Origin of the sequence: Nonomuraea sp. NPDC048916 (genome assembly GCF_040649575.1) — a bacterium.
GTDB lineage: Bacteria > Actinomycetota > Actinomycetes > Streptosporangiales > Streptosporangiaceae > Nonomuraea.
In genome coordinates, this window is record NZ_JBEZFS010000048.1 from 1 (window position 1) to 52206 (window position 52206).

At 69.1% G+C, this 52206-nt stretch carries 55 protein-coding genes, 2 tRNA genes and 2 pseudogenes; 16 read left to right on the plus strand and 43 right to left on the minus strand.

Annotation, left to right across the window (positions count from 1 at the left end):
* From AB0C16_RS35010 to AB0C16_RS35070, 13 genes and pseudogenes are all read right to left on the minus strand, one after another.
* Positions 1-1377, minus strand: a pseudogene (locus AB0C16_RS35010) (DNA-directed RNA polymerase subunit beta); the annotation flags it as partial.
* Between the two features lie 345 nt (positions 1378-1722).
* Positions 1723-2217, minus strand: a complete 495-nt coding sequence (locus AB0C16_RS35015; RefSeq protein WP_357689523.1) for a hypothetical protein — start codon at positions 2215-2217, stop codon at positions 1723-1725.
* A complete protein-coding gene (locus tag AB0C16_RS35020; RefSeq protein WP_357689524.1) occupies positions 2214-2714 on the minus strand; it encodes a hypothetical protein in 501 nt (166 codons plus the stop codon). The genes AB0C16_RS35015 and AB0C16_RS35020 overlap by 4 nt, the downstream gene beginning before the upstream one ends.
* A 79-nt stretch (positions 2715-2793) precedes the next feature.
* Positions 2794-3795 carry an ABC transporter ATP-binding protein gene (locus tag AB0C16_RS35025; RefSeq protein WP_357689527.1) on the minus strand — a complete coding sequence of 334 codons (1002 nt, stop codon included), beginning with the start codon at positions 3793-3795 and terminating at the stop codon, positions 2794-2796.
* 94 nt (positions 3796-3889) lie between these two features.
* Positions 3890-4084, minus strand: a complete 195-nt coding sequence (locus AB0C16_RS35030; protein WP_357689530.1) for a hypothetical protein — start codon at positions 4082-4084, stop codon at positions 3890-3892.
* Between the two features lie 78 nt (positions 4085-4162).
* Positions 4163-4549 carry a 50S ribosomal protein L7/L12 gene (gene rplL, locus AB0C16_RS35035; protein ID WP_357689533.1) on the minus strand — a complete coding sequence of 129 codons (387 nt, stop codon included), beginning with the start codon at positions 4547-4549 and terminating at the stop codon, positions 4163-4165.
* Between the two features lie 69 nt (positions 4550-4618).
* Positions 4619-5143, minus strand: coding sequence for a 50S ribosomal protein L10 (gene rplJ / locus AB0C16_RS35040; RefSeq protein WP_357689535.1), 525 nt, complete (start codon positions 5141-5143; stop codon positions 4619-4621).
* A gap of 239 nt (positions 5144-5382) precedes the next feature.
* A complete protein-coding gene (locus AB0C16_RS35045; RefSeq protein ID WP_357689538.1) occupies positions 5383-6210 on the minus strand; it encodes an LppX_LprAFG lipoprotein in 828 nt (275 codons plus the stop codon).
* A 165-nt stretch (positions 6211-6375) separates the two neighbouring features.
* Positions 6376-7095 carry a 50S ribosomal protein L1 gene (rplA, locus tag AB0C16_RS35050; protein ID WP_357689541.1) on the minus strand — a complete coding sequence of 240 codons (720 nt, stop codon included), beginning with the start codon at positions 7093-7095 and terminating at the stop codon, positions 6376-6378.
* A 57-nt stretch (positions 7096-7152) separates the two neighbouring features.
* The gene (gene rplK / locus AB0C16_RS35055) at positions 7153-7584 is read right to left on the minus strand and encodes a 50S ribosomal protein L11 (RefSeq protein ID WP_189124283.1); all 432 of its coding nucleotides are present in this window, start codon (positions 7582-7584) and stop codon (positions 7153-7155) included.
* A gap of 136 nt (positions 7585-7720) precedes the next feature.
* Positions 7721-8476: a transcription termination/antitermination protein NusG gene (gene nusG / locus AB0C16_RS35060; RefSeq protein WP_357689544.1), complete on the minus strand. Its 756-nt coding sequence runs from the start codon at positions 8474-8476 to the stop codon at positions 7721-7723.
* Positions 8477-8540: 64 nt separating this feature from the next.
* The gene (gene secE, locus AB0C16_RS35065; RefSeq protein WP_357689547.1) at positions 8541-8786 is read right to left on the minus strand and encodes a preprotein translocase subunit SecE; all 246 of its coding nucleotides are present in this window, start codon (positions 8784-8786) and stop codon (positions 8541-8543) included.
* A 77-nt stretch (positions 8787-8863) separates the two neighbouring features.
* Positions 8864-8936: transfer RNA gene (locus AB0C16_RS35070), tRNA-Trp, on the minus strand.
* 170 nt (positions 8937-9106) lie between these two features.
* On the opposite strand from AB0C16_RS35070, the gene AB0C16_RS35075 reads away from it, so the two are divergent.
* Entirely contained in the window at positions 9107-10315 is a 1209-nt protein-coding gene (locus tag AB0C16_RS35075; protein WP_357689550.1) for a pyridoxal phosphate-dependent aminotransferase, read from the plus strand.
* Between the two features lie 121 nt (positions 10316-10436).
* Here the strand turns inward: AB0C16_RS35075 and AB0C16_RS35080 are convergent, their stop codons facing one another.
* Entirely contained in the window at positions 10437-10928 is a 492-nt protein-coding gene (locus AB0C16_RS35080; protein ID WP_357689551.1) for a hypothetical protein, read from the minus strand.
* 40 nt (positions 10929-10968) lie between these two features.
* Positions 10969-11592: a hypothetical protein gene (locus AB0C16_RS35085; protein WP_357689553.1), complete on the minus strand. Its 624-nt coding sequence runs from the start codon at positions 11590-11592 to the stop codon at positions 10969-10971.
* A 226-nt stretch (positions 11593-11818) separates the two neighbouring features.
* On the opposite strand from AB0C16_RS35085, the gene AB0C16_RS35090 reads away from it, so the two are divergent.
* The gene (locus tag AB0C16_RS35090; RefSeq protein ID WP_357689555.1) at positions 11819-12868 is read left to right on the plus strand and encodes an adenosine deaminase; all 1050 of its coding nucleotides are present in this window, start codon (positions 11819-11821) and stop codon (positions 12866-12868) included.
* Here AB0C16_RS35090 and AB0C16_RS35095 read toward each other — a convergent pair.
* Entirely contained in the window at positions 12857-13753 is an 897-nt protein-coding gene (locus tag AB0C16_RS35095; protein ID WP_357689557.1) for a hypothetical protein, read from the minus strand. The two genes, AB0C16_RS35090 and AB0C16_RS35095, sit on opposite strands and share 12 nt — an antisense overlap.
* Positions 13740-14279, minus strand: a complete 540-nt coding sequence (locus AB0C16_RS35100) for an RNA polymerase sigma factor (RefSeq protein ID WP_357689560.1) — start codon at positions 14277-14279, stop codon at positions 13740-13742. The genes AB0C16_RS35095 and AB0C16_RS35100 overlap by 14 nt, the downstream gene beginning before the upstream one ends.
* A gap of 126 nt (positions 14280-14405) precedes the next feature.
* Here AB0C16_RS35100 and AB0C16_RS35105 point away from each other — a divergent pair, with 126 nt between their 5' ends.
* On the plus strand, positions 14406-15140 hold the full coding sequence (locus AB0C16_RS35105) for a methyltransferase domain-containing protein (protein WP_357689562.1): 735 nt from the start codon (positions 14406-14408) through the stop codon (positions 15138-15140).
* A gap of 40 nt (positions 15141-15180) precedes the next feature.
* On the opposite strand, the gene AB0C16_RS35110 is transcribed toward AB0C16_RS35105, so the two are convergent.
* From AB0C16_RS35110 to AB0C16_RS35125, 4 genes are all read right to left on the minus strand, one after another.
* Positions 15181-16065 (minus strand): carbohydrate ABC transporter permease, encoded by an 885-nt coding sequence (locus AB0C16_RS35110; RefSeq protein WP_357689564.1) that lies wholly within the window; start codon positions 16063-16065, stop codon positions 15181-15183.
* The gene (locus AB0C16_RS35115; RefSeq protein WP_357689567.1) at positions 16065-16949 is read right to left on the minus strand and encodes a sugar ABC transporter permease; all 885 of its coding nucleotides are present in this window, start codon (positions 16947-16949) and stop codon (positions 16065-16067) included. Before AB0C16_RS35115 ends, AB0C16_RS35110 begins: the two co-directional genes overlap by 1 nt.
* 72 nt (positions 16950-17021) lie before the next feature.
* On the minus strand, positions 17022-18293 hold the full coding sequence (locus AB0C16_RS35120; RefSeq protein ID WP_357689570.1) for an extracellular solute-binding protein: 1272 nt from the start codon (positions 18291-18293) through the stop codon (positions 17022-17024).
* Positions 18294-18498: 205 nt separating this feature from the next.
* Complete coding sequence (locus tag AB0C16_RS35125) at positions 18499-20361, minus strand: acyl-CoA dehydrogenase family protein (protein ID WP_357689573.1); 1863 nt, start codon at positions 20359-20361, stop codon at positions 18499-18501.
* 259 nt (positions 20362-20620) lie between these two features.
* Between AB0C16_RS35125 and AB0C16_RS35130 the strand changes: the two genes are divergently transcribed.
* Positions 20621-20770 carry a hypothetical protein gene (locus tag AB0C16_RS35130; protein ID WP_357689575.1) on the plus strand — a complete coding sequence of 50 codons (150 nt, stop codon included), beginning with the start codon at positions 20621-20623 and terminating at the stop codon, positions 20768-20770.
* Positions 20771-20973: 203 nt separating this feature from the next.
* Here AB0C16_RS35130 and AB0C16_RS35135 read toward each other — a convergent pair whose 3' ends face one another.
* From AB0C16_RS35135 to AB0C16_RS35160, 6 genes are all read right to left on the minus strand, one after another.
* Positions 20974-22119: an acetyl-CoA C-acetyltransferase gene (locus tag AB0C16_RS35135; protein WP_357689577.1), complete on the minus strand. Its 1146-nt coding sequence runs from the start codon at positions 22117-22119 to the stop codon at positions 20974-20976.
* Between the two features lie 70 nt (positions 22120-22189).
* Complete coding sequence (locus AB0C16_RS35140) at positions 22190-22867, minus strand: hypothetical protein (RefSeq protein WP_357689579.1); 678 nt, start codon at positions 22865-22867, stop codon at positions 22190-22192.
* 14 nt (positions 22868-22881) lie between these two features.
* The gene (locus AB0C16_RS35145; protein ID WP_357689634.1) at positions 22882-23622 is read right to left on the minus strand and encodes a class F sortase; all 741 of its coding nucleotides are present in this window, start codon (positions 23620-23622) and stop codon (positions 22882-22884) included.
* Between the two features lie 6 nt (positions 23623-23628).
* Positions 23629-24888: a hypothetical protein gene (locus AB0C16_RS35150; RefSeq protein ID WP_357689581.1), complete on the minus strand. Its 1260-nt coding sequence runs from the start codon at positions 24886-24888 to the stop codon at positions 23629-23631.
* A gap of 195 nt (positions 24889-25083) precedes the next feature.
* Positions 25084-25869, minus strand: coding sequence for a class F sortase (locus tag AB0C16_RS35155; protein WP_357689583.1), 786 nt, complete (start codon positions 25867-25869; stop codon positions 25084-25086).
* Positions 25866-27242 (minus strand): hypothetical protein, encoded by a 1377-nt coding sequence (locus AB0C16_RS35160; protein WP_357689585.1) that lies wholly within the window; start codon positions 27240-27242, stop codon positions 25866-25868. The genes AB0C16_RS35155 and AB0C16_RS35160 overlap by 4 nt, the downstream gene beginning before the upstream one ends.
* A 184-nt stretch (positions 27243-27426) precedes the next feature.
* Here AB0C16_RS35160 and AB0C16_RS35165 point away from each other — a divergent pair, with 184 nt between their 5' ends.
* Complete coding sequence (locus tag AB0C16_RS35165; RefSeq protein ID WP_357689587.1) at positions 27427-28572, plus strand: acyl-CoA dehydrogenase family protein; 1146 nt, start codon at positions 27427-27429, stop codon at positions 28570-28572.
* A gap of 39 nt (positions 28573-28611) precedes the next feature.
* On the plus strand, positions 28612-28773 hold the full coding sequence (locus tag AB0C16_RS35170; RefSeq protein WP_357689589.1) for a hypothetical protein: 162 nt from the start codon (positions 28612-28614) through the stop codon (positions 28771-28773).
* Between the two features lie 53 nt (positions 28774-28826).
* Here AB0C16_RS35170 and AB0C16_RS35175 read toward each other — a convergent pair whose 3' ends face one another.
* From AB0C16_RS35175 to pdxH, 5 genes are all read right to left on the minus strand, one after another.
* The gene (locus AB0C16_RS35175; RefSeq protein WP_357689591.1) at positions 28827-29603 is read right to left on the minus strand and encodes an alpha/beta fold hydrolase; all 777 of its coding nucleotides are present in this window, start codon (positions 29601-29603) and stop codon (positions 28827-28829) included.
* 16 nt (positions 29604-29619) lie between these two features.
* On the minus strand, positions 29620-31842 hold the full coding sequence (locus AB0C16_RS35180; protein ID WP_357689593.1) for a SpoIIE family protein phosphatase: 2223 nt from the start codon (positions 31840-31842) through the stop codon (positions 29620-29622).
* Between the two features lie 123 nt (positions 31843-31965).
* Positions 31966-32670 carry a metal-dependent transcriptional regulator gene (locus tag AB0C16_RS35185; protein WP_357689595.1) on the minus strand — a complete coding sequence of 235 codons (705 nt, stop codon included), beginning with the start codon at positions 32668-32670 and terminating at the stop codon, positions 31966-31968.
* A 242-nt stretch (positions 32671-32912) separates the two neighbouring features.
* Positions 32913-34148: an MFS transporter gene (locus AB0C16_RS35190; protein ID WP_357689597.1), complete on the minus strand. Its 1236-nt coding sequence runs from the start codon at positions 34146-34148 to the stop codon at positions 32913-32915.
* A gap of 9 nt (positions 34149-34157) precedes the next feature.
* Positions 34158-34811 (minus strand): pyridoxamine 5'-phosphate oxidase, encoded by a 654-nt coding sequence (gene pdxH, locus AB0C16_RS35195; RefSeq protein ID WP_357689599.1) that lies wholly within the window; start codon positions 34809-34811, stop codon positions 34158-34160.
* A 176-nt stretch (positions 34812-34987) separates the two neighbouring features.
* Between pdxH and AB0C16_RS35200 the strand changes: the two genes are divergently transcribed.
* Together AB0C16_RS35200 and serC are read left to right on the plus strand one after the other, a co-directional pair.
* Positions 34988-36094 (plus strand): citrate synthase 2, encoded by a 1107-nt coding sequence (locus tag AB0C16_RS35200; protein WP_357689601.1) that lies wholly within the window; start codon positions 34988-34990, stop codon positions 36092-36094.
* A 193-nt stretch (positions 36095-36287) separates the two neighbouring features.
* On the plus strand, positions 36288-37397 hold the full coding sequence (gene serC, locus AB0C16_RS35205) for a phosphoserine transaminase (protein ID WP_357689603.1): 1110 nt from the start codon (positions 36288-36290) through the stop codon (positions 37395-37397).
* A 301-nt stretch (positions 37398-37698) separates the two neighbouring features.
* Here serC and AB0C16_RS35210 read toward each other — a convergent pair whose 3' ends face one another.
* The 4 genes from AB0C16_RS35210 to AB0C16_RS35225 all read right to left on the minus strand — a co-directional run bounded on the left by AB0C16_RS35210 (position 37699) and on the right by AB0C16_RS35225 (position 40358).
* Positions 37699-38328 (minus strand): rhomboid family intramembrane serine protease, encoded by a 630-nt coding sequence (locus AB0C16_RS35210; RefSeq protein ID WP_357689605.1) that lies wholly within the window; start codon positions 38326-38328, stop codon positions 37699-37701.
* 98 nt (positions 38329-38426) lie between these two features.
* Positions 38427-39191, minus strand: a complete 765-nt coding sequence (locus AB0C16_RS35215) for a crotonase/enoyl-CoA hydratase family protein (protein WP_357689607.1) — start codon at positions 39189-39191, stop codon at positions 38427-38429.
* A 6-nt stretch (positions 39192-39197) separates the two neighbouring features.
* Positions 39198-39971: an SDR family NAD(P)-dependent oxidoreductase gene (locus tag AB0C16_RS35220; protein WP_357689609.1), complete on the minus strand. Its 774-nt coding sequence runs from the start codon at positions 39969-39971 to the stop codon at positions 39198-39200.
* Positions 39972-40019: 48 nt separating this feature from the next.
* Positions 40020-40358: an STAS domain-containing protein gene (locus tag AB0C16_RS35225; RefSeq protein WP_101785558.1), complete on the minus strand. Its 339-nt coding sequence runs from the start codon at positions 40356-40358 to the stop codon at positions 40020-40022.
* Positions 40359-40431: 73 nt separating this feature from the next.
* Here AB0C16_RS35225 and AB0C16_RS35230 point away from each other — a divergent pair, with 73 nt between their 5' ends.
* A complete protein-coding gene (locus AB0C16_RS35230; RefSeq protein WP_357689611.1) occupies positions 40432-41454 on the plus strand; it encodes an NAD-binding protein in 1023 nt (340 codons plus the stop codon).
* Here the strand turns inward: AB0C16_RS35230 and AB0C16_RS35235 are convergent.
* The 4 genes from AB0C16_RS35235 to AB0C16_RS35250 all read right to left on the minus strand — a co-directional run bounded on the left by AB0C16_RS35235 (position 41426) and on the right by AB0C16_RS35250 (position 45894).
* The gene (locus AB0C16_RS35235) at positions 41426-42202 is read right to left on the minus strand and encodes an ABC transporter ATP-binding protein (RefSeq protein WP_357689613.1); all 777 of its coding nucleotides are present in this window, start codon (positions 42200-42202) and stop codon (positions 41426-41428) included. The genes AB0C16_RS35230 and AB0C16_RS35235 overlap by 29 nt on opposite strands.
* A gap of 11 nt (positions 42203-42213) precedes the next feature.
* Positions 42214-42969 carry a cobalt ECF transporter T component CbiQ gene (gene cbiQ, locus AB0C16_RS35240; RefSeq protein WP_357689615.1) on the minus strand — a complete coding sequence of 252 codons (756 nt, stop codon included), beginning with the start codon at positions 42967-42969 and terminating at the stop codon, positions 42214-42216.
* 25 nt (positions 42970-42994) lie between these two features.
* Positions 42995-43999 (minus strand): energy-coupling factor ABC transporter permease, encoded by a 1005-nt coding sequence (locus tag AB0C16_RS35245; RefSeq protein ID WP_357689617.1) that lies wholly within the window; start codon positions 43997-43999, stop codon positions 42995-42997.
* Positions 44000-44073: 74 nt separating this feature from the next.
* Positions 44074-45894, minus strand: coding sequence for a glycosyltransferase family 2 protein (locus AB0C16_RS35250; protein WP_357689636.1), 1821 nt, complete (start codon positions 45892-45894; stop codon positions 44074-44076).
* Between the two features lie 332 nt (positions 45895-46226).
* On the opposite strand from AB0C16_RS35250, the gene AB0C16_RS35255 reads away from it, so the two are divergent.
* Both AB0C16_RS35255 and AB0C16_RS35260 read left to right on the plus strand, forming a co-directional pair.
* A complete protein-coding gene (locus AB0C16_RS35255) occupies positions 46227-46586 on the plus strand; it encodes a hypothetical protein (protein WP_357689618.1) in 360 nt (119 codons plus the stop codon).
* Between the two features lie 17 nt (positions 46587-46603).
* Positions 46604-46741: pseudogene (locus tag AB0C16_RS35260) on the plus strand (ClpX C4-type zinc finger protein); the annotation flags it as partial.
* Positions 46742-47312: 571 nt separating this feature from the next.
* Here the strand turns inward: AB0C16_RS35260 and AB0C16_RS35265 are convergent.
* Positions 47313-47879: a CGNR zinc finger domain-containing protein gene (locus AB0C16_RS35265; protein WP_357689620.1), complete on the minus strand. Its 567-nt coding sequence runs from the start codon at positions 47877-47879 to the stop codon at positions 47313-47315.
* A gap of 72 nt (positions 47880-47951) precedes the next feature.
* Here AB0C16_RS35265 and AB0C16_RS35270 point away from each other — a divergent pair, with 72 nt between their 5' ends.
* The gene (locus tag AB0C16_RS35270; RefSeq protein ID WP_357689622.1) at positions 47952-48707 is read left to right on the plus strand and encodes a class I SAM-dependent methyltransferase; all 756 of its coding nucleotides are present in this window, start codon (positions 47952-47954) and stop codon (positions 48705-48707) included.
* Between the two features lie 115 nt (positions 48708-48822).
* Positions 48823-49323, plus strand: coding sequence for a hypothetical protein (locus AB0C16_RS35275; protein ID WP_357689624.1), 501 nt, complete (start codon positions 48823-48825; stop codon positions 49321-49323).
* On the opposite strand, the gene AB0C16_RS35280 is transcribed toward AB0C16_RS35275, so the two are convergent.
* Both AB0C16_RS35280 and AB0C16_RS35285 read right to left on the minus strand, forming a co-directional pair.
* Entirely contained in the window at positions 49271-49693 is a 423-nt protein-coding gene (locus AB0C16_RS35280) for an ATP-binding cassette domain-containing protein (RefSeq protein ID WP_357689626.1), read from the minus strand. The two genes, AB0C16_RS35275 and AB0C16_RS35280, sit on opposite strands and share 53 nt — an antisense overlap.
* 215 nt (positions 49694-49908) lie before the next feature.
* Positions 49909-49985, minus strand: a tRNA-Met gene (locus AB0C16_RS35285).
* A 277-nt stretch (positions 49986-50262) separates the two neighbouring features.
* On the opposite strand from AB0C16_RS35285, the gene AB0C16_RS35290 reads away from it, so the two are divergent.
* The 3 genes from AB0C16_RS35290 to AB0C16_RS35300 form a co-directional block, all read left to right on the plus strand.
* The gene (locus tag AB0C16_RS35290) at positions 50263-51342 is read left to right on the plus strand and encodes a dihydrodipicolinate reductase (protein WP_357689628.1); all 1080 of its coding nucleotides are present in this window, start codon (positions 50263-50265) and stop codon (positions 51340-51342) included.
* Entirely contained in the window at positions 51339-51851 is a 513-nt protein-coding gene (locus AB0C16_RS35295) for a carboxymuconolactone decarboxylase family protein (RefSeq protein WP_357689630.1), read from the plus strand. The genes AB0C16_RS35290 and AB0C16_RS35295 overlap by 4 nt, the downstream gene beginning before the upstream one ends.
* 82 nt (positions 51852-51933) lie before the next feature.
* Positions 51934-52206 (plus strand): hypothetical protein (locus AB0C16_RS35300; RefSeq protein WP_357689632.1); only part of this gene is annotated, 273 nt, incomplete at its 3' end.

Sequence of the window (52206 nt, forward strand, 5' to 3'; positions counted from 1 at the left end):
GCCGATCAGGCCGATGTTGGGGCCTTCAGGGGTCTCGATCGGGCACATCCGGCCGTAGTGGGACGGGTGCACGTCGCGGACCTCGAAGCCGGCCCGCTCACGCGACAGACCACCGGGACCCAGCGCGGACAGCCGCCTCTTGTGCGTCAGGCCGTCCAGCGGGTTGGTCTGGTTCATGAACTGCGACAGCTGCGAGGTGCCGAAGAACTCCTTGATCGACGCCACGACGGGGCGGATGTTGATCAGGGTCTGCGGCGTGATGGCCTCGACGTCCTGGGTGGTCATCCGCTCGCGCACGACCCGCTCCATGCGGGCCAGCCCCAGGCGGACCTGGTTCTGGATGAGCTCGCCGACGCTGCGCAGGCGGCGGTTGCCGAAGTGGTCGATGTCGTCGACCTCGACGATCACCGTGTCGACCGGCGCCTCGGCGGCGGCCGGCATCGAGTCCTCGCCGGCGTGCAGCCGGACGATGTACTCGATCGTGGCGACGATGTCCTCTTCGGTCAGCGTGCCCTGGGTGATCTCGCTGCCGACCCCCAGCTTCTTGTTGATCTTGTAGCGGCCCACCTTGGCCAGGTCGTAGCGCTTGGGATTGAAGTAGAGATTCTCCAGCAGGGTCTGCGCCGACTCCTTGGTCGGCGGCTCACCCGGCCGCAGCTTGCGGTAGATGTCGAGCAGAGCGTCGTCCTGGCCGGCCGTGTGGTCCTTCTCCAGGGTGGCGCGCATCGACTCGTACTGGCCGAAACGCTCGAGGATCCTTTCATTGGTCCATCCCAGTGCCTTGAGAAGCACGGTGACGGCCTGCTTGCGCTTGCGGTCGATGCGGACACCGACGCTGTCGCGCTTGTCGATCTCGAACTCCAGCCAGGCACCCCTGGACGGGATGACCTTGCAGCCGTAGAGGTCCTTGTCGGAGGTCTTGTCGACGTTACGTTCGAAATAGACCCCTGGGGACCGCACCAGCTGCGAGACGACGACACGCTCGGTGCCGTTGATGATGAAAGTGCCCTTCGGCGTCATGAGCGGGAAATCACCCATGAACACCGTCTGGCTCTTGATCTCACCAGTGGTGTTATTGATGAACTCCGCCGTCACGAACATCGGGGCGGAGAAGGTCATGTCCTTGTCTTTGCACTCGTCTACTGAGTACTTGGGCGGTTCGAACCGGTGGTCGCGGAACGACAAGGACATGGTCCCCGAGAAGTCCTCGATGGGACTGATCTCTTCGAAGATCTCCTCAAGGCCCGACTGGGTCGGGACGTCCTTGCGCCCGGCCTGGCGAGCCGCCTCTACCCGGCCCTTCCACTTCTCGTTGCCCTACACGCACGCCAGACAACCTCGCAACGTGAGCAAGCGGAGCGGGTCGTCAAAGGGCAGCGCAAAGGGGCAGTGTAGCCGAACGGCACACGCCTGTCCACTTCGCTCTCGCTGCATGCTCCACGTTGGTCGCAGCATCGCCCGTTCGAGCGGATACGTCAAGCCCGCAAGCCGTACTTTTCGCCGACTATGGGCCTGGACGCTGGGTTTTCTCCCCTGTGTGACCGGGCGCCTACCGTCAGGCCCAAGACGATACCCGCGAACGGGGACGGCTAACGCTCCGTCACACCGAGGGTCGAACCAATGCCGACAACCGATGTGGTCGTGACTGAAGTACCCCTGGCATGGGGTTCACCAAACCTGTTTTTTGGTAACAATTGAAGGACGCGCCACGCCCGAGGCCCCTCAAGCGGTGCCGATCAGCGTCGACAGGTCGGCCACGAGCCAGCGGGCCTCCTGCCGGACCATGACGAACCTGGCGCGGTTCTGGCTGATCTGCTGCTGGGGCTCCGCCTTGCCCGGGACCTCCTTGACGGTACCCGTGTTCACGAAAAGCAGAACCTCGACCCGGTCGGTCTCGGCCCGCTCCACGGCCACGGCGGTCACGGCCGCCGTCTGCACCGTCTTCTGGGCCTTGGCCTTGGTCACCAGGGCCGCCGAGAGCTCCCTGTAGTGGCCGGTGAGCGAGCCCGTGGTGTGCTCGGCCGCCCGGGCCAGGTCGCGCTCGATCGTCCGGTAGTCGTACGACAGCAGGTCGGGCGCCATCGACCGGGCCGCGGCCATCGCCTCCACCCCCGCGGCGTCGGCGTCACGCATCGCCTTCAGGTCGAACCACATCATCCCGACCACCACGCCCAGCACCGCGACGACGGCGAGGAGCCCGATCGTGACCGTCCTCACGCCACCTGCACCGCCTTCGACACCAACCAGACGCCTCCGACCTTGGTCAGCTCCATCGACCACCGGTAGAACCGGTCCTGCGGGGGCGTCTTCGAGCCCTCCCACCGAATGTCCACATCGGCCACGACCAGCACGCTGGCGGTGTCCTCCGACAGCGAGACCAGGCCGGTCGCGCGCAGCACGCCGTCCTGCATCACCTTGCTGGCGACCGTGGTGCTCTTCAGCCGCTGGAGATTTCTCTCGTACTCCTCGCGGGCCCCTCCGGTCGAGGTGGTCAGGATGCGCCGCACGTCGGCGTCGATGGTCTTGTAGTGCAGGGAGAGCAGGTTGACCGCGTGGGTGCCCGCCGCATCGAGGACGGCCCGCCGGTCGTCCGCCCTCGCCTGCTCCTCGCGCGCCTGCGCGCCGATCCACAGCCCCGCCCCCACCAGCAGCACCGCGAGCACGGCCAGCACGGCGACGAGCACGGGAGCCGGCCGAGCGGGGACGCCTGCCACGTTTGCTCACCCCTTCCGGCCGGTCGCGGGGATCATAACGCGCGAGCCACCCCCAGACCGGCATTCTGCCGAGGTGGTACTACTTGACGCCGTTGAGGTGAGCGTTGATCAGGCGGGGGTACTCCTCCAGCCAGTTGCGGCCACGATCGTCCACGAACGAGCCCTGAGGCGGGATCACGCCGTTGGCGGCCAGCCAGGTGCCCGGCGGCCGCTGGGTGCGGCGCAGCCGGTTACCGCTCGGCATGAGCTGCGGCGGGATCGGCGGCAGCGTGCCCGGGTCGTGGCCCTGTTGCGCCTCGGCCTCCAGCTCGGAGATGTCCTTCTCCTCCGACATGCCGATGGGCCCGTGCTTGCGCGCGTTGAGGAACTGCCGCACCACCGGCTCGTCGCTGGACAGCAGCATCTCGCGGGGACCGAACATGATCAGCTCGCGCCTGAACAGCAGCCCGATGTCGTCGGGAACCGTGCGCGCGGTGTTGATGTCGTGTGTGACGATCAGGAACGTCGCCTCGATCTCCGCGTTGAGGTCGACGATGAGCTGGTTCAGATACGCGGTACGCACCGGATCGAGGCCGGAGTCGGGCTCGTCGAACAGGATGATCTCCGGATCGAGCACCAGCGCCCTGGCCAGCCCGGCCCGTTTGCGCATCCCGCCGGAGATCTCGCCGGGCAGCTTGGTCTCGGCGCCGACCAGGCCGACGAGCTCCATCTTCTCCATCACGATCCCGCGGATCCGCGACTCGGACTTCTTGGTGTGCTCGCGCAACGGGAAGGCGATGTTGTCGTACAGGCTCAGGGAGCCGAACAGGGCGCCATCCTGGAACAGCACGCCGAACAGGCGGCGCAGCTCGTAGAGCTTGTTCTCGTTGCAGTTGGCCAGGTCGTGGCCGTCGATCCAGATGTGCCCGCGGTCCGGCCTGAGCAGCCCGACCAGCGTCTTCAGGAAGACCGACTTGCCCGTGCCGGACGGGCCCAGCAGCACCGAGATCTCACCCGCGGGCAGGGTGAGCGAGACGTCCTCCCAGATGACCTGCCGTCCGAAGGACTTGGTCAGCCCGTCGACCACTACTTCGACGCCCACCGGTCACCTTCCCGTCGCAGGGGATACAGGTTGCCATCACGCTAGCGACGTTCTAGGGAATTGGAACCCATTCTAATAACTTGTTGCTGTGTGGTTATGAGACGTCTCTGTCGGTGAGCGCGCGGAGCACGGACGGCAGCACCCTGGCGCTCTCCTCACGCGGCACCTCGCGCAGCTCGTCGAGCTCGAGCAGCTGATGTCCCGCGGTCACGCCCAGCGTGATCGTCCTCAGCAGCGCCGCCCGCAGTCGTGTGAGCGAACGCGTCCGGGCACGCAAAAGGGGCGGCACACCCGGCACCTGGGTGTGACCGCCCCTCCTGGATGAAACGATCTCGTTGAGCGCCGGGAAACGGCGCTCGGAGAGGTGTTACTTGACGGTGACGGACGCGCCGGCGCCCTCGAGGGCAGCCTTGGCCTTCTCCGCCTGCTCCTTGTTGACCTTGCCGTCGAAGACGTTCTTGGGAGCGCCGTCCACCAGGTCCTTGGCCTCCTTGAGACCGAGGGACGTGAGGGCGCGGATCTCCTTGATGACCTGGATCTTCTTGTCGCCGGCGGCCTCGAGGATGACGTCGAACTCGTCCTGCTCCTCGACGGCGGCGGCCTCGGCAGCGGCCGGGGCGGCGGCGGCGACCGCGACGGGGGCGGCGGCCTTGACGTCGAAGACCTCCTCGAACTGCTTCACGAACTCGGAGAGCTCAAGGAGGGTCATCTCCTTGAACGCGTCGAGCAGCTCGTCGGTGCTGAGCTTCGCCATGATGATTTCCTCCGTATGGGACTTGCGAAATTTAGGAACGGGACCGCGGGGTTTGCGGCAATCCCCGTGTTACTCGCCCGCCTCTTCGCGCTTCGCGCGGAGGGCGTCGGCCAGCTGAGCCATGTTGGTGGGCAATGCGGCGAACATCGCGGCAGCAGCGCTCTGCTTCGCCTTGATCGCGCCAGCAAGCTTCGCGAGGAGGACCTCGCGGGACTCGAGGTCGGCGAGCTTGGTGATCTCGGCTGCGTCCAGCTTCTTGCCGTCGAGGACGCCGCCCTTGATCACCAGAAGGGGATTGGCCTTGGCGAAGTCACGCAGACCCTTGGCCGCCTCGACAACGTCGCCGTTGACGAAGGCGATCGCGGTCGGGCCGGTGAGCAGGTCGTCGAGACCCGACACACCCGCCTCGCTGGCCGCGATCTTGGTCAGGGTGTTCTTCGCCACGGCGAACTTCGCATTCTCACCGAGAGAGACGCGCAGCTGCTTGAGCTGGGCGACGGTGAGACCGCGGTACTCGGTCAGAACGGCGGCAGCGCTGCCTTCGAACTCGTTCTTGAGCTCGGCAACCGCTGTCGCCTTATCCGCCCTCGCCATGGGCCTCCTTCCAGATGTGCCGCCGGCGAAGTCCCGAGAAATGAGAACAGCCCCGGGCGCAGGGCGCACACGGGGCTCACACACATGGATCACCATGTGGGAAACTCGTAGTCACACCTGCGTGGGCCGTCCGCAGAAAGCGGATCCTTCGGTCGCCAGGTCTTGAGACACCTGACGACGACCGACGGTCTTTGGCAACGACCAGACTACGGCCTGGCCGCCGAGTTTCCAAATCGTTCTCAGTTGGTGGTGCCCTTCGGCAGCTCGCCGACCTGGTCGGCAGGCGGAGCCTCGATGTTCACCGGCTCGTTGAAGCCCTTGAAGAACAGGGTGGCGTTGAGCGTGGCATCCTCCTTGGCGCCGTTCAGCGCGAGCTTGCGGGGCAGGCCGTCACTGTCGACCCAGATGTCGAACTTGACGTCCTTCAGCTCCGCCAGATTTCTACGCGCCTGCTCCTGCTGGTCGGCGGGGAGCTGCTGGACCGCCACGTCCACGGGGAATGTGCCGCTGTAGTGGGTGGTGTCAGCGCCGTCGACGGTCTCGGTGCCGGCGGACTTCACGTCCTTGGACGCCGTGACCATCTTGGTGACGCTGGCCAGGTCGAACTGCTGAATCTGGTCGAGATACTGCTTCACCTCGCCGGAGCCGCCCATCTCGGTGAGCGACACCTTGATCCACGGCTTGGTCGCGCCGACGAGGTTCTTGAGCGCCTCCACCTTGACGTAGACGGTGTCGCCCTGGAGCACGGCACGCACGCCGCCGGGCAGGCTCTTGCCGCCCATGTCGACGGTGTCGAGGGTGAGGTCGACGGCCAGCTGCGGCTTGCTCTGGTACAGCATCCGTCCCTGGACCTTGCCCTTGCCCTCCTGTGGGTGCGCTACTTCGACGACCGCGTCGACGGTGTAGCTGGTGACCTCCGCGGTCTTCTGCGCGGCCTGAGCGAGCACTTCGGAGGCGGCCAGGTTGACCTGGATAGGCTGCGCGTTCGATCCGCAACCGGCTACCGCGACCGCGACCAGAGCGGCGCCCGCCGCGGCGGTAGCGAGATTAATCCTGCGCTTCAGCATGTTTTGACCCTACGTGTAGGTGCCCGGAACATGGCGTCTTCCCGCAAGATCTCGGGGAAAACCCAGGGACATCCCCGACCACCTCCGCTGGGATCTCGCCCGAGAACGCCGAACGGCCCCCGCCCGATCACCGGGCAGGGGCCGTCAGTGTGCGTGTGGACCTGCTCACGCCTCCAGGTCGGCGGTGAGGCCGCGGGTGGCGTTGGGGTCGACCGGGACGCCGGGGCCCATGGTGGTCGAGAAGGTGACCTTCTTGACGTAGCGACCCTTGGCCGCCGACGGCTTGAGCCGGAGCACCTCGTCAAGGGCGGCGGCGTAGTTCTCGATGAGCTGGCGCTCGCCGAACGACGTCTTGCCGATGATGAAGTGCAGGTTGGCCTGCCGGTCGGTGCGGAACTCGATCTTGCCGCCCTTGATCTCCGTCACGGCCTTGGCGACGTCGGGCGTCACGGTGCCGGTCTTGGGGTTGGGCATGAGACCGCGGGGGCCGAGGACGCGGCCCAGGCGGCCGACCTTGCCCATGAGGTCGGGGGTGGCCACGACCGCGTCGAACTCGTTGAGCCGGTTGCCCTTGGCGATCTCGTCGATGAGCTCGTCGGCGCCGACGATGTCGGCGCCCGCCTCGCGGGCCGCCTCGGCACGGTCACCGGTCGCGAAGACCAGGACCCGGGCGGTCTTGCCGGTGCCGTGCGGAAGGTTGACCGTGCCGCGCACGATCTGGTCGGCCTTGCGAGGGTCGACACCCAGTCGCAGCGCCACCTCAACGGTGGCGTCGAACTTGGTGGTGGAGGTGTCCTTGGCGAGCTTCGCCGCCTCGGCGGGCGAGTAGAGCCTGTCGCGGTCGATCTTCGCCGCGGCGTCCTTGTGCGCCTTGCTGCGCTGCATGTCTGTCTCCTAGTGGTGCGCGGGCCGAACTCGGCCCTCCCACGGGTCGAAAAGGTCTCAGTCGGCGACGGTGATGCCCATCGACCGGGCGGTGCCGGCGATGATCTTCTCGGCGGCCTCGACGTCGTTGGCGTTGAGGTCGGGCATCTTGGTCTCGGCGATGCTGCGAAGCTGCTCGCGGCTGAGCTTGCCCACCTTGTCCTTGTGCGGGACCGCGCTGCCCTTGTCGATGCCCAGAGCCTTCTTGATCAGCTCGGGCGCCGGGGGCGTCTTCGTGACGAAGGTGAAGCTGCGGTCCTCGAAAATGGTGATCTCAACGGGGATGATGTTGCCCCGCTGGGCCTCCGTCGCAGCGTTGTACTGCTTGACGAAGTCCATGATGTTGACGCCGTGCGGACCGAGGGCGGTGCCGACAGGCGGAGCGGGCGTGGCCTGGCCAGCGGGAAGCTGGACCTTGACCAGGGCCGCCACTTTCTTCTTTGGAGGCATGGCTGAACTCTCCGGGTCCTGGATTACATGAAACCCCCACAGGCGCGGGGAGAGGCCGGGAGCTGGATGATGACCAACGCCGAGATCGGCTCACCCCCACAGGCGTGAGGACGACTAACTAGTGTATGTGATCGTCTTAGATCTTCGAGACCTGGTTGAACGACAGCTCGACCGGGGTCTCGCGGCCGAAGATCGAGACGAGCACCTTGAGCTTCTGCGACTCGGGGCTGATCTCGCTCACCGAGGCGGGCAGCGTGGCGAACGGACCGTCCATGACCGTGACCGACTCGCCGATCTCGAACTCGACCGTGGGTCCGGTGGCGGTCTTGGCCGCGGCCTTCTTGCTCTCCTCGGAGGGCTCCGGGGCGAGCAGCTTGGCGACCTCGTCGATGCTGAGCGGGCTCGGCTTGTTGGACAGGCCCACGAAGCCGGTCACGCCGGGCGTGTTGCGCACCGCAGCCCACGACTCGTCGGTCAGCTCCATGCGCACCAGCACGTAGCCGGGCAGCACACGCTCCTTGACCGGCACCTTCTTGCCGCTCTTGAACTCCTGGACGGTGTGCGTCGGCACCTCGACCTGGTAGATGTAGTCCTCCATGTTGAGCGACACGTTGCGGCTCTCAATGTTGGACTTCACACGGTTCTCGTAGCCGGCGTAGGAGTGGATCACGTACCACTCGCCGGGGAGGCCGCGCAGGGAGCGCTTGAACTCTTCGACCGGGTCGACGTCGGGCAGAACGTCACCGTCTTCGTCGACGGCGGGAGCCTCGTCGGCGGTGTCGCTCTCCGCGACCCCGGCGTCGACGGTCTCCTCAGTGGCCTCGACGGCCTCTTCCGACTCGTCGCCCCACTTGTCGCGGGGCTCGTCTGCCGGCACTGAAGACTCGGACACGGTGACTCTTCCTCTTTCGTCGAATCGAACGGCGACTCCGTCAGGCGACTCCGGCGGTGTCAGATCAGGCCCCGCCGAAGATGCGGAGGACAGCCCAGCCGAGAGCGCTGTCGAGTCCGTACACGATGGCAACCATGATCAGAACGAATATCAGAACGACCGTGGTGTAGGTGGTGAGATCCTTGCGTGTCGGCCAGATGACCTTGCGGAGCTCGTTGACGACCTGCCGGTAGAAAAGGGCAGGGGTCGTGCGTGACTTCTTCTCGCCACTAGGCTTGTCTGCGGTCTCGCCGCGCGTGTCGATCGCCACAGTCCTCACCTGAATCTGTCGGTATCCAACGCAGGTTGCGGCGCGCTTACACGCCTTCATTGCGCGGACCGCACTCGCAGGGCACGAGGGACTCGAACCCCCAACCGCCGGTTTTGGAGACCGGTGCGCTACCAATTGCGCCAGTGCCCTATGTCGCCAACCACATTACCCTGATCGGCTCACTGCCTGGACCGAACCGCACGTCGACATGCGGCGGCACGACCAGGCAGAAGTGTATCGGGGTAATGGCCACTACGTCGAACCAGAACCTGATCGCCCAGGTCACGCCCCTCGCGGGAGCCTCGTGGGAGCATGGAGACATGTCCACTCGACCCCGTGTCTCCACACGAATCTCCGCGATTTCCGAGTCCGCCACGCTCGCCGTGGACGCCAAGGCCAAGGCGATGAAGGCGGCGGGCCGCCCGGTCATCGGCTTCGGCGCGGGCGAGCCCGACTTCCCGACGCCCGGCTACATCGTCGAGGCGGCGGTGGCGGCGGCGCGCGAGCCCCGCTTCCACAAGTACACCCCGGCCGGCGGCCTGCCCGAGCTCAAGCAGGCGGTGGCCGCCAAGACGCTGCGCGACTCCGGCTACCAGGTCGAGCCGTCCCAAGTGCTGATCACCAACGGCGGCAAGCAGGCCGTCTACGAGGCGTTCGCCACGCTGCTCGACCCGGGTGACGAGGTCCTGGTCGTGGCGCCCTACTGGACGACCTATCCCGAGGCGATCAAGCTGGCCGGCGGCGTCCAGGTCGACGTCGTCACCGACGAGACGACCGGCTATCTCGCGGGCGTCGAGCAGCTGGAGGCGGCGCGCACCGAGCGCACCAAGGTGCTGCTGTTCGTCTCGCCGTCCAACCCGACGGGCGCCGTCTACTCGCGCGAGGAGACCGTGGCGATCGGCCGCTGGGCGGCCGAGCACGGTCTCTGGGTCGTCACCGACGAGATCTACGAGCACCTCGTCTACGGCGACGCCGAGTTCACCAGCATCGCCACGGCCGTTCCCGAGCTGGGCGACCGGGTCGTCATCCTCAACGGCGTGGCCAAGACCTACGCGATGACGGGCTGGCGTGTGGGCTGGCTGATCGGTCCGTCCGACGTCGTCAAGGCGGCGACCAACCTGCAGTCCCACGCCACCTCCAACGTCGCGAACGTGTCGCAGATGGCCGCGCTGGCCGCCGTCTCTGGTGACCTGTCGGCAGTGGAGCGGATGCGCGAGGCGTTCGACCGGCGCCGCCAGACGATGGTGCGGATGCTCAACGAGATCCCGGGCGTGTTCTGTCCCGAGCCGAAGGGGGCGTTCTACGCCTACCCGTCGGTCAAGGAGCTGATCGGCAAGGAGCTGCGCGGCAGGCGTCCGGAGTCCTCGGCGGAGCTGGCCGAGCTGATCCTGGAGGAGGCCGAGGTGGCGGTCGTCCCGGGCGAGGCGTTCGGCACTCCCGGCTACTTCCGCCTGTCCTACGCGCTGGGCGACGACGACCTGGTCGAGGGAGTCAGCCGCCTGGCCAAGCTGCTCACCGAGGCGCGCTGACCCCGTTTCCGCGGCCTTCCCCGGCGACTTCGGGAGCTATCCCCGGACGACTTCGGCAGCCTTCCCCGGCGACTTCGGGAGCCGTCCCCGGGCGGCTTCAGAAGCCGTCCCTCCGGCGGCTTCAGGAGCCGGGGACGACTCCGGAGGCGACCCGGTCCAGCTCGCGGGCGAGCCCCGGGGTGACGGAGACGTAGACCGCGGTGCCCGGCCGTTCGAGCCACATGTAGTTGCGCACGTCGCCGCGCGTGCGCCAGCGCAGCGCGGGCTTGCCCAGGTGGGCGCTGAGGGCCGATCGGGTGACCAGCGAGGCGAACCTCTCGGGGGAGCGCACCCCGCAGACCACGCCGACGCGCAGCTCCTCGCCGCCGCCGTGCCAGGACGCCCCGCGCACCTTGAGTTGTTCGGTGAGCGACCTGATCTGCGCGAACCCCCGCCCCCGGGTCAGCCCCTCGGGCAGGTAGGTGATCGTCAGGGACCCGGACCCACAGGTCAGGGTGGGGCCCCGCTCGGCGGCGGGGACCGGGCTGAAGCGCGCGAGGCCGGGCCCCGGGGACGCGGCCGGGCCGCATCCGGCCAGTGCCAGCACGAGGATCACCGGTGCCAGGCGCCGCATCAGCCCCCCTTGGCTACGAGTGGATGACCAGGGAAAAGCCCTAGTCTCCTACAGGAGCCCGCGCCGAGGCGGCAAGAGGAAGCAGCTCCTTGCCGAGTGATTCGCTCACCCGGATCCACGCTCCGGTGCCGGCCCGCTCCAGCCAGACGATCATCCGGCCGCCGCTCGGGTGCCTGCCGACCATGGCGGGTCTGCCGCGGATGGTGGTGTCCCTGGCGTCGGCCAGGGAGACCCGGTCGCGGTAGGACTCCCAGTTCGCTGCTACCGTACCGCGCTCGACCCGCGCCTCGACGAAGCCGCCGGCGGAGCCGAACCTGGCCCAGGCGCCTTCGACGCCGGGGGCGGGCGGGATCGCTCCTCCGCCCGTACGCCTCAGCCCGGCGGGCAGATAGGTGAGCCAGAAGTCGCCGGAGATCACCGCGAGCGTGGCCTTCGGAGCGGAGACGCTGCCGGGCCGCCCCGCCGCGGCCCTGCCGGGACCGCTGGTCGCCGCCGGAGCCGGCTCGACGACCGGAACGGGCGTGGGCGACCCTGCGCCCATGTGCGGGGGCCGCCCGAACCCCGAGGAGAACAGCTCGTAGATGACCAGGATGGTGACGCCCAAGGCGCCGAACGCGAGTGCGGCCCGCCGCCACTCGCCGCTCCTCGGACCCTCGGGCATCATGAACCATCGATCCTCAGCTTGACATCGACCGTCCCAGGAGTTTACTCGCGGAGTTCGATCTCTTCGGCGATCTTCCCCAGCTCGGCGGGTCCGCCGTCCCGTCCGACGTACATGGGCTCAGGTAGACCTCGACTGCCGCTTCGTCTTCGTCCGTCATAGGCGAGGGTCCCCTTTCGCCCTCCCCAACCCACGACCCCTCCCCTGGGTTGAGTGGCAGGATATGGAAATGCCACGTCCGCTAGACAAGCTGCCCAAGGCACATCTGCACCTGCACTTCACCGGGTCCATGCGGCACTCGACGTTGATCGAGCTGGCCAGGGAGCAGGGGCTGCACCTGCCCGACGCGCTCGAACAGGACTGGCCGCCGCGACTGCGGGCCACCGACGAGCGGGGCTGGTTCAGGTTCCAGCGGCTGTACGACATCGCGCGGTCGGTGCTGAGCAAGCCCGAGCACGTCTACCGGTTGCTGCGGGAGACGGCCGAGGACGAGGCGGCAGCCGGGTCGAGGTGGCTGGAGATCCAGGTCGATCCCTCGGGCTACGCGCAGCGGTTCGGCGGGCTGACGGCCACGCTGGAGCTCGTGCTGGACGCTGCGGCCAGGGCGGGCGAGCAGGCGGGCGTCGGGATGGCCGTGGTCGTGGCGGCCAACCGGACCAAGCATCCGCTCGACGCCAACACGCTTGCCCGGCTCGCCGCCCAGTACGTGGGCAAGGGCGTCGTCGGGTTCGGGCTGTCGAACGACGAGCGCCGGGGGCAGGCACGCGACTTCGAGCGGGCGTTCCGGATCGCCAAGAGGGCGGGGCTGCTGGCCGTGCCTCATGGGGGTGAGTTGCTCGGGCCACGGAGCATCGCGCAGTGCGTCGACGATCTGGAGGCCGATCGGGTGGGCCACGGGATCCGGGCGGCGGAGGATCAGCGGTTGATGGAGCGGCTGGCCGACCGGCAGATCTGCTGCGAGGTCTGCCCCACCTCGAACGTCGGGCTGGGGGTGGCCGAGCGGGCCGCCGACGTGCCCGTGCGGCGGCTGTTCGACTCGGGCGTGCCCATCGCGCTGGGGTCCGACGACCCACTGCTGTTCGGTTCGCGGCTGTTGCGGCAGTACGAGCTGGCACGTGACGTGTACGGCTTCCGCGACGCCGAGATCGCCGAGCTGGCGCGGCAGTCGATCAGGTCGTCGGCCGCACCCGAGGCGGTGCGCAAGGAGCTGCAGAAGGAGATCGACGACTGGCTGGTGTCGCCCTCGGCGGAGTCGTCAGCCGAGTCGTCAGCGGAGTGAGGCCGCGATCTCGGCGGCCCGTTCCTTGGTCCCGGCGCCTTCTAGGCGGTGGCCGACGGCGCCCGACTGCCAGATGAGGGTGGGGCCGGCCTGGCGCAGCGGGACCGAGGTGCCGTCCTCGCGTTCGATGTAGCCCAGCGGGTGGCTGCCGCCGATCCACCAGGCCGTGGTGGTGCCGAGGGGCACGTCCTGGGGATGGGGCGGGCCCAGTTGCTTGAAGAAGAAGGGCGCCATGGTGCCGTCGAACTGGTCGAGCCGGATGCCGCCCGGCCAGAACATCGACGCCACCCGCCCGTTGTCGCCGACCGTGGCCGCGGCGGGCGGGCCCAGGGCGGCCGGGGTTCTGACGGGGAAGCCGACCAGGGAGCCCAGCCGGCTCGGCTCGACGTGACGCTCCCCCGGCAGCGTGGTGGGGGTGACGACCGGCTGCGGCGTCTCGCCCAGGCGCAGCTCGATCCCGGCGTACCTGAGGATGGCGGCGACCGCCGCCCGCCCCTGGGGGGTGGCGGCCGTGACGGCGACGACGGCGAGCACCACGGCCACGACGACCGTCCACCTCCTGCGCCGGCCGCCGCGTCGAGCCGGTCGCCGCTCCCGCGCCGCCCCGGGGACGATCTCGGGCACCGTCTCGGGCGCGGTCTCGGGCGCGGTCTCGGGCGCGGTCTCGGGCGCGGTCTCGGGCGCGGTCTCGGGCGCGGCCTCGGGCACGGTCTCGGGCGCGGTCTCGGGCGCGGCCTCGGGCACGGGCTTCGGGGTGGATTCGGCGGCGAGGCGGGCGCGGACGGCGGCCGCCACGTCGGCCGGAGGCGGGCCGGTGACGTCGAGGGAGGCGCCCAGGTCGAGGAGCCGGGCTTCGAGATCGTCGAAGGACTCAGGCGAGCTCACCACCCACCTCCTCTCTGAGCCGGGCCAGACCGCGGTGGGTCCGGGACTTCACGGTGCCCAGGGGCCAGTCGAGCACCTGGGCGGTCTCCGCTTCGGACAGCTGTAAGAAGTACCGGCAGACCACGGCCTGGCGTTCCCGCTCGGGCAGCCGGCGCACCGCCTCCAGGAGGCGGGCGCGGCGGTCGGTGGCCACCGCGGCGCCGGCCGGGTCGTCGGGAGCCGCGGCCTCGGCCGTGGCGCCGAGGCGCACGGTCAGGTCGGATCTCCGGCCGCGGGCCCGGTTGAGGTTGTGGGTCTCGTTGGCCACGATGCGCAGCAGCCAGGGCCGGAACGGCGCGTCGCGGCGGAACGACGACAGGTGCCTGAACGCCTTGACGAACGCCTCCTGCACCACGTCGTCCGCCTCGTCGCCCGCTCCCAGCATGGCCGCCGTGCGGTGGGCGAGCGCGCTGTAGCGGGTGACCAGCGCCTCGTAGGCGGACAGGTCACCGGCGAGTGAGCGGGCGATCGCGTCGTCGTCATCCATGGACGAGTCAGATTCCACCCCAAAACAGGGTGCCGAGGGAAGGGTGCCGGGCCGATCAGGTGAGTCCGGAGCCCGGCCGGGCACTAGACTCTGGCAGATCCACGAGCCCCTCGAAGGAACGGGACTATGTCTTCTGGGTATGACCGCGTAGTGCAACCGGCGGCCGGTGACGAGGCCCTGGAAAACCACCTCGGCGGGGACGAGGCGAAGAACTACCGGCAGTACGAGTTCGACATGGTCGCCCCGCATGTCGGGCGTTCGATGCTGGAGATCGGCTCGGGCCTGGGGCACTTCGCCGAGCAGTTCCTGCCGCGGCTCGACCGGCTCGTGGTGAGCGACTTCGACCCCTACTGCGTCGAGCAGCTCAGGCAGCGCTTCGCCGGGCGCGACGACATCGACGTGCTGCAGTTCGGCCTGCCGACCGACATCCCGCTCGAGGACAAGGTCGACACGGTCGTGATGATGAACGTCCTGGAGCACATCGAGGACGACGCCGAGGCGCTGCGCTCGCTGGCCCGCGTCACCCAGCCGGGCGGGCGGATCATCATCTGGGTGCCCGGCTACATGCAGCTCTACGGAGACTTCGACCGCAAGGTCGGCCACGTCCAGCGCTACACGCCCAAGACCCTCTCCTCGACGGTCGCCCGGGCGGGCCTCGACATCGACGTGCTGAAGCCGATCAACTTCCTGGGCGGCATCGCCTGGTGGGCCGCGGTGCGGCGCGGCGGTGTCGGCTATCCCGACCCGCGGCTGGTCAAGATCTACGACCGCACGGTGGTGCCCGCCACCCGCCTGATCGAGCGCTTCATCCGCCCGCCCTTCGGCCAGACGGTCTTCTGCGTGGCCCGGGTGCCCTCCTGACCCGGTGACACCTCGGGCCCGGGAAGCCCCGGGCCTGAGGTCATTTGATGGAGCCGGCGGTCAGGCCGCCGACGACCTTCCGTTCGATCAGGGCGAAGAGGATGATCACCGGGATGGTGGCGATCACCGAGCCGGCGAACAGGTTCTGCCAGTCGACCTGATACTGCCCGATGAACGAGTTGAGCGCCACGGTCAGCGGCTGGTTCGCGGGGGTGGTGGTCAGGGTCAGGGCCACCACGAACTCGTTCCAGGCGGCGATGAACGTGAAGATCAGCGCGGTGATCACGCCGGGCAGGGCGAGCGGCAGCGTGATCCGGAACAACGCCCCGAACCTGCCGTTGCCGTCGATGAACGCCGCCTCCTCCAGCTCGCGCGGGATCGAGGCGAAGTACGCGTTGAGGATCCACACCGCGAACGCCAGGTTGAACCCGGCGTTGACCAGGATCAGCGACCAGATCGAGTCCACCAGCCCGAACTGGAAGAACTCCCGGTAGATGCCGACCAGCATGGCCGTGGGCTGGAACATCTGGGTGATCAGCACCAGGATCAGGAAGGCCGTGCGCCCCCTGAAGTTGTGACGGGCGGAGTAGTAGGCCGCGGGCAGGGCCACGAGCAGCACCAGGACCGTCGACCCGGCCGCCACCTGGAGCGTGACGACGAGGTTGCCGGCCAGGCCGCTGCTCCAGAAGTTGGCGAGGTTGGACCACTCCCACTCCGAGGGGAAGAACGTCGCGTCGCGCAGTGAGTCCTGTGGCCGCAGCGAGGTGAGCAGCATCACCAGGTACGGGAACAGGAAGATGAACGCGACGACGTACGCCAGGCCCGCGACGAGGACGGTCTTGACCTTGGGCAGCCGCCGGGCGGACGCCGGCCGGGGCCTGGCGCGGTGGTGTGAGGCGGCGCGGGGGGCGGTCTTGACGGCCATCACGCCACCTCCCTGTTCCAGCGGGACACCTTGAGGAAGATCACGGTCAGGATGATCACCATGCCGAAGTTCACGACCGACATCGCGGCGGATTCGCCGATGTCGGAGCTCTTGAGGATGAACATGAAGATCGTCGAGGTGGCGGTCGAGTAGCCGGGCTGCCCGTGCGTCATCGCCCAGATGATCGGGAAGCTGTTGAAGACGTTCATCACGTTGATCAGCGCGGCCACGGTGAGCGCCGGGCGCAGCAGCGGCAGCGTGATCGCCCAGTATGTCCGGGCCCGGGAGGCGCCGTCCATCTTGGCCGCCTCGTAGACGTCCGCGGGGATCGTGGCCAGCCCGGCCAGCAGCGCGTACGTGGTGAACGGCACCGACACGAACACCGCGACGAACACCAGCCACGGCATCGCGGTCGAGGCGTCGCCCAGCTGGTCGGCCGAGGCCCCGCCGAGCGCGTCGATGAGCCCGAGCTTGAGCCGGATCTGGTTGATCATCCCGACCTCGGGGTCGAGCATCCACTTGAAGATGATCGCGGTCATCAGCACCGACGCGGCCCACGGTGCGATCAGTGCCCAGCGGGCGATCCTGCGGCCGGGGAATCGCTGGTTGAACAGCTGGGCGAGGGCCAGCGAGATCAGCACGGTGAGGACGACGACGGCCACCACCCAGATCACGCTACGGACCATGATGTCCGCGAAGTCCTTCTCGCCGAGCAGCTTCTCGTAGTTGGCCAGGCCGTTGGAGCCCTGCACCACGCCGAACCGGCTGATCTTCAGAAACGACGACCTGATCATCTCGACGACCGGCCAGAGCACGACCACCGCGATCAGCACGATGGCGGGCCCCACCCAGGCGAGGGGCTCCAGGGCGCGCAACCTTCTCATGAGGAACCTTCCATGAACGGTACGGCCGGCGCCCCGGTGGGTGGGGCGCCGGCCGTACGGACCCCCGATGGATCAGCTGCTCTCGGCGGTCTTCTGGAGCTCGCCGAGGACCTTGGCCGGGTCGTCCTTGACGGCCCCGCCGATGGTCTGCTTGATCTGCGGGTTCACCACGGCCCACTTCGGGTCCTGGAACGGGTAGAAGCTGGCGTTGGGCAGCGCGTCGAGGAACGGCTTGAGCTTCTCGTCGCCCGACAGCTTCTGGATGCCCCCGTTGGTGACGGGCAGCAGCTTGTAGGTGTCGCTGATCTTCTGCGCGGCGGAGCCGGTGTAGAAGAAGTCGAGGAACTTCTTGATCTCGGCGGGGTGGCCGTTCTTGTTGAACGCCATGATCCAGTCCATGACGCCGAGCGTGGTGTCGAGCGGGCCGGCCTTGCCGGGGATCGCCGCGACGCCGTAGTCCTTCAGGCCGGCCGCGTCGAAGATCGGAATCGACATGGGGCCGCCGTTGACCATGCCGACCTTGCCGGCGCCGAAGTCCTCCCAGACCGTCTTGCGGTCCTTGGTGCCGGGGTTGGGGGTGGTCAGGCCGGCGTCGACGAGGCCCTTGAGGTAGGTGAAGGTCTCGACGTTCTGCGGGGAGTTGATGGCCCACTTGCCGGAGGCGTCCTTGTAGCCGCCGCCGTTGCCCAGCATCCACAGGAACGACTCGCCCTGGGCCTCCTCCTGGCCGAGCGGGAGGCCGAACGGCTGGCTCACGCCGGCCGCCTTCAGCTTCTCGGCGGCGGCCTTGAGCTCGTCCCAGGTCTTCGGCGGCTCGGCGATGCCGGCCTTGGTGAACAGCTCCTTGTTGTAGAACAGGGCGCGGGCCGAGGAGACGAACGGGATGCCGTAGGCGGTGCCGTCGACCTTGCCGAAGTCGGCGAACTTCTGCAGCAGGTCACCGGAGACGTTCGGCGAGAGCACCTCGTCGACCTTGTGCAGCAGGCCGTCCTGGACGAAGCCGGAGTAGTCGCCGGTCTGCAGGATGTCGGGCACCTGGCCGTTCTGGACCATGGTGGCGACCTGCTTGTCGATGTCGTTCCAGTTGATGACCTGGACGTCCACCTTGATGTTCGGGTTGGCCGCCTGGAACTCGTCCACGACGCCCTTCCAGAACGTCTCACCTGAGTTCGGCTTGCCGGGGCCGTCGCCGTAGTCGGCGGCGACCATCTTCAGCGTGACCTGGCCGCCCTCCGCGGCCTGCTGGTCGCCGCCCGCCGTGCCGGAATCGCCGGAGCCGCAGCTGGACAGGACCAGCATGGTCGCCAGGCCGAGAGCGGCGCCGCCCACAAGCTTGATGTTCACCGTTAAGTACCGCCTTCTCGTCGGACGGGTCACGCTGGTCCGTACCAGCTGCCGACGCCGCCCCGTGGGACTGGGGACGCGGGAGCCCATGGCCCCACACGTTTGCGCCAGAGTAAGCCCCTGTTCACCAGCCGGTCTATACCGGCCGGTCTCGGTTCCACAACATCGGCGCCGTCGCACCTGCCTAACCGGTCTAGACCACAAGTCAGACGATCTTGCGTCGGACGTTCTCCCCGCCCTGCGGCACGCCGATCCACGGACCCTCGATGGACGGGTCGAGGATGCCCTCCTCCACGAACGTGTAGCGGCCTTCCAGCACGTACCGCGCGAGCCGTACGTCCTCGCTGTCGCTGTTGTCCCAGAGCCGGGCGAAGAGCGCGTCGACCCGCTGTCTGGCCTGCCTGCAGAACGTGTCGGCCAGCTCGTACGGCCGGCGGCCGAGGTCGCCCGAGTCCTCCTCGGCCTTGACGCACACGGCCGTCATCGCGAACAGCTCGGCCCCGATGTCGACGATCCGGCCGAGGAACGCCTGCCGGTGCTCCAGCCGTCCCTGCCAGCGGGACATGCCGTAGAAGGTGGACCGGGCCAGTTTCCTGCTGGTCCGCTCCACGAAGCGCAGGTGCGCGGCCAGCGGCCCGAACGACGCGTAGGACGTGGGCAGGTTGCCGCCGCCCGCCACCAGGGTCGGCAGCCAGCGGGAGTAGAAGCCGCCGGCCCGCCTGAGCGCCTGCGCGCGTTGCCGGCGGGTTGCCTCCGGGTTGATCAGCTCCCCGGCGGCCGACAGGTGCGCGTCGACCGCCTCGCGGGTGATCAGCAGCCGCATGATCTCGGAGGAGCCCTCGAAGATGCGGTTGATCCGGGAGTCGCGCAGCATCTGCTCCACGGGCACACCGCGCTCGCCGCGCGCGGCCAGCGACTCGGCGGTCTCGTAGCCGCGGCCGCCCCTGATCTGGACCAGTTCGTCGAGCGCCTGGTAGGAGAGCTCGGTGGCGTACAGCTTGGCCAGCGCGGCCTCGATCCGGATGTCGTTGCGCTGGTCGTCGGCCAGGCGGCCGGTGAGGTCGCTGACCGCCTCCAGGGCGTAGGCCGTGGCGGCGATGAAGGCGATCTTCGTGGCCACCGCCTCGTGCTCGCCGATCTTGCGGCCCCACTGCACGCGCGCGTTGCCCCACTCCCGGGCGATCTTCACGGCCCACTTGGCGTTGCCCGCGCAGGTGGCGGGCAGGGACAGGCGGCCGGTGTTGAGCGTGGTGAGGGCGATCTTGAGCCCTTCGCCCTCGCGGCCGACGAGGTTGGCGGCCGGGACCCTGACCTGGGCGAACTCGGTGACGCCGTTCTCGATGCCGCGCAGGCCCATGAACTGGTTGCGCCGCTTGACCGTGATGCCGGGAGAGTCGGCCTCGACGATGAAAGCGCTGATCTTCTTGCCCGTTCGCGCCATGACCACGAGCAGGTCGGCCACGACGCCGTTGGTGGTCCACAGCTTGACGCCGTCGATCACGTACTCGTCGCCGTCCCTGACCGCGGTGGTCGACAGCCTGGCGGGGTCGGACCCGACGTCGGGCTCGGTCAGCAGGAACGCCGAGATCTCCCCTCGCGCGCACCTGGGCAGGAACTCGCGCTTCTGCTCCTCGGTGCCGAACAGCTTGAGCGGTTGCGGCACCCCGATCGACTGGTGCGCCGAGAGCAGCGTCGCCAGCGCCGGGCAGTAGGAGCCGACGAGCATCAACGCCCGGCAGTAGTAGAGGTAGGGCAGGCCCAGGCCGCCGTACTCCTCGCTGATCGTGATCCCGAACGCGCCGAGCGCGGCCAGGCCCTTCACCACCTCGTCGGGCACCTGCGCGGTCCGCTCGATCGCGGCCGGATCGACGTGCGCGTCGAGGAACCTGCGCACCGCCCTGACGAACTCCTCGCCCCGCTTGGTCGCCTCGTCGCCGAGTTTGGGCGCGGGATGGATCAGATCGAGCCGGAAATCCCCTAGGAACAGCTGTTTCGCGAAGCTCGGCCGCGTCCACTCCTGTTCGCGGGCCTGCTCGCCGAGCTCTCTTGCCTTGGCGTACTCGCTCATGGCATCCTCCCGCCGACGGTACGCGTCCCAAGCTCCCCTGTGTAGCCGGGATTAATCAGTTGCGGTCCGTTGCGGTCTGTCCGTACTGTCAGGGACATGCGCCTTTACCAGTAAAACGCCTGGGCTGACTCCGATCAGCCCGGCCCCTCAGCCGAACCGCCCGGCGGTGCCCACACCCCGCCGAAGTCCGTCCAGACGCGGCAGCTGAGCTTGTCGACCGGCCCCGGCCGCGTCACGAGTCACGTAAAGGAGCAACCTCATGCGAGTACGCGCAGGTAAGAAGAAACGCGGGAAGAAGAGCACCTCGAATATTCCGGGGCGGGAGCTGCCCCCGCTCCCACGGCAGCCGCCGCGCATGCCGCAGCGGCCGATCGCCCCGCCGAGGCGCATCCCGCCCAAGGGACGCTAGAGCCACTACCCGGGATGGTAGTGAGTGCGGCGCGCGGCCCCCTACGCCATGGGCCCCCGCACACCAGGTGCCCCGGTCCTTCGGATCCGAAGGACCGGGGCACCGTTCACGCCAGGGGCGGTTCGGGCGAGCCCGACGCGAGGGGAGCCCGCCGGAGCCCCCGGCGAAGGCGCCCGCTCCGCCCTGGCGAGCCTTCGCCGAGGTCAGAGGCGCTCGATGATGGTGACGTTGGCCTGGCCGCCGCCCTCGCACATCGTCTGCAGGCCGTACCTGCCGCCGGTGCGCTCCAGCTCGTGCAGCAGCTTGGTCATCAGGATGGCCCCGGTGCCGCCGAGCGGGTGACCGAGGGCGATGGCGCCGCCGTTGGGGTTGACCCGGGCGGGGTCGGCGCCGAGCTCCTTGATCCAGGCCAGCGGCACCGGCGCGAACGCCTCGTTGATCTCCGTCACGTCGATCTCGTCGATCGACATGCCGGCCTTCTGGAGCGCCTTCCGGGTCGCCGGGATCGGCGCCGTGAGCATGTACACCGGGTCGTCACCGACCAGGGCCAGCTGGTGGATGCGGGCGCGCGGGGTCAGGCCGTGGTCGCGTACGGCCTGCTCGGAGGCGATCAGGACCGCGCCCGAGCCGTCGGAGATCTGCGAGGAGGTGGCCGCGGTGATCTTGCCGCCCTCCTTGAGGGTCTTGAGCCCGGCCAGCTTCTCCAGCGTCGAGTCGGGTCGCGGCCCCTCGTCGTCGGAGACGCCGTTGACGGGGGCGATCTGGTCCTTGAAGTGACCGTTGGCGATGGCCTTGGCCGCCCGCTGGTGGGACTCGTAGGCGAACCTCTCGAGCTCGTCCCGCGTGAAGCCCCACTTGTCGCACATCAGCTCCGCGCCGCGGAACTGCGAGATCTCCTGCTTGCCGTAGCGCTCGACCCATCCTTCGCCGAACGGGAACGGCATGCCCTTCTCCAGCGCGGCGGTGATCGAGGAGCCCATGGGCACGATGCTCATCGACTCGACCCCGGCCGCCACGACCAGGTCCTGGGTGCCGGACATGACGCCCTGCGCGGCGAAGTGGATCGACTGCTGCGAGGAACCGCACTGCCGGTCGATCGTGACGCCGGCGGTGGTCTCCGGCAGGCCCGCCGACAGCCACGCGTTGCGCGCGATGTCCATGCTCTGGGGGCCGAACTGCATGACGCAGCCCATGATGACGTCTTCCACCGCCGCGGGATCGACGCCGGTGCGCTCCATCAGCGCCTTGAGTGTGTGAGCGGCAAGATCGGTGGGATGGACGGTGGAAAGGCCGCCCTTCTTCTTGCCGACGGGGGTCCGGACGGCCCCGACGATGTACGCCTCTGCCACAGTGCCTCCTGAAACCGAGCATTATTCGGTTATTAGGAGAGACTACAACAGAACGATGCTCTGTGCCCTCTCACGCCGGCGGCAGAACATCCTCCGCCGTGTCCATCCGGAACCGCCACCGGTCCACGGCCAGCCCGTTCAGCCCGTCGGCCAGCCGCAACGCGAGTACGCCCAGCCGTGCCGGGTCGTCCCCGCGAAGCTCGATCGCGGTCAGCTCGGTCGCGAACGGCAGCAGCTCCTGCACGGCCGGCGGCCGGCCCTTCTGCGGCACGACCAGCACCCGGACGCCGTCGACCGTGTAGACGAACTCCTCCTCCTGCTCGACCTCCCCGTCCAGCAGGGCCAGCACCTCCTCGGCGGCGGGCCGCACCGGCAGCACGACCGCCGGACCACCCCGGTCGGCTTCGGCCGGGTCGGCGGGATCGGTCACCTCGCCCCTGCACACCGCCAGCCCGCCAAGGCGGAAGGCGATGCCCTCGGCCAGGTAGCGGTCGAAGAAGTCGAACGGCAGCGGCCCCTCGGCCGCCACCCGGCACGCCCAGACCTTCTCCAGCTCGCCGCCCACCAGCTCGGGCTCGGCCTCGACCGGGGCGTGGACCCTGACGTCCACGGCCAGGATGTCGTCACCGTCCTCGCGGGCGTCCGGATCGGCCAGTCGTACGATCCGCAGGAGCTCCGACTGGCTCGGCTTGGCGGGCAACGCCGCCGTGGGGCCAGTCCGCAGTCTCCGCTTCGCCATCCAGCCCATGCGCGCCTCCGCGATCAGCTTCGATAGGAGCTCGTCATCGTCGCATACACGATGACGTTGTCGGTGTAGTGACCGCTGCTGCGGTTGTAGATCCCGCCGCAGGTGATGAGGTGAAGCTGGGCGTTCGCCTGGTTGCCGTAGACGCGCTGGGTGGGGAACGTCTCCTTACTGGCCTGCTCCACACCGCCGACCGTGAAGACAGCGGTCGTCCCGTCCTGGCGCTTCACCTCGATGGTGTCGCCGTGGCGCAGCTCGTGCACCCGGCTGAACACCGCGCTGCGGGTCCGTGTGTCCTTGTGGCCCAGGATCACGGCCGGGCCGGCCTCACCCGGGGTGGACATGTTGCGGTACCAGCCCGCGAGGTTGGGATTGTCGGCCGGCGGCACCTGGATCGTGCCGTTCTTGGCCAGGCCGACCGACTTCACGGGGGCGTTGACGCCCAGCTTCGGGATCTTGATGCGCACCGGGGTCGAAGGCAGCATCGGCGGCGCCGGGTTGACCTGCGGCAGCGGCGGCGGCACCGAGGGCGCCGCCTTGAACAGGGCCTGCGCCGGCTGCCCTCCGTCAGGTTGCGCGTTCACCGCCAACTGGTCGCGCTGGCTGGCCAGGCCGTACTCCTCGGGCGAGCTCATCACGATCAGCATGCCGGCGACCACGGTCACCACACCGGCGACCGCCGCCAGGATCAGCACGGATCTGAGCGCGACGCCCCCCTTGTGGTCGGGCCGGCCGCCATACGGATACTGAGGCGCCATCACGGATCAGCCCCTGTTGATCGTACGGCGACGCATCATCAGCCCGCCCGCGCCGGCGGCCAGGATCAACATCGACCCGGCCAGAACGAACAACCGGCCGTCGGGCCCCATCTCCCCACCGGCCCCCGTGTCGGCCCCGGCCTTCGGCGTCGTGGACGACCGCTCCGTGGTCTTGTCTCCGCTCGGCGTCTCCGTCACCGTGATCGTCGTCGTCTTGGTGGGCTTCGGGCTGTTGCTCGCCGAAGAACTCGGCGTCGACGAGGCCGACGGGCTCGACCCGTTGCCCACGGTGAGGGTGTAGGTCTTGAGCCCGGTGGTGGGTGCGGTGCACTTGATCGTCGGCACGGTCGCGGAGGTACCGATCATCAGGTCGCCCGGCGTGAGCGTCACGGTGCCCGTGGTCGTCGGCTTCACCTTGACCGTGACGTTCGGGAGGGTCGTGATGTCCTGGCCGACCGTCGTGGCGGGCATCGCCACCTCGCCGGTCGCCGTCGCGGCCGCTCCGGCACCGCTCGCCTTCACGGTGGTGAAGAGCTTGCTGCCCGCGGGCAGACCCGCGGCAGGCGCCGTCAGCGGGTCACTCGTGGTCTGGATCGTGCTGGCCCAGGTGATGGACGCGTCCTCGTTCGCCCTGGCGCTGGTCGGCGGCGTCAGCACGACCTTGATGTCGACGGTCACCGGGTCGGTGTCGGTCGCGCCGAGGGAGCAGGTGTAGGCGAGGATGTCGGTCCCCGTGCCGCTCCCACCCCCCTGCTTGACCTCGATGACCAGGTTGGCGGGAGTGGCGCTCTTGTACGTGCAACTGGTCGTTTCGGGTGTCGTGCTTCCCGTTGCCGTGTAGGCCAGGGTCAGGCTCGCGCCCGTGGTCACCGGGGTCAGGGTGAGGGTCCCCGCCGTGGCTGGAGCGGTCAGAGTGCCCGTCATCTCCGGCGGGGTGTAGGTGCCGTCTACGGCGACGTTGACGGTGGGCGACTGCGTCGCGCTCAGCGTCGCCGCGGAGCCTCCGGCTACAGCCAGGCTGCCGTCGATCTTCAACGTGCCCGCCAGGGCCTTGGAGGCGGTCAGCTGAGGAAGCTTCCACTTCACCGGCGCGGTCCCGCTCAGGGCGGCGGACTCGGGCGCGCTGATCGTGACCTTGACCTCTCCAGTTTTGAACGGACCACCGGCCGCACACGCGTAGGTGATCTCCATCGTCTTGTCCACCAGCGCCGAGGCGGGAGACGAGAGGGCGACGACTGCACCAACGAAGAGGACCAGTGTGGTCATCAGTCCCAGGGCAGATGTCTTGAGGGCGAGGCGGCGGCGCCGCGCCTTGGACGTCAGCACTGTCCTTCTCCGTTTCGGCGGGCAGGTTCCAACAAGGCGTATCAGACTCGCAGGCATTGGTCACGGTTAGGTTGAGATCTTACGAACTCTCCCTGAGAATCTCCTGCAAACGGCAAAACCTACATCAACTTCTCATCAGCCCTTTTTCTTGGACAACGTCGCGTACACCACGATGTTGTCTGTGTAGCTGTGGGCCTTCTTGTTGTAGATGCCGCCACACGTGATGAGCCGGAGCTGGGAGCTGTCGGTGTTCCCGTAGACGCGGCCGGTCGGGAACGTCGACTTGCTCACCTGCTCGATCCCGCTCACCGTGAAGCGGGTGACCTTCTTGTCCGACCGGTACACGTAGATGTGGTCGCCCTTGGCCAGCTCACGGAGGCGGTTGAAGACGGCCACGCCCTTGCGGGTGCTGACATGGCCGTTGATCACCGAGGGACCCAGCTCGCCGGGCACCGGCGAGTAGCGGTACCAGCCGGTGCGGTTCGGCTTGCTCAGCGGAGGGGTGGTCAGGCCGCCCTTCTTGTCGAGCGTGACCAGGCCGATCTGGGCGTTGACCTTGATCTTGGGGATCTTGATCCGGGTCGGCATGACCCGCTTGGCCTTGACCCCTGCCTTCTTGGGGGCCGGGATCGGGGCCACGACCGGCTCCGCCGCCAGCGGGGGCGGCGCGTCCAGGCGAGCCGGGGTCAGGGGTGCGTCCTTGCCGCCCGGGCCGACCGTGGGCGGGAGCACGAACGCGCCCGCGTTCTGGATCTGGACGGTGCTCGGCGCGGGCTGCGCGACCGGGCCGGGGCCCGAGCCGTCGTCCACGGCCGGGGCCAGCGACAGCAGCCCCACCATGATGGCGCCCACACCGCCCAGCGAGCCGGCGATCAGCAACCCCGGCATGGCCCTGTTCAGCGGCGACTTCTGCTCGGTCATCGGTTCGCTCCTCCCGCGTGCGTGGCGCGCCGCCGCCTCAGCAGCAACCCACCGGTGGCGCTCCCCATCAGGAGCAGCGATCCGCCCGCTATCAGCCCGTACGACCCGCTCCTCGGCTCCTCCGGCGCCTCACCCGTGTCGACCCCGCCCTTGGGCGTCTTGACCACCTGTGGCTTGACGGTCTTGGTCACCGTCGTCGTCGGTGTCGCCGTCGCCGACGGACTGGTCGTCGTCACGTTTCCGGTCACCACGCCGACGCGGTCGCCGATGGGGTTCGAGTTGTCATGCGGAGTCGTCGCCGTGGGGCTGCTGCTGGTCGTCGGCGTTCTGGTGGGACCGTCGGTCGGGTCGTCGGTGGGATCGTCCGACGTGGTGGGGGTCACCGGAGGTGACGAGTTCGCGCCCCCCACGGTGATCTCGACCGCGCCCGGGTCGTTGGTGATCACGCAGGTGGACCGGTGCTCTGTCGGCGGATCGATCATCTCGCGCGTGTGCAACTTGAAGGCGTCCAGGTGCACGGGCTTGCCGTCGTCGATGCTCCTGATCCGGACCGTGTGCTGCCCGTAGGACAGGTCCTTGCGCTCCCAGAGGGAGATGTTGCCCTTGGTCGCGTTGGTCGGGTTGCCGCTGGAGTCCTTGGTCGGGTCCACGATCGCCGAGTCGTCGCGGCCGTCGACGCCCTCGATGATCACCCGGACCCGGCCGACATCGGGCATCTCGCGCCCTATGTACTCGAACCCGGTGCCCCGGAAACGGATGATCGCCTCGTCCGTGCGCGTGGTGGTGGTGTGGACGTCCCGCAGCCAGTCGCCGTACTCGGGGCGGGTGGCCGTGTCGTGGGTCCACGCATTGCGGTAGATCACGCGGGGATCGTCGTTGTTGACGACAATCTCTCCGGCGGGCGGAACGAAGTCCACGGTCATCGCCTGTGGCCTGAGCTTGATGACGCCGGTCTCGGTCATGTGCGCCTCGGAGGACATGCCTTCCGGCGACGTGAGGGGCTGGTTCGGCTTGAGCGCCCCCTGGTCCTCGCTGCCGTGCGCCTCGAGGGTGCCGTTCCACGCCCCGTCGAGCTTGACGTTGCCGATCAGCGAGACCTTGGCGCCCGCGGCGTAGTAGTCGGGCGACTTGAACCTGGGCGCGTTGACATGCTCGATCGCCCAGCCCAGCTTGAGCATGCCGCCCTGCTGCACCGTGGTCGGGATCTGCACCCGCGCCCTGAGCTTCACCTCGTCCGACCCGGCGATGCCACCGGTGCAGCTGTAGTCGACCACGAGGCTGAACGTGTCCGCTTTCGCGGGCATCGCCACGAACGCGGCGGACGCCGCCGCTCCGACCGATGCGGCGATCAACGCCTTGCGCCACCGATTCACCGGACACTCCGCTCACACCTAGACCGAAGGTAGATCTTAGGGGCAGCGACCCCGGCGAACAGAGCACCTCATGACACTTGTGATGAACCCGTGTCCCCTGCGAAGCCGTACCGGAAACCGGGTATACCTATCAGTAACAGAATCGTATTCTGTGTTCCATCACACCCCTGCTTGGAGGCGACCGATGGAGCGAGACCTCTTCGACGAGGAGCACCTGCTCTTCCGCGAGACCGTGCGCGAGTTCATGGCCCGGGAGGTCATACCCCATCACGACCGCTGGGAGAAGGACGGCGTGGTCCCCCGCGAGGTCTGGAAGAAGGCCGGCGAGATCGGGATGTTCGGGTTCTCCGTCCCCGAGGAGTACGGCGGGGCGGGCGTCACGGACTTCAGGTACAACGCGGTGATCGTCGAGGAGATCATCAGGCACGGCGCCTCCGGCCTCGGCTTCTCCCTGCACAACGACGTCATGGCCCCGTACCTGGTCGAGTTGACCGACGAGGAGCAAAAGCAGCGCTGGCTGCCCGGGTTCGCGAGCGGCGAGCTGATCACCGCCATCGCGATGACGGAGCCGGGCGCCGGAAGCGACCTGCAGGGCGTCCAGACCACCGCGATCCGCGAGGGCGACCACTACGTCGTCAACGGGCAGAAGACGTTCATCACCAACGGCATCAACTCCGACCTGGTCGTGGTGGTGGCCAAGACCGACCCGGCGGCGGGGGCGCGGGGCATCACGCTGCTGGTCGTCGAGCGCGGCATGGAGGGGTTCGGCCGCGGCCGCAACCTCGACAAGATCGGGATGAAGGCGCAGGACACCGCAGAGCTGTTCCTCGAGAACGTACGCGTGCCCGTGGCCAACCGGCTCGGCCCGAACGACGGCGAGGGCTTCTTCCACCTGATGCGCAACCTGCCGCAGGAGCGCATGTCGATCGCGGTGGCGGCGGTGGCCGCGGCCGAGACGGTGCTGGAGCAGACCATCGAATACTGCAAGACGCGCCAGGCGTTCGGGCGCACCATCGGGTCCTTCCAGAACACCAGGTTCGTCCTCGCGGAGCTGGCCACCGAGACCGAGATCGCCCGCCACTACGTGGACAAGTGCGTCCGGGCGCTCAACGCCGGGAAGCTGACAGTGGTCGACGCCGCCAAGGCCAAGTGGTGGACCACCGAGCTGCAGACCAAGGTCATCGACCGCTGCCTCCAACTGCACGGCGGCTACGGCTACATGATGGAGTATCCGGTCGCCAAGGCCTGGATCGACAGCCGCGTCCAGACGATCTACGGCGGCACCACCGAGATCATGAAGGAGATCATCGGCCGGTCCTTCGGCTTCTGAGGATGCGCGGCCCGCGACCTGACGACGCATACTGGTCGAATGGACAGCGGCCTGATCCTCCTGGTTTTCCTGGCCTTGTTGTTCGCCTGGGGCCTCAACCGCGTGCGCCGCGCGCTGCGTCTGGGGCCCGTGGGCTACGTCGGGGTGGTGATCGTCTTCGTCATCGTGATGCTGCTCATCTGGGGTCAGCAGTACGCCTAGCCGGGGCGGGGGCCAGGCGGGCTCCGCCACACGGCAGCCGGCTCGAAGCCCGGCTACCCGGGGCTGGCCTCCAGCAACACCTTCGCCACCAGCTCGGGGTCGTCGCTCATCGGCACGTGCCCGCAGCCCTTGAGCAGCTTGACCCGCTGCCCCGACCACTTGGCGGCGCGCACGGCCTGGCGGCGAAGCAGCAGCCGGTCGTGCTCACCCCAGGCGATCGTGATGGGCGCCTTCGGCGGCGCGGGCGGCATCATGCCGGCGAACGACTCCAGCGTCGCGTCGAACCCCGTCGACGTGCCGAGCGCCTGCGTGGCCGCGACCAGCGCGGTCGGCGAGAGCCTGGACGGGTGGGCGACCAGCAACGCGGAGGACAGCGCCCGGCCGATCGGGTTCTCCGCCACCCTGATGGCCTGCTCCGGCGGCATCGACCTGGCGGAGGCGCGCACCCCCCGCAGCACCGTCTGGGAGTAGAGCAGCTCGGAACGTGACCAGAACCCCGCGGGCGACAGCGCCGTGGCCGTGCGGACGACCCCGCGTGAGGCCAGTTCGAGCGCGATGTAGCCGCCGAGCGAGTTGCCCGCCACGTGCGGCTCACGCACGCCGAGCAACGCGCAGAACGACTCGACCGCGTCGGCGAGCGTCTCGGCCGTGTAGGGCGTGCCGTCGGGCAACCCGGGCGAGACGCCGAAGCCGGGCAGATCGAGGGCGATCACGGTGCGCGAGGCGGCGAGCCGGTCGAGGACCGGAAGCCACGCCTGCCAGTGATGACCGATGCCGTGGACGAGAATCAGCGGCGGACCAGCGCCACGCCGTTCGAAGGCCAGCTCCATGGCGATGAGTGAACCACTAACGGCTGCGCGTGGGAATCTCGAACCAGACGGCTTTGCCTTCCCTGGTGGGTCGCGAGCCCCAGCGCCGGGCAAGCTGGTCGACCAGGTAGAGGCCGCGGCCCCCTTCGTCGTTCTCGCCCGCGTTGCGGATGCGCGGCAGGCGGAGGTCCTGGTCGAACACCTCGACCCAGACCGACTCCTCGCCTCTGCGCAGCCTCAGCGTGAACTCCTTGTCGCCCACCCCTTCGTCCTCGAAGCCGGGCACGTCCCAGGACTCCTCGAACGGCAGCGGCGGCCCCTCGACGACCAGCTCCCTGCGCGGCACGCTGGCGCTGGCCGCGTGCAGCACCACGTTGGTGACGACCTCGGAGACGAGCAGGCAGGCGAGCTCGGCCCGCTCCTCGGGCACATTCCAGCTGGAGAAGGCCTCGGAGGCCATGCGCCGGGCCTCGCCGACCATGATCGGCTGGGCGGGGAAGGTGCGCTCCTCGACGTCGAGGTCGCTCTGGGTGGAGCGGACCACCAGGATCGCCATGTCGTCGTCGATCTCGCCGGGCACCGCGACCGTGGCGGCGTCGGCCACGCGTTCGACCTCGGCGTCGGCCAGCTTGGCCAGCTTCTCGCGCAGCACGCCGAGCGTCTCGGCGTCGGAGGGCATCCTGCCGTCGCGGCCGGGACGCCGGTCGATCAGGCCGTCGGTGTAGAGGAGCAGCGCGGCGCCCGGCGGCAGGCTCAGCGTCTCCTCCTTGTAGACCAGGTCGGCGTGCAGCCCCTTGGCCCGCACACCGAGCGGCTGGCCGACCTCCTCGATGTCGAGCTCCACGCACCGGCCGTCGACCAGCAGCAGCGGCGGCGCGTGCCCGGCGTTGGCGAAGGACAGCTGCCGCGACCAGGCGTCGTAGACGAGGTATTGGCAGGTCACGATGGGCGTGATGCTGACGTCGGTGCCGCTGTCGTCCTTCTCGGGGGTGGCGATGATGCGGGTCCACTCGTCGAGCCTGGCCAGGATGTCGGCGGGCGACTTGTCGTCCTGGGCGAAGGCCCGCAGCGCGGCCCGGAGCTGGCCCATGATGGCCGCGGCCTTGGCGCCCCTGCCCTCGACGTCGCCGATGACGATGCCGACCCGGCCGGCCGAGAGCGGGATCACGTCGTACCAGTCGCCGCCGACCTGGGTCTGGATGCCCTGACCGTGGGAGGCGAGCGGCGCCGCCGGATAGTAGCGGACCGCGATGTCGAGGCCGTCGAGCTGCGGCAGCGCCCGGGGCAGCAGATGCTTCTGGAACGACTCCGCGGTGTGCCGCTCCTCCTCGAACAGCAGCGCGTTGTCGATGGCGAGCGCGACCCGGGTGGCGATGGCGCCGACGAAGTCGCGGTCGAACGCGTCGTAGTGGGGGCTGCGCCGGTCGGTGAGGTTGGACAGCCCGAGGTACATCTGGCCGAGCGTCTCGCCGCGCACGCAGAGCGGGGCCACGATGGCGGAGGTCATGCCGACCTCGCCGCACAGCTTGGCGCTGCTCTCGGTGGGGCTGGGGTAGTTGCTGGTGGCGAAGTCCTCGACCAGGATCGTCTCCTGGCGGCGCATCGCGGTGTTGGCGTAGTGGCCGGCAGGGTAGCGGATCTCCGCGCCCACCGGCTTCCAGGTGCCCGGCGGAGGGGTCCAGCCCTGCACGTGCTGCGACACCCGGCGCACCAGCCGGTCGCCCTCCATCAGCTCGATGAAGCAGTGGTCGGCGAACTGCGGGACGAGCATCTCGGCGACGCGCTTGAGCGTCTCCTCGACGTAGAGGGAGCCCGCGAGCCGCTCGCCGATGCGTTCGAGCAGGCCGAAGCGGTCCTTCTCGCGCTCGTTGCTGCGCAGGGCCTCGCGGGCGGTGATGACGATGCCGGTCACGGAGCCGGAGGCGTGGCGCAGCGGCACGGCCTGGGCGCGGACGTAGACGATGGTGCCGTCGCCGCGGCGTACGTCGAACGTGCCCTCCCAGACGCCGCCCTTCAGCACGTGCTTGGCCAGCTCGACGGCGAGGGGGTGGTCCTTCTCCATGATCCCGAGAGACAGCACCGCCATCTCCCGGGACGGTGACTTGCCCGGACGGCCGAAGAGCTTCTCCGCGAAAGGATTCCAATAAAGGAGGTTGCTGAAGCGATCCGTCACGACGACGGCCATCTCCGCATGATCAAGAACGGATGCGGCGGCAAGGTGATCAGCTGCATCCTGTGACAGATCCCCCCAACGCTTCATCCGGAGACCACTCCTAGGGGACGCATGTGCGCAAAGCGAACCACGGGCGCTCCTGCAACAGTCTTGACCGGCGGGGAGTTGGGGATCTCCCTCAAGGGATTCAACCAAGCAGCAGCATCGGCGTCACCGCTTGGAGACGAAAACGTGCGCGGCGACATCCCGCGGAAGCTCCGCGGGAGTGTCCTTTGCGTTTCCGTCACCTGTCACCCGCACACCGTCGTCGCTCGCCGCGAGCGTGACCTCGCGTCCGGGTTGTATCCCAACTTGCTTGAGTTTAAGCATCACAGCGGGATCGCTTTGCACTTGTTCGCTAATTCGTCGCACGACCACGGGTAGGTCACGGGGCCCGGCGAGGTCGGACATGGACACCAGGCCACCGGAGCGGCCCTCTCCGGTCTCCACCACGCCCAACTCGGCCAGCCCGGGAATGGGGTTGCCGTGCGGGCAGACCGTGGGGTTGTTGAGCAACGTCACCAGCCTCGACTCCACGGACTCGGACATGACGTGCTCCCACCGGCAGGCCTCGATGTGCACCTCCTCCCACGGCAGCCCCACGACGTCGATCAACAGGCACTCCGCGAGCCGGTGCTTGCGCATCACGCGGGTCGCCAGGGTGCGGCCGAGGTCGGTCATCGACAGGTGCCGGTCACCTTCGACGCGGACCAGGCCGTCGCGCTCCATGCGGGCCACGGTCTGACTCACGGTCGGACCGCTCTGCTGGAGCCGCTCGGCGATGCGCGCGCGGAGAGGGACGATGCCCTCCTCCTCGAGCTCGTAAATCGTACGGAGATACATCTCCGTCGTATCGATCAGGCCGTGTGCGGTCAAGGCTCCTCCCAACTCAAATGCTACGTCGCTGGTGGCATGGACTGAGCCCGTCCGCTTCGGGCGCAGGGGTCACCCGAGACCCTACTTGCGAGAAGGACCCACGATGGTCAAAGGGGGAGAACAACGGGACGGCCAGGTTCCTTCCCGGCCACCTCGACCCGCCCTCGCCGCGCACCGCCGGGGCCGGGTGCCGGGGCTGCGATCCGTGCCGGAACGCCACTCAGACGGTGTTCGGCGACGGCTCAACGCGACCTGTAGTCCCTGAAGCGGGACACGGACAACCCCACGACCAGCACGACGGCCGCGCACGCGAGACCGCCGCCGACCCAGGCCCCGGTCACCCCGAACGCCACGGCCGAGGCTCCGGCCCTCAGGTCGCCCAGCCGCGGCCCTCCGGCCACGACCACCATGAACGCGCCCTGCAACCGCCCGCGCATCTCGTCGGGCGCGTACAACTGCAGGATGGACTGCCGCCACACCGACGACACCACGTCGGCCGCGCCGCCCACCGCCATGAACGCCACCACCAGCCACAACGCGTGGACGAGCCCCGCCGCCGCCACCGCCAGCCCCCAGACGGCGATGACGACGACCAGCGCGAGCCCCTGCCGCCGCACCCGGCCCACCCAGCCGGAGAACACCGCCCCGGCGACCGAGCCGATCGCCATGGCGGAGTTCAGCCAGCCGAGCGCGATCGGGGAGCCGCCGAAGCGCTCGGCGGCCAGCTCGGGGAACAGAGCCCTCGGCAGGGCGAGCACCATGGCGATGATGTCGACGACGAACGACATCAGCAGCACCTGGCTGCCGAGGATGAACCGCAGCCCCTCGAACACCGCCCTGGCGCCCGGCCGGGTCACCTCTCCGAGCGGCGGCAACGCGGGCAGCCGCAGCGCGGCGTAGAGGCCGGCGCTGAAGAGCAGGGCGTCGACCGCGTAGGCCGCCGCGAAGCCGGCCGCGGCCAGCACGACGCCGCCGATCATCGGGCCGACGACCGCGCCCATGCTGAAGACCAGTGAGTTGAGCGCGTTGGCGGCCGGCACCTGGTCCGAGCTCAGCAGCCTGGGGATGATCGCGCCCCGGGTGGGCGAGGTGATCGCGAACCCGGTGGCGCCCAGCGCGATGGCGCCGAGCAGCACGTACACGTTGTCCAGGCCGAGCAGCGCCTGCGCCAGGATGAACAGGGTGCTCGCCCAGGCGATGAGCGAGCCCACGATCAGCAGCTTGCGCCGGTCCACCGCGTCGGCGATCGCCCCTCCCCACAGCCCGAACACGACCAGCGGGATCAGGTTGGCCAGGCCCAGCATGCCGACCCAGAGGGAGGAGTGGGTGAGCTCCCAGACCTGCTGGCTGACGGCGACGACGGTCACGGCGAGGCCGGTGTGCGAGACCGCCTGCCCGAACCAGAGCCGGCGGTAAGCGGGGACGGCTAAGGGCCGAGTGTCTACAAGATGCCGTTTGACCAGGTCCGCGAAAAGCACCTAGGCAGATTAGGGGGCGAGTCTCTCCAGAGCCCAACCCGCTTCCACCCGCCGGTAGCGGAGCCGGTCGTGCATCCGGTCGAGTTGTCCCTGCCAGAACTCCAACTCGAACGGGACGATCCGGAATCCGCCCCAGAAGTCGGGCACCGGAGGATCTTCCGGCCAGCGGTCCGACAGCTCCTCGTAGCGGACGTCGAGCTCCTCCCGGGAGCTCACCACCTCGGACTGGCGCGACGCCCAGGCCCCGATCCGGGAGCCGTACGGCCTGGAGTGGAAGTAGTCGGCCGACTCCTCACGCGTGAGCATCGCCACCGGGCCCTCGACGCGCACCTGGCGGCGGATCGGGTGCCACGGGAACAGCAGCGAGGCGTGTGGGTTCGCGGCGAGGTCGCGGCCCTTGCGCGAGGCGTAGTTCGTATAGAAGACGAAGCCGTGCTCGTCGTAGCCCTTGAGCAGGACGGTCCTGGCGCTGGGGCGGCCCTGTGCCGAGGCGGTGGCCAGCACCATGGCGTTCGGCTCCGGCAACCCGGCGGCCAGGGCCTCCTCGAACCACACGGTGAACTGGATGATGGGATCGGGCGCCATGTCGGACTCGAGCAACGGCTGACCTTCGTAGGTGCGGCGAAGCCCTGCCAGGGAGGGCGGCCGAGAGGATGTATCCACGAGAAGGTATTGTGTCGCGCTTAGTGGCAGATCCCACGCAACGCCTCCTACCAGCGGTTATGCCGTTCGGCCGGGTCCGGAGACCGAGCATGAACTGGCAGGGGGTTAAATTGACCCGCCGGTATCTCGACATCAAGGCATTGCCGGAACATGGCAAGAAAGGGAGGCGGCCAGACATGTCCGACTTCAAACCCGGCCTCGAAGGTGTTGTGGCCTTCGAGACCGAGATCGCGGAACCGGACAAGGAAGGGGGCGCCCTTCGTTACCGGGGCGTCGACATCGAGGAGCTGGTCGGTCGCGTCCCGTTCGGGCACGTGTGGGGCTTGCTGGTCGACAACAAGTTCCAGCCGGGTCTCCCCCCGGCAGAGCCGTATCCCATTCCTGTCCACTCCGGTGACATCCGCGTAGACGTGCAGAGCGCGCTTGCCATGCTGGCCCCGGCCTACGGTTTCAAGCCGCTGCTCGACATCAGTGACGACGAGGCCCGCGACCAGCTCGCGCGTGCCTCCGTGATGGCCCTGTCGTTCGTGGCGCAGTCGGCACGCGGCCTCGGCCTGCCGATGGTGCCCCAGAGCCGCGTCGACGAGGCCAGCACCATCGTCGAACGTTTCATGATCCGCTGGCGCGGTGAGCCTGATCCCAAGCATGTCAAGGCCATCGACGCCTACTGGACCTCCGCCGCCGAGCACGGCATGAACGCCTCGACGTTCACCGCCCGCGTCATCGCCTCCACCGGCGCCGACGTGGCCGCGGCGCTCTCGGGCGCGGTCGGCGCCATGTCCGGCCCGCTGCACGGCGGCGCCCCGGCCCGCGTCCTGCACATGATCGAGGGCGTCGAGCAGATGGGCGACGCCAAGAAGTACGTGCGGAGCGAGCTCGACAAGGGCCAGCGCCTGATGGGCTTCGGCCACCGCGTCTACCGTGCCGAAGACCCACGTGCCCGGGTGCTCCGCCGCACCGCCAAGGAGCTCGACGCGCCTCGCTACGAGGTGGCGGCGGCGCTGGAGACGGCCGCGCTCGAGGAACTGCACGCGCGCAAGCCCGACCGGGTGCTGGCCACCAACGTCGAATACTGGGCCGCCGTGGTCCTGGACTTCGCCGAGGTGCCCGCGCACATGTTCACCTCGATGTTCACCTGCGCCCGCACGGCCGGTTGGGCCGCGCACATCCTGGAGCAGAAGCGGACGGGCCGGCTCGTCCGTCCCAGCGCCGACTACATCGGCCCGGCCTCGCGGCCGCTGTCCGACGTGCCCGGCGCCGCCGAGGTCGTCGGCACCATCTGATCTCGACCACGCACCACCTGATTCCGACCTGATTTTCGACCACGTACGGCTGCCGCATCCCTTGTGGCAGCCGTTCGTCGTCTCACGGGGCTCTTCCCCTTCCCGGCGGTGCCGTGCCGGGCGGACCGGCGGACGATTTCTCATCATCCGGACCCCGATCCGGGGAATCCCTCGGGCTGAGTACCCTGGTCAGGTGGCTGACATCGTGATTCCCGCTGACATCAAGCCCGCCGACGGCCGCTTCGGCTGCGGGCCCTCGAAGATCCGTACCGAGCAACTGGCCGCGCTCGCCGCCTCCGGTGCGAGCCTCATGGGCACCTCCCACCGCCAGAAGCCGGTCAAGAACCTCGTCGGCCGTGTTCGTGCCGGGCTCGCCGACCTGTTCTTGCTGCCCGAGGGCTACCAGGTCGTCCTGGGCAACGGCGGCACCACCGCGTTCTGGGACATCGCCTCGTTCGGGCTCATCCGCGACAGGTCACAGCACCTGTCCTTCGGGGAGTTCTCCTCGAAGTTCGCCACCGTCGCCAAGAAGGCGCCGTGGCTGGGCGAGCCCACGGTGATCACCTCCGAGGTCGGCACCCACCCCACCGCGGTGGCCGAGGACGGCGTCGACGTCTACGCGCTCACCCACAACGAGACCTCGACCGGCGTCGCCATGCCGATCAGGCGAGTGGGCTCCGACGACTCGCTGGTGCTCGTCGACGCCACCTCCGGCGCGGGCGGGCTGCCCATCTCCGTCGAGGAGACCGACGTCTACTATTTCGCGCCGCAGAAGAGCTTCGCCTCCGACGGCGGCCTGTGGATCGCGCTCATGTCGCCGCGCGCCCTGGCCCGGGTCGAGGAGATCGCCGCGTCGGGCCGCTACGTGCCCGAGTTCTTCAGCCTGCCGGTCGCGATCGACAACTCCGCCAAGGACCAGACCTACAACACCCCGGCGGTGGCGACGCTGTTCCTGCTGGCCGAGCAGCTCGACTGGATGAACGGCAACGGCGGCCTGGCCTGGACCACCGCCCGCACCGCCGACTCCTCGCAGCGCCTCTACGCCTGGGCCGACAAGTCGTCCTACGCGACCCCGTTCGCCGCGCCCGAGTTCCGTTCCCAGGTGGTCGGCACGATCGACTTCTCCGACGAGGTCGACGCGGCGGCCGTGGCCAAGGTGCTGCGCGCCAACGGCATCGTCGACACCGAGCCCTATCGCAAGCTCGGCCGCAACCAGCTGCGCATCGCGATGTTCCCCGCGATCGACCCGGCCGACGTCGAGGCGCTGACGGTCTGCGTCGACCACGTGGTCGAGCGCCTCTGACGCGCCGCGCGTGACGACCTGTCGAGGAGGGTGAGCGCGTCGTCCTCCTCGATGCTCCGCGCGCACCTCGCCGGCACCGGCAGCCTGTCGGTCCCGGCGTGCGGCGCCAGGGCCGGATCGGCGCCCAGCAGACGCCCGGGTAAGCGCCCAGCAGGCGCCCAGTAGGCGCCCAGTAGAAACCCAGCAGGCGCCCGGTAAGCGTCCAGCAGGCGCTCAGTAGGGCGCCCCAGCAGGGGCGTCCCAGCAGGCGCTCAGTAGGCGCTCAGTAGGCGGTCAGCAGCGCTCAGTAGGACGGAAAGGCTCAGTAGGCCGGGTAGGCGCTCTCTGGCCGCTTGCGCCGCAGGAACCACGCGGCGATGACGCCGCCGATCAGCCCGAAGAGGTGGCCCTGCCACGAGATGCCCTGCTGGTTGGGCAGCAGGCCCCACAGGATCGAGTAGTAGGCGATCGCCACCCCGATGCCGATGACGATGTCGAGGACCCGGCGGTCGAACAGGCCACGGGCCACGACGTAGCCGAAGTAGCCGAACACCAGCCCGCTGGCCCCGACCGTGATCACGCCGGGGCTGGTGAACCAGGTGCCGAAGCCGCCGATGACGATGATGACGGCGCTGGCCGCCAGGAACTTCCCGACGCCGCGGAGCGCGGCCAGGAAGCCGAGGATGAGCAGCGGCAGCGAGTTGGCCATGAGATGACCGAAGCCGACGTGCAGGAACGGCGCGAAGACGATGCCGACCAGCCCGTCAGGATCCCAGCCGACGATGCCGAACTGGTGGTCGAGGGTGCCGTTGAGCATGTAGTCGACGATCTCGACGCCCCACATGACGCCGAGCACGCCGACCATGATGACGAACGCGCTCAGGGCTCCCGTCAGGAGGCTGCCCGCGCCGCGTTTAGCCGACTCGAACGCGGACCTCGAATAGTCGCTCATGCGCCCTCCTGCTAGACGTCCTCTCCTTTACCGTACGGGCCGGAAGTTATGCATGCGTAAAGAAACCCCCTCCCCACCGGGGAGGGGGTTTGGAGCGGTTATTCGCCCTTCCACCGGGGGGCGCGCTTTTCGGCGAAGGCCGCCGCGCCCTCCATGGCGTCCTTCGACCCGAACACCGGGTTGATGATCGCGCCCTGCTTCTTGAACATCTCCTCCAGGGGCCAGTCCTGGGATTCGATGACCACCTTCTTGGTGGCGGCGACCGCCAGCGGGGCGTTGGCGGCGATCTTGCGGGCCAGCTCGATCGCCCCGTCCAGCGCCGCGCCCGGCTCGGTGATCCGGTTGACCAGGCCGAGCTCGTACAGCCGGGAGGCCGGATAGTGGTCGCCGGTCAGGGCGATCTCCATGGCGATGTGGTAAGGGATGCGGCGCGGCAGGCGCATGATGCCGCCCGCGCCGGCCACCAGGCCGCGCTTGGGCTCGGGCAGGCCGAACTTGGCCTCCGACGACGCCACGATGACGTCGCAGGCCAGAGCCAGCTCGAACCCACCGGCCAGGGCGTAGCCCTCGATGGCCGCCACCAGCGGCTTCTTGACCACCGCTTCGGTCAGGCCGCCGAAGCCGCGCCCTTCGACCACGGGCAGGTCGCCGGTCAGGAACCCCTTGAGATCCATGCCCGCGCAGAACGTGCCGCCCGCGCCGGTCAGGACGTACGCGGAGATCTCGGTGCGGGCGTCGAGCGCGTCGACCGCCTCGGCGATCCCCCGCGCCACCGCCCCGTTGACGGCGTTGCGCGCCTTGGGGCGGTTGATCGTGATCACGGCGATGCCGTCGGACTCCTCGACGAGTACTTCGTCAGACACGGAACCTCACTTGGGCTGGAAGCGGATGCCGCCGTCGAAGCGGATGACTTCGGCGTTCATGTAGTCGTTCTCGACCAGGGACCGCACCAGGTGCGCGAACTCGTCGGCCCGCCCCATGCGCTTGGGGAACACCACGGGCGCCACCAGCTTGGCCTTGAACTCCTCGGCGTTGGCCGAGAAGCCGTAGATGGGGGTGTCGATGATGCCGGGGCAGATCGTGTTGACCCGCACGCCGATCGCGGCCAGGTCGCGGGCCGCGGGCACCGTCATGCCCACGATGCCGCCCTTGGAGGCCGAGTAGGCCAGCTGGCCCGTCTGCCCTTCGAGGGCGGCCACGGAGGCGGTGTTGACGACCACGCCCCGCTGCCCGTCGGCGTCGACCGGCTCGGTCTTGGAGATCGCGGCCGCGCCGATGCGCATGAGGTTGAACGTGCCGACCAGGTTGACCTCGATGACCTTGCGGTAGGTGGCGGAGTTGTGGGGAGCTCCTTCACGGTTGACCGTGCGCTCGGCCCAGCCGATGCCCGCGCTGTTGACGACGACGCGCAGCGGCTTGCCGGTGGCGACGGCGGCGTCCACGGCCGCCTGCACCTGCTCGTCGTCCGACACGTCGGTCTTGACGAAGACTCCGCCGAGCTCGTCGGCGACGGCCTTGCCCCGCTCCTCGTTGAGGTCGGCGATGACCACTGTCGCGCCATGTCGCGCGAGCTCACGGGCGGTGGCCTCACCGAGGCCGCTGGCACCGCCGGAGATGATTGCTGCAGATCCGTTCACGTCCATAACCGGGACCCTAACCCGCGTACCGAATGAAGTTCTACTCGGGTGCGGTTAAATCTCACCCACGGCACTGTCGACATCGGAATAGACCTTGATCCGCCGATCCAGGCCGGTCGTCCGCAGGATGCGGGCCACGGGCGCCTGCGGAGCGGCCAGCGACACCCCGCCGCCCTCTCCGGTGGCCAGCCGCCAGGCCTCGATCAACACGGACAGGCCGCTGGAGTCCATGAACGACAGTTGCTGAAGGTCGAGCACGAGCCGGGCGCTGTCCTGCTTGATGGCGTCTCGCACCTCGTCGCGGAGGAACGGGGCGGTGAATAGATCGAGCTCGCCCTCAACGGCCACCACCACGGCGTCACCCAGGGCATGTCGCGCAAGCCGCAGCTTCATTGGGCCCCTCCTCGATGAGCCACTGTACTTCGACATCCCCGGATACCGGGCATGCACAACTACGATCAGTCGCATGCGGGAGGACGAGACGGAAACCGGTGTGCGCCTGCCGTCCATCCCCCTGAGCCCCCTGCGAGCGGTGTTGCGCCGGATGGCCATCGCGGCGGCGATCGTCCTGGCGATGTTCGCGCTGGTGGCGATGGATCTGGACGGCTATCGTGACAACGCCGACGGCGGGGTCTCGCTGCTCGACGCGCTCTACTACGTCACGGTGTCGATCTCCACCACGGGTTACGGTGACATCACCCCGGTCAGCGCCGAGGCCAGGATCGTCAACATCGTGGCCGTCACTCCGTTGCGCATCGCCTTCCTCGTCGTCCTCGTGGGCACCACGCTCGAGGTTCTCACCAAGCGCACCCGTGACGCCATCAGGATCGAACGCTGGAGGGCCAGGTTGCGCGACCACACGGTGATCATCGGCTATGGCACCAAGGGCCGCGCCGCGATCCGCACGCTGCTCGAGAACGACCGGACCCGCGACTCGATCGTGGTCGTCGACCCCCAGGCGGCGGTGGTCGACGAGGCCACGGCCGACGGTTTCGTCGGGGTCGTCGGCGACGGCACCCGCAGCCACGTGCTCAACCGCGCCCGGATCGGCACCGCCAAGGAGATCATCATCGCCACCCAGCGCGACGACACCGCCGCTCTGGTGACGCTCACCGCCCGCAGCCTCAACCCCACGGCGACGATCGTGGCCGCCGTCCGGGAGGCCGAGAACGACCCTCTCGTACGGCAGAGCGGCGCCGACGTGGTGATCACCTCGTCCGAGGCGGCGGGCCGGATGCTCGGCGTGGCCACCCAGAGCCCCGCGGTCAGCACCCTGATCGAGGACTTCCTCGCCTACGGCAAGGGTCTCGACCTGTTCGAGCGGCCCGTGGCGACGGAGGAGGTCGGCAGGCCGCCGGCCGCGTCCGACGAGATCGTGGTGGCCGTGGTCAGGGGCCGCGAGGTCATGACCTACGCCGATCCGCGCGCCTCAACCCTCCAGGCGGGCGACCGGGTGGTGGTCATCCATGTTCCGCCGCTGCCGGGATAGCGAAGCCGTACGGCAGCTCCAGGCGGTGGGCGGCGAGCAGCTCGGTGTCGGCCAGCAGCTCGCGGGTGGGCCCGTCGGCGGCGATCACGCCGTCCGACAGGATGAGCGAGCGCTCGCAGAGCTCCAGCGCGTACGGCAGGTCGTGGGTGACCATGAGCACGGTGACGTCGAGCGAGCGCAGGATCTCGGCCAGCTCCCTGCGGGCGGCCGGATCCAGGTTGGACGACGGCTCGTCCAGCACCAGGATCTCGGGCTCCATGGCCAGCACAGTCGCGACGGCCACCCTGCGGCGCTGGCCGAACGACAGGTGGTGGGGTGGCCGGTCGATGGCGTCGAGCATGCCGACCCGGTCAAGGGCGTCCTTGACCACCCGTTCCAGCTCCTCGCCGGCGACGCCCGAGTTGGCCGGGCCGAAGGCGACGTCGTCCCTGACCGTGGGCATGAAGAGCTGGTCGTCGGGGTCCTGGAAGACCAGGCCGACGCGCTGCCTGATCTCCTTGAGCGTGTCCTTGCGCACCGGGGTGCCGGCCACGGTGACCGTGCCGTGCCCGGCCGTGAGGATGCCGTTGAGGTGCATGACCAGCGTGGTCTTGCCGGCGCCGTTGGGGCCGAGCAGCGCGACCCGCTCTCCCCTGCCGATCGTGAGGTCGACGCCGAACAGGGCCTGGGTCCCGTCGGGGTAGGCGTAGGCGAGACGGCTGACCTCGAGAGAGTTGACGTTGAGAGAGTTCACGTCCAGAGAGTCCATGTTGAGAGAGTTCACAGCGACAGTCCCAGCACCGCTAGAGCGAGGATCGGCAGTGTGAGCGCGGCGACCCACTGCCCGGCAGAGGCCGATATTTCGCCGATGATTGGCATCTGGCCTGAATAGCCGCGGCTCAGCATCGCCAGATGCACCCTCTCACCCCGCTCGTACGAGCGGATGAACAAGGCCCCGGCCGATCGGGCGATCACCGGGATGTGCCGGAAATTTCGTGCTTCGAAGCCCCGAGACTCCCGGGCCACCTTCATCCGCCGCATCTCATCCAGGATCACGTCCAGATAGCGGAGCATGAACATGGCGATCTGCACCAGCAGGCTCGGCAGCCGGAGCCGCTGGGCCCCGAGCAGGATGACGCGCGGCTCGGTGGTGGCGGCCAGCAGGATGGAGGCGATCACGCCGAGCGTCGCCTTGGCCAGGATGTTCCACGCCGCCCAGAGCCCTTCGACGCTCAGCGAGAGGCCGAGCACCGTGGTGCGCTCCCCCATCCCGATGACCGGGATGAGGAAGGCGAACAGCACGAAGGGCAGCTCGATCACCATCCGCCGCAGGACGTAGGTCAGCGGGATTCCGGCGAGCAGCGCGACCGCCACCAGCAGCACCGCGTAGAGCGCGAACGCCCAGAACTTCTCCCTCGGCGTCGCTACGACCACGACGGCGAAGGAGAAGACGGCGAGCAGCTTGCACTGCGGCGGCAGCCGGTGCACGACCGAGTCGCCCGGCCGATAGAGCTGATGCCGATGCCCCGCGCCCACCACTCACCGCCTCTCGTTCACGTGCTCAGGCCCTGACCCTGTCGCGGCCGCGCGCGGCGTAGCCCACGACCCCGGCGATGAGCAGCACCAGCCCCACGCCGAGGATCCCCGCGACACCCACCGGAATGCCGCCCACGTCACCGTAGTCGGCCAGCGCCCATGACCCGAACAGGTGGTCGGTGGCCTGGCCGAGGAAGCCCTTGTCCTCGGCGACCGCCTCGAGCCCGTCGGGGCTGGAGGAGGCGAAGAAGGACACCACACCGGCCAGCACCAGCGTCACGCCGAGGCCGCCGAGCAGGAACGGCCTGATCCCGCCCCCCGTGGCCACCGGCCGCTCGGCCTCCACCGTCGTGGTGCCCTCGGCGCCCCGCAGCACCAGCGGAGCGGCCAGCCCGCGCGCGCCGTACACCAGGTCGGGCCGGACGGCCAGCACGGCGCCCACGGTGAGCGTGGTGATCACGGCCTCGCCGATGCCGATCAGCACGTGCACGCCGCCCATCGCGGCGGCCACCGCCGACACCTCGATCGGCGCGGTGCCGCCGATCCAGAACAGCAGCGTGAACGCCAGCGCGGAGGCGGGCACCGAGACCAGCGCGGCGAGGAACGCGGCCACCGTGATGGCGCCCTTGCCCGTGGCCATCCGGGTGATCAGCCGGAAGACGCCCCAGCCGACCAGCACGGTGACGACGCCCATGATGGTGATGTTGATCCCCAGCGCCGTCAGCCCGCCGTCGGCGAAGAACACGCCCTGCACGAGCAGGACCACGGCCATGCACAGGACACCTGTGTACGGCCCGACGAGTATCGCGGCCAGAGCGCCTCCCAGCAGGTGGCCGCTGGTGCCCGCGGCGACGGGGAAGTTGAGCATCTGGACGGCGAAGATGAACGCGGCGACGAGACCCGCCATGGGCGCGGTGCGGTCGTCGAGCTCACGCTTGGCGCCGCGCAGGCAGACCGCGACGCCGGCGGCCGCGACCGCTCCGGCCGAGATGGATACGGCCGCGTTGAAGAAGCCATCGGGTACGTGCACTACATCCTCCGATAGAGGCGAGAAGAACAAGCCCTACATTAGGACATCGTCTTGCAGTTGCACATAGGTGGCAATTAGCGCAGGAACCTTCTCACCAGTGCACGAGCAGTAACTTTCCTCACAACGGCACTCAACCGCCCCTTACCCGAGGTGGCGTACGGCCGCACGATCCTGAGCAGGGCCGCGGCCCACAACCGGCGCGCTCCGGCGACCGTCTCCGCTTCGGCCTCGATCCGAAACCTCGCCGGCGGGCCACCCAGCTCCAGCTCCAGGTAGGCGTCCCAGGTGCCGGGCGCGAACCGGCCGACCGCCGGCCGGGCCGCGAAACCGCCGCCGGGCAGGGCGACCACCGGCTCGGAGTGTTCGCTGCCGGTGTGCCGCTCGCGCCAGACCACCCGGCGCACGGCCGACGCCTCCGGCGCCACCCCGACGACCGTGACCTCGCCGTCCATGGCCAGCCGGTGACCGAGCGCCCATTTGGTCCTGGTCAGCCGGACGGTCCCCGGCACCGTCTGCAGGTGACCGCCGACGTCGATGCTGAGGTTGCCGTTGTCCCTGGTGAAGTAGGGCATGGCGACGACGCCGTCGATGAGCCGGGGAGCGGGCCGGTCCACGTCGTCGTCACGGTCGGCGCCCAGCCGGCCGGACCTGACCACGCCCTCCAGCTCGATCGTGACCCGGAAGTCCCAGATCCCGGAGTCGAGCCCGGCCACGTCGACCGCCGCGGTGAACTCGTCGCCGTCGTAGTCGGCGGGCACCACCACCTCGACCGCCGGGTTGTGCCGGGCCCGCAGCACCAGGGTGATGCCGTGGTGCACGCGCATGCCCTCGAGCGCGGCCGTGCCGGAGACCACCAGGCGGTCGGCCTCCCAGCGCAACCCCGTCAGGCGGCGGCGCACGGCGGCGTTCTCGATGCGGGCCAGCCGCGCCAGCCGGTCGATGTCGCCGAGCGCGGCCAGCCGCTCCCGGTCGGTGCCGTTGAGCCGCTCGTAGACGCCGGGCGTCAGCCACTCGTCGCAGAGCGCGGCCACCCCTTCCGCGATGTCCTTGCGCCGCACCTCGTCGGCCGCCAGGAACGGCGCACCGAGCTGGGCGAACGCGTCGAGTCTGAAATGCCGGCCGAGCAGGTGGTCACGGAGCGGCCCGGGCGCGATGTGCTCGGTCATCAGCCGGATCGGACCTCTGATCATCGCCAGCCAGGCGACCGGGTCCCTGCTGGCGGCCTGCTGCATGATGCTGCTGCCGTCGGGCCGGGCGACCAGGTGGTAGCAGTCGTAGTCGGCGACCACGGAGATGATCCCGGCGTGGCAGTAGGCGTGCACGGTGAAGTGGATGTCCTCGCCGACGAGGACCCCCTCGGCGAACCTGACGCGGTGCCGTTCGAGCATGTCCCTGCGGTAGAGCTTGAAGCAACTCAGACTGTTGTAAACAGCGCTGTCGCCTAAACCGGCGCGGTCGGCGTTGCGCGTGAACATCGACACCGGGGCGCGGCGGCCGTGGCCGGCGATCCTGCCGAGCACGATGTCGGAGCCGTTGCGGTCGGCCATGGCGACCATCCGCTCCAGCGCCTCCGCGCCGAGGTAGTCATCGGCGTCGCAGAAGAAGACGTAGCGGCCGGTGGCGTGCTCGAGGCCGACGTTGCGCGGCCGCCCGGCGCCCCTTCCGCCGAATCCGTCGAGGTGGACCACCTTGACGCTGGCGCGGTGGTAGGAGGCGTAGAGCTCCAGCAGCTCGGCGGTGCCGTCGGTGGACCCGTCGTCGACGACGACGATCTCCTTGCGCACCCGCTGGACGAGCGCCGAGGTCAGGCATCGGTCCAGGTAGGGGCGGGCGTTGCGGGCCGGGATGACGACGCTGACATCCACCGCCTCCTCGCCGCTCCCTGATGTCGTCATAGTCACAGCCGCGCCCCTCAGCCGTTACGATCCGCTCCCGACTCGTTTCAGTATGTGACCAACGCCGGTTCTCGGGGGGCCGATCGCGCGTCTTCGTCCGCCACATTTCCCGTCCCGGACGATTCGTTCCAAATCCCGGATCAGCGCAGGTAAACCCGCCAACTACCACAATTAGTGAGTAGCGAATCACCTACAGGGACGGTGTTTTCCCACCTGGAGTAGAGAACTTTCCCCACCGGGAGGAGTGCCTTACCCTCCGGGGTTCGCGAGTGATCCATTCGGGGCGGCGGCGCGTCTACGCTTAGGCAACCTTGACCGGGGAGGTGGCGGAATTGGGACCTGATCTGCGCAGGCGCATGGTGTCCGGCTCGGCCGTGCACACTGCCGAGTTCATCGTCTCCTCAGCGCGACTGGGAGAGCTCTACGAGTGCTCAGCCCTGCTTCGCCGTACGAGGGTGCGGTCCGAGGAGATCGTGGACGAGGCGCGAGCACTGCTCGCCGAGGCCGAGCAGGAGGGCGATCCGGTCCGGATCCTCATACTCGAGTCCCAGCTCGACGAGGCCCGCCAGGCCTACCACAAGGTGCTGACCGCCTACGTGACGATCTGCCGCAGGATCAATGAGGAGCGGCAGGCGATCATCCACGCCCAGATGGAACGCGAGCGGTCCGCACGCTTGTCAGGCGTAGCCTGACGTACTACCGTCAGGTCATGCCTGACTGGAAGGAAAAGCTCCGCTGCTCGTTCTGCCACAAGCAGAGCTCGGAAGTCGCCAAACTGATCGCCGGGCCCGGCGTGCACATCTGCGACCAGTGCGTCGGCCTGTGTTCCGAGATCCTCGACGAGGAACGGCTGGCCGCCTCCACCGAGCCCCGGCTCCCCCTGTGGGAGACGATGAGCGACGACCAGATCCTCGACCACCTCCCCAAGATCGCCGCCGTGCAGGTGCAGATCGATGACAACCTGCACGACTGGGTGCGCCATCTGCGCACCCGTGAGGTCAGCTGGGAGCGCATCGGCTCCTCCCTCGGCATGACCCGGCAGTCGGCCTGGGAACGCTTCAGGTAATGACCTGGTTCGGGGGCGGCCGACACTTATGTGGCGGTAAACCTTTGTGACTCGTGGGGCGTCCTACAGCCAGGGAGGCCCACCATGCGCGTCCTAGACGGCCTCGCGGTGCCCGATCTCGAAGCACTCCAGCTGGAGCTGGTTCTGATCGTGGCCCTGCACGAAGAGGCGGAAAGGCTGATCGCCGAATGAACGGGCTCCAGCTCCCCGGCCGCACTCCGGGGAGCTGGAGCAGGGGGACGGGCGCAACGCGCGCCTGATGAGGGCGGTCGCCTCGGCCGCGCCGGTCGGCGCAGAGGACGGTTGCCTCGGCCGCGCGCCTGCCGGCACAGAGATCAGCCGTCGCGGGGGGTCACGCCTTCCCCCGGGCCCGGAACGCCGCCGTCTTGACCCGGTTCTGGCAGGCCGTGGAGCAGAACCTGCGGGTGCCGTTGCGGGAGACGTCCACGTACACCCGGTCGCAGTGCGGTGCCGTGCACACTCCGAGGCGTTCGCAGAACTCACTGCCCAGCACCATCGCGAGCCCGGTGGCGCAGCTCGCCGCCCAGTCTCCGGCCATGGTGCCGCCCGGCCCGTGGAAGTGCAGGTGCCAGGGCTCACCGTCGTGCCGTTCGAGCAGGGGCCGGGCGCGGGTCTCCTCGAGCAGGCTGTTGACCTGCAGAGCCGCCGCGTCGAGGTCGCCTCGCGCGACCGCGTCGAAGACCGTGCGGAGCCGGGCCGCGGTCTCGGCGAGCTCGCCGGCCTCCGCCTCGGTGACCTCGCGATGGCCCGGATAGGCGGCGCGCAGTCCGTCGGTGGCGACCGCGGCGAGATCGCCGGGAGGCGGGACGGCCCGGCCATGCCTCTCGCCCGGGGTCAGCGCGTTGACCAGCCCCACCGCCACCCGCACGACCAGATCCGTGTGACTGTTGAAGTTCAATTGACCGGTTACACCTTTGTGTTCTAGCTTGTGACTGTCGAAAGCATAAACGACGGTCACAAGGAGACGATTGTGCTCACCCACGATGCCGCACTCGACTGGATCACGCGCTGGGACCGCCAGCAGGAGGGCTACCTGCCCGACCGCGAGGAGCGCTTCACCGCGCTGATCGACGCCGTCGAGGCCCTGGACCAGCCCGACCCACTGGTCATCGACCTCGGCTGCGGCCCCGGCTCGCTCTCCGCCCGCCTGCTCGAACGGCTGCCCAAGGCCACCGTGATCTCGCTCGACGCCGACCCGCTCCTGCTCGGGCTCGGGCGGGCCGCCTACCCGCGGCTCACGTTCGTCACCGCCGACCTGCGCCGCCCCGGCTGGTCCCGATCGCTCGGCCTGGACCGGCCCGCCGACGCCGCCGTGAGCACCACCGCGCTGCACTGGATCTCCGAGCCGGACCTCCAGACCATGTACGCCGAACTGGCCGGCGTGCTCCGCCCCGGCGGGCTGCTGCTCAACGGCGACCACCTCGACACCGACGACACCACCCCGGCCATCGCCCGCCTCGAACGCGCCGTCCACGACAAGGAAACCGAGCGCAGGTTCGCCGGCGACCACCCCGAGGACTGGCGGCAGTGGTGGGACGCGGTCGCCGCCGACCCCGCCTTCGCCGACCTCCACGCCGAGCGCACCACCGCGGGCGCCGACCACCAAGGCTCCGAGTCGCACCTGCTGTCCACCCACGTCGAAGCCCTCCGCCAGGCGGGTTTCCGGGAAACCGGCACCCTGTGGCAGCGCGGCAACAACCGCCTGCTGTGCGCCATCCGCGACTGATCGGGACATCCGCACCGCCCGATCCACACGCGCACCCCAAACCGCCGCCAAGAATCGGTCCAGGCACGCGTGTTCGGGGTGAGGGCCGTCGGCCGGGTCACTACAAGCAAGGGGCATGAACAAGGGAAACCTCAAGCCCGTGATCACCCGAGTCCTCGGCGCCGTCGTGCTCACCTCCTGCGCCATCCCCGGTCTCGGCTCCGGCAGCACCGCCTACGCCCAGGCGAACGGACCTGTGTGCGCCGGCGCGGTGCCGCAGTCCGCATCCTCCGCATCCTCCGCACCCTCCGCACCCTCCGCACCCTCCGCACCCTCCGCATCCGACACCGAGCGCTCGGGCGGCCCCAGCCCCAAGAAGATCGCCGCGTGGAGGGCCGCGGAGCGCTCCTGCGTCAAGACCTTCAGGAAGGACAAGACCCCGCAGGGACGCGACTGCTTCAAGCGCGACCAGGGCTTCATGGCGCCTCGTGGCGGCGCGAAGACCCTCGAGACCAACAAGGCAACCTGGGCGCGGATGACTCCGGAGCAGAAGAAGGCCGCCCAGGAGGCGATGCTGAAGCAGTTCAGGGACTTCCAGCTGAAGTGCTGCCCGGACGCCGAGTTCCCCGGCGTGTGACCGTCATGTGATCGACCGGCATGTGATCGACCGGCATGTGATCGGGTGGAAACGTCCGCCGGAAACGTCCATCGGCACGGCCCAGGAGCCCCAGGGTCCCTCGGCCGTGCCGTCCGTTGTCATCGAGTGAGCGGCTGGAAGCCCCAGTCGTAGATCGAGCGGGCTCCGTCGTCGTGGACGATCGCCACGTCCGGTCGGCCGGCCCTGCCGGGCCCAGGGCCGAGACCGACGTGCCGAACACCTCGACGGTGCCCGACTTCGGCCGCACGTGCCCGGAGAGCACCTTGAACGCCGTCGTCTTGCCCGCGCCGTCCGGGCCGATGAGCGCCATGATGCCGGTCGACGGCACGTCGAAGGAGACGTCGTCCATGGCCACGATGCCGCCGAAGGCTACGGTCGCGTGGGACGACCTGGCGGTGATCTCCGTCAGTCGCCCCTCTCGGCCACGGCCACGCGGTCCCAGGGGGTGCCCGGCGCCGGGAGCCGCAGGGCTCCTCCACCGGGCATCCCCTGCCGCCTCAGACTCCCGGTGTCCCTGACATGCGAAACGCCCTCCGGGAGAGTCTCCCGGAGGGCGTTTCCGACTGGTAGCGGGGGCAGGATTTGAACCTACGACCTCTGGGTTATGAGCCCAGCGAGCTACCGAACTGCTCCACCCCGCGTCGATGAGTTAAGACTACCGGACTTTCCGACTGCTCGTCCCCAACCGGCTGATCGGCCCTGGCGTCAAGGGGTCGGGACGACCATCGGGGTGCCGGCCGCGGGGTCGCGCACGACGATGGCAGCGACTGGCCTTCGCCAAGGAGTACGGCTGCACCCCCGGCCAGTACGCCCTCCGCGAGGCCGGCCCGGCCTGACCGCCGCACGCGGGCCCTCACGGCGGGCGAGAAGCCCGGGAAGACGCTATACACTGAACCAAGCGCTTGCTACGCTCCGGGCATGGTGACCACGATCGTCTGGGGAACCGGCAACGTCGGCCGTGCGGCCATCCGTGCCGTGGAGGCCCACCCGGCACTGGAACTCACGGCCGTGCTCGTCCACGACCCTGACAAGATCGGCCGTGACGCGGGCGACCTCGGCGGGCTCGGCCACGATCTGGGCCTCGCGGCGACCGGCGACGTCGACGCGGTGCTGGCCGCCGGTCCCGGCGCCGTGGTGTACGCGGCGTCCGGCGACATCCGCCCCGACGAGGCGCTCGCCGACGTCATCAAGGCGATCCGAGCCGGAGCCGTGGTCGTCACCCCCGCGTTGTACGCCTTCTACGACCAGCGCAACGCCCCGCCGGAGCTGCGCGACCAGGTGCTGGCAGCCATCGCCGCCGGCGGCGGCTCGCTGTTCGTCTCCGGCGTCGACCCCGGCTGGGGCAACGACGTGCTGCCCCTGCTGATCAGCGGGCTCGGCACCACCGTGGACGTGGTCCGCTGCCAGGAGATCTTCGACTACTCCACCTACGACCAGCCCGACTCGGTCCGCTACCTGGTCGGCATGGGCCAGCCGATGGACTACGAGCCGCCGATGCTCGCGCCGACGGTCCCGACCATGGTGTGGGGCGGCCAGGTGCGGCTGATGGCCAGGGCCCTCGGCGTCGAACTCGACGAGATCCGCGAGACCCTCGACCGGCGCCCGCTCGACTCCACGGTGAGCACCAGGTCGATGGGCGAGTTCGAGGCCGGCACCCAGGGCGCGGTGCGGTTCGAGGTGCAGGGCGTCGTCGAGGGCGAACCCCGCATCGTCATCGAGCACGTCACCCGCATCCACCCGTCCTGCGCACCCGACTGGCCGGCACCGCCCGACGGCGACGGGGCGCACCGGGTGATCATCGAGGGCCGCCCGCGCATCGAGGTCACGGTCGAGGCCACCGACGAGGACGGCAACCGGTCGGCGGGCGGGAACGCCACCGCGGCCGGCCGGCTGGTCGGCGCCATCGACTGGCTGGTGGACGCCGAACCCGGACTGTACGACGCGCTCGACATCCCGCTGCGACCCGCCGTCGGCAAGCTCGGAAGGAAACAAGCGTGAACATCGACATTCCCGAGGGCAAGGACGCGATCGAGTACGTGTGGGGCGAGATGGTCCCCGGCATCGGGATCGCCGCCTCCCGTTTCTCGATGTCGGTGTACGCCCACACGACCCTCGGCCTGCGCGAGTTCGAGGCCGCGCGGCTGCGGATCGCGCAGATCAACGGGTGCGCCTTCTGTCTCGACTGGCGGACGGAACGGGACGGGCGGAAGGTCGAGGAGGAGTTCGCCGACGCGGTGACCGAGTGGCGCACCACCGACGCGTTCGACGACCGCACCCGGCTGGCCGCCGAGTACGCCGAGCGGTACGCGCTGGATCACCACGGCCTCGACGACGAGTTCTGGGCGAGGATGACCGCGCGCTACAGCCAGCTCGAGATCGTGGAGCTGAGCATGAGCATCGGCTCCTGGCTGGCGTTCGGCCGGCTCAACCACGTGCTGGGCCTCGACACCGTCTGCGCGCTGCCCGGCGACTCGTCGCCGCCGGTCGGGCGTGCCAAGGCACTGTGACTTCACCCGGCACGCAGTGACCCGAGGCGCGAGCAAACCATGGAGGACCCGTTCTCATTTCATCGAGAGTGAGGAACATCGCATGAGCGGCAACATCCCCGGCTCCAGCAGCGTCTCGCGTCGTGGGTTCATCGCCGGAACCGGCTCCATCCTGGGAATCGCGGCTCTCACCGGTCGCGCCGCCGCGGCCCGGGCCGAGGCCGCGGCGGCTGAAGTCCTCGGCGTCCAGGATTCCGGTGTAGCGGGAGATGTCCCGGTCGATCGGGAAGCCGAGGAAGTAGTTGAGGGGGGCCTTGGTCCTGGTGCGCAGCCAGTAGGACCGGTGGTCCGGCTCCAGCGTGTTGCAGAAGATCTT

Bases quoted from the DNA above. Each gene is read 5' to 3' on its own strand.
- AB0C16_RS35080 (WP_357689551.1), bottom strand. From the start codon at position 10,928: ATGCGGCGCCTGGCACCGGTGATCCTCGTGCTGGCACTGGCCGGATGC.
- AB0C16_RS35280 (WP_357689626.1), bottom strand. From the start codon at position 49,693: ATGGACGACGTCTCCTTCGACGTGCCGTCGACCGGCATCATGGCGCTC.
- AB0C16_RS35100 (WP_357689560.1), bottom strand. From the start codon at position 14,279: ATGGATGACGACGACGCGATCGCCCGCTCACTCGCCGGTGACCTGTCC.
- AB0C16_RS35140 (WP_357689579.1), bottom strand. From the start codon at position 22,867: ATGGGCTGGATGGCGAAGCGGAGACTGCGGACTGGCCCCACGGCGGCG.
- AB0C16_RS35230 (WP_357689611.1), top strand. From the start codon at position 40,432: ATGCGGGAGGACGAGACGGAAACCGGTGTGCGCCTGCCGTCCATCCCC.
- AB0C16_RS35180 (WP_357689593.1), bottom strand. From the start codon at position 31,842: ATGAAGCGTTGGGGGGATCTGTCACAGGATGCAGCTGATCACCTTGCC.
- AB0C16_RS35085 (WP_357689553.1), bottom strand. From the start codon at position 11,592: ATGATGCCCGAGGGTCCGAGGAGCGGCGAGTGGCGGCGGGCCGCACTC.
- AB0C16_RS35220 (WP_357689609.1), bottom strand. From the start codon at position 39,971: ATGGACGTGAACGGATCTGCAGCAATCATCTCCGGCGGTGCCAGCGGC.
- AB0C16_RS35250 (WP_357689636.1), bottom strand. From the start codon at position 45,894: ATGACGACATCAGGGAGCGGCGAGGAGGCGGTGGATGTCAGCGTCGTC.
- AB0C16_RS35150 (WP_357689581.1), bottom strand. From the start codon at position 24,888: ATGACCACACTGGTCCTCTTCGTTGGTGCAGTCGTCGCCCTCTCGTCT.
- AB0C16_RS35125 (WP_357689573.1), bottom strand. From the start codon at position 20,361: ATGAGCGAGTACGCCAAGGCAAGAGAGCTCGGCGAGCAGGCCCGCGAA.
- rplJ (WP_357689535.1), bottom strand. From the start codon at position 5,143: ATGGCGAGGGCGGATAAGGCGACAGCGGTTGCCGAGCTCAAGAACGAG.
- AB0C16_RS35110 (WP_357689564.1), bottom strand. From the start codon at position 16,065: ATGGCCGTCAAGACCGCCCCCCGCGCCGCCTCACACCACCGCGCCAGG.
- AB0C16_RS35275 (WP_357689624.1), top strand. From the start codon at position 48,823: ATGAACAAGGGAAACCTCAAGCCCGTGATCACCCGAGTCCTCGGCGCC.
- AB0C16_RS35290 (WP_357689628.1), top strand. From the start codon at position 50,263: ATGGTGACCACGATCGTCTGGGGAACCGGCAACGTCGGCCGTGCGGCC.
- AB0C16_RS35105 (WP_357689562.1), top strand. From the start codon at position 14,406: ATGTCTTCTGGGTATGACCGCGTAGTGCAACCGGCGGCCGGTGACGAG.
- AB0C16_RS35200 (WP_357689601.1), top strand. From the start codon at position 34,988: ATGTCCGACTTCAAACCCGGCCTCGAAGGTGTTGTGGCCTTCGAGACC.
- AB0C16_RS35235 (WP_357689613.1), bottom strand. From the start codon at position 42,202: ATGGACTCTCTGGACGTGAACTCTCTCAACGTCAACTCTCTCGAGGTC.
- AB0C16_RS35045 (WP_357689538.1), bottom strand. From the start codon at position 6,210: ATGCTGAAGCGCAGGATTAATCTCGCTACCGCCGCGGCGGGCGCCGCT.
- AB0C16_RS35175 (WP_357689591.1), bottom strand. From the start codon at position 29,603: ATGGAGCTGGCCTTCGAACGGCGTGGCGCTGGTCCGCCGCTGATTCTC.
- AB0C16_RS35210 (WP_357689605.1), bottom strand. From the start codon at position 38,328: ATGAGCGACTATTCGAGGTCCGCGTTCGAGTCGGCTAAACGCGGCGCG.
- AB0C16_RS35170 (WP_357689589.1), top strand. From the start codon at position 28,612: ATGGACAGCGGCCTGATCCTCCTGGTTTTCCTGGCCTTGTTGTTCGCC.
- rplL (WP_357689533.1), bottom strand. From the start codon at position 4,549: ATGGCGAAGCTCAGCACCGACGAGCTGCTCGACGCGTTCAAGGAGATG.
- AB0C16_RS35075 (WP_357689550.1), top strand. From the start codon at position 9,107: ATGTCCACTCGACCCCGTGTCTCCACACGAATCTCCGCGATTTCCGAG.
- AB0C16_RS35225 (WP_101785558.1), bottom strand. From the start codon at position 40,358: ATGAAGCTGCGGCTTGCGCGACATGCCCTGGGTGACGCCGTGGTGGTG.
- AB0C16_RS35090 (WP_357689555.1), top strand. From the start codon at position 11,819: ATGCCACGTCCGCTAGACAAGCTGCCCAAGGCACATCTGCACCTGCAC.
- AB0C16_RS35165 (WP_357689587.1), top strand. From the start codon at position 27,427: ATGGAGCGAGACCTCTTCGACGAGGAGCACCTGCTCTTCCGCGAGACC.
- AB0C16_RS35130 (WP_357689575.1), top strand. From the start codon at position 20,621: ATGCGAGTACGCGCAGGTAAGAAGAAACGCGGGAAGAAGAGCACCTCG.
- rplA (WP_357689541.1), bottom strand. From the start codon at position 7,095: ATGCAGCGCAGCAAGGCGCACAAGGACGCCGCGGCGAAGATCGACCGC.
- AB0C16_RS35145 (WP_357689634.1), bottom strand. From the start codon at position 23,622: ATGGCGCCTCAGTATCCGTATGGCGGCCGGCCCGACCACAAGGGGGGC.
- rplK (WP_189124283.1), bottom strand. From the start codon at position 7,584: ATGCCTCCAAAGAAGAAAGTGGCGGCCCTGGTCAAGGTCCAGCTTCCC.
- AB0C16_RS35115 (WP_357689567.1), bottom strand. From the start codon at position 16,949: ATGAGAAGGTTGCGCGCCCTGGAGCCCCTCGCCTGGGTGGGGCCCGCC.
- AB0C16_RS35155 (WP_357689583.1), bottom strand. From the start codon at position 25,869: ATGACCGAGCAGAAGTCGCCGCTGAACAGGGCCATGCCGGGGTTGCTG.